Raw genomic sequence first — 56,362 nt, forward strand, 5'->3', positions numbered from 1 at the left:
GAGGCGTTCGAGTTCATGACCTGGCGCGAGGCGGAGGTCGCGGGCGTGCCGGCGAGGGTGTGCCGGATCAGCTTCTCCGGTGAGCTGGCCTACGAGATCAACGTGACCGCGTGGCACGGCATCGCCGTGTGGGAGGCGTTGATGGCGGCGGGGGAGAAGTACGGGATCACGCCGTACGGCACCGAGACCATGCACGTGCTCCGCGCCGAGAAGGGCTACCCGATCATCGGGCAGGAGACCGACGCGACGGTCACGCCGCAGGACCTCGGCATGTCGTGGGCGGTGTCGAAGAAGAAGCCCGACTTCATCGGCAAGCGCTCGTTCGCCCGCGCCGAGAACAACCGCACGGACCGCAAGCAGCTCGTGGGACTCCTGCCCGTAGATCCGGCCGTGCTGCTGCCGGAGGGGTCGCAGATCGTGGAGACCGACCGCCTGCCCGAACCGCCGGTCCGGATGCTCGGCCACGTCACGTCGAGCTATCCCAGCGCGGCCCTCGGCCGCACGTTCGCGCTGGCGCTGGTGCGCTCCGGCCACGAACGCATCGGCGAGACGCTGTACGTGCCCGTCGAGGACTCGCTCGTGCCGGTCACCGTCACCGAATCCGTGCTGTACGACAAGGAAGGAGCCCGTCGTGACGGTTAGTCCCCTCGCCGCCTGGCGCGACCGCCTGGCGGCGCTCGCCCCGGTGCTGGACGTCGCCGAGGTGCCGTTCCGCTCGCAGCTCACCGTCCGCGTGTCCGACCCGGACGCACTCGCGGCGGCGGGCTCGGCGCTCGGAGTCCCGTTCCCTTCCGCTGCTTGCACTTTCACCTCCGGCACCGGACCATTCGGGGACGCCGAGGTGCTCTGGCTCGGACCGGACGAGTTCCTCGTCACGGCCTCGCCCGGCCTGCAGGTCACGATCGAGGAGGTGTTGCGTGGCGCGCTCGGGACTGCCGGAGGGTCCGTTGTGGACACTTCGGCGCAGCGCACGACCGTGGTCCTTCAAGGGCCGCTCGTCCGGCAGGTGCTTGCTCACGGATGTTCCGTGGACCTGCACCCGTCTTCGGCTCCCGTCGGCACTTGCGTGCAGACACTCCTCGCCAGGACGGGGATCGTCCTGCAGGTGACAGGCGAGGACCGGTGCACGATCCTGGTGCGGTCGTCGTTCGCCGAGTACTTCGCGGCGTGGCTCGCCGACGCGTGCACCGAGTACCTGGCGGTGGCGTGATGGCCCAGTTCACGCTGACCCTCCACTGCCCGGAGCGAGCGGGCATCGTGCACGCCGTCACGTCGTTCCTGGTCGACCACGGCTGCGACATCGTGCAGCACCAGCAGTTCGACGACGACGTGCGCGGGAAGCTGTTCCTGCGCACCGCGTTCTCGTGCGACTCCTCGGACGCCGACGACCTCGCCACGGAGTTCGCGAAGGTCGCGAGCGAGTTCGAGATGGACTTCGACCTGTGGGACGACCGGCCGCCGCGCCTGCTCGTGATGGTGTCGAAGGCCGGGCACTGCCTGAACGACCTGCTGTTCCGCTGGCGCGCGGGCAGTCTCGGCGGGGAGATCGCCGCCGTCGTGTCCAACCACGAGGACCTGCGGCCGATGGCGGAGGCGGCGGGCCTGGACTTCGTGCACGTGCCGAACACCGCCGACACCAAGCAGGCCGCCGAACAGCGGCTGGTCGAGCTCGTCGAGGAGTACCAGGCCGACCTGGTGGTGCTGGCGCGGTACATGCAGGTGCTGTCGAACGACCTGTGCGCGAAGCTCGCGGGCCGCGTGATCAACATCCACCACTCGTTCCTGCCCGGCTTCAAGGGCGCCAAGCCCTACCGCCAGGCCTACGACCGGGGCGTGAAGTACGTGGGCGCGACGGCCCACTACGTCACCCCGGACCTCGACGAGGGCCCGATCATCGAGCAGGAGGTCCTGCGCGTCGACCACTCCTACGACCCGCGTGCGCTGACCGCGGCGGGCCGCGACGCCGAGGCGCTCGCCCTGTCGCGGGCGGTCCGCTGGCACTGCGAGCACCGCGTCCTGCTCAACGGCAACGGCACGGTGGTCTTCCGCTAGGTCGTGTCCGGAGCCGGCTTGCGCCAGCCCTCCTCCCCCCCCGCCACTCCGGGCTGCACGCGGGGCCCACGCGTGCCCTCCTACCGCACGAAAGCTCCCGCGTGCGATAACCAAACATGAAACGCGCCCACGTCAGAGAGAGTCCTGCCGCTTCGGTCAGGGCTTCTGGCAGGGTGCTCAGGCGGTGGGTTTGCGCACCAGCAGCTGGGCCTGCAGGAACCGTTCACCCTCGACCGGTTTCCGCACCAGCCGCCCGACCTCGGCGAAACCGGACTTCCCCAGCAGCTCCGCCAAGGTGGAGGGCGACCAGCGGTAGGCGAGCACCACCTTGTGGTCGAACTCCTGCGGCTCGGGATCGTCACCCGCGAAGAACCCCAGCAGCAGGTGGCCTCCCGGTGCCAGCACGCGGAAGAACTCGGCGAACACGGCCGGGATCTCGTGCGGCGGCATGTGGATGACCGAGTAGAACGCCAGGATTCCGCCGAGAACGCCGTCGTCGAGGTCCAGCGCGGCCATCGTTCCCTGCTCGAACCTCAGGTCCGGATGGGCCTCGCGGGCGAGAGAAATCATCGCGGGGGAGAGGTCGAGCCCGAAGACGTCCAGTCCGAGCGAGTGCAGGTGCGCGGTCAGGTGGCCGGGGCCGCAGCCGAGGTCCGCCACCGGCCCGTCGGCGAGTTCGGCGAACGCGGCCAGCATCGCGCGTTCGAGCGGCCTGGTGTCGAGCATGTCGCTGATGAGTTCGGCGTACAGCGGGGCGACGGCGTCGTACGGGGTGGGCACGGAGAAATCCTACATTGGATTAATGTGAATCCATTGCTGTTGCCAGTGTTCGGCTGTTGCACCGTCGACGCAAACCTGTTCTGGTGCTTATAGTTCCGCCGTGGTTTCCGTTCTGCGCGATCCCGTCTACCGGAATCTGTTCGGCGCCCAGGTCGTCGCGCTGACCGGAACGGGACTCGCGACCGTCGCGCTCGGCCTGCTGGCGTACGACCTGGCCGGGTCCGCGGCGGGCGCGGTGCTCGGCACCGCGCTGGCGATCAAGATGATCGCCTACGTCACGGTGGCGCCGATCGCCACGGCGGTGCTCGGCGCGCTGCCCCGCCGGGCGGTGCTGGTCGCGCTGGACCTCGTCCGCGTCGCGGTCGCGGCGGTGCTGCCGTGGGCCGGCGAGGTGTGGCACGTCTACGTGCTGATCTTCCTGCTGCAGGCGGGATCCGCCGCGTTCACGCCGTTGTTCCAGGCGACCTTGCCGGACGTCCTGCCCGGTGAACGGGACTACACCCGCGCGATCACGTTGTCGCGCACCGCCTACGACCTGGAGAGCCTCCTCAGTCCGGCGCTCGCCGCCGCGGCTCTGGCGCTGGTGAGCTTCCACGAGCTGTTCCTCGGCACGGCTCTCGGCTTCGCGGCGTCGGCCCTGCTCGTGCTCTCCGTCGCACTGCCGCGCCCGAAGTCGTTGCCGCGCAAGGGGGACTGGTACGACGCCACCACGCGCGGCATCCGCATCTACCTCGCCACCCCGCGGTTGCGCGGGCTTCTCGCCGTGCACCTCGCGGCGGCGGCCGCGGGCTCGATGGTGTTCGTGAACACCGTGGCCCACGTGCGGGACGGCCTCGGCCGCGACGCGTCCGACGTCGCCGTCGCACTGGCCGCGAACGGCCTGGGATCGCTCGTCGCGGCACTCACCCTGCCCGGGCTGCTCGACCGGTTCGCGGACCGCGCCGTGGTGCTGCGCGCGGCGGTCCTGCTGGTCGTCGTGCTGTGCGCGGGAACCGTGCTCGCCGGGCACTGGCAGACGTTGCTGGTGCTGTGGGCGTTGATCGGCGCCGGGTGCTCGCTCGCCCTCACGCCGGGAGCGCGTCTGCTGCGCCGCTCCGCCGATCCCGCGGACCGCCCGGCGTTGTTCGCCGCGGACTTCGCGCTGTCCCACGCCTGCTGGCTGTTCTGCTACCCGCTCGCCGGCTGGGCGGCGACGTCCGCGGGCACGGGCACGGCCTTCCTCGTTCTCGGCACGGTGACCGCCGCGGCCGCGGTCATCGCCGTGAAGTTCTGGCCCACGCACGATCCGGAAGTGGTCGAGCACGAACACCGTGACGCCGAGGGCGTTGTGTGGACGCACGCCCACGAGTTCCGCATCAACGACGAGCACGTGCGCTGGCCGCGCTGACTGAACAGTTGAACAATGCGCCTTCGAGGCAGGCCGGAATACCGTTTCCGCACCCTGCCTTTTGAAGGAGTTCCACTCATGCGAATGCGCAGCAAAATCATCGCTGCCGCGTGCGGATCGATTCTGGCGCTCAGGCAAGCTCACCGTCGCCGTTGCGGACGAGCGAGCCGCACGGCGGGCGCGGGCCGAGGGCGTCGAGGCCGTTGTCGTGCGACGCAGCGCGGCCGACCTGGAGAACCTGCTCGGTGACGTCGAGAAGCTGATCGGCGACGGCGTGCCCGGCGTGTACAGCTGGGGCGTCGACGTGCGCGACAACCGGGTCGACGTCACCGTCAACACCACGCGCAAAACCGAAGCCACCGAACGGTTCCTGGAGAAGGTGCGCGCGCTCGGCGACGGTGTCCACGTCGTGGAGACCAGGTCCCAGCAACGCCAGCAGGCCGGCACCGTGCAGGCCGGCAGCCCGTGGTGGCCGGGGTCGGAGACGTACTGCTCGGTCCGTCCCAGCGCGTGTCGACCCCGCCGACGACGTCGTCCATCACCGACGGCACCGGCCAGAACGCGCTGATCGTGCTCGTCTCACGGCGGCTTCCGCGCTGCGCGGGCCCGAGAAGCCCGGACAGCGCACCGGGTTCGAGCGCCAGCACCTCTTCGAGATGACCGGCCGCCGTGAGCGACGCCCGGCGCTCCGGCCGGCTGCGCCCCGTCTGCCAGTAGCTCAGCGTCGCGAGGCTGACCGACACCCCGCGGCGGGCGAGGTGGTCGCGGATCCGCTCCAGCGACAGGCCCCGCGCCACGACGGCCGCGCGCAGGGTGTCCGCGAAGCCGGGAGGCGTGTCTGGCGAGAGCGACATCGATGTCTCCTTCCGGCCGGTTCTCCGACGCTATCCCTCTGATGGCCCAACGGAAGCCACGACTTGAAAGTGAAAACGGACATCGGCGGAACGCCGCACGCCGATCGTGACGACAACCATCCGAACGACCGGGTGCCGGCCGCGACTTCGGCGGCTACGGTCGCGTGACCCTGCATCCCTGCGAAGGAGCCCGACTGTGCGAAGAAGAAGATCTCTGCTCGCCACAGCACTGGTGTCGATGACCGTGGCGGCGCTGGCCGTCCCCGCATCGGCCGCGCCCGCGGCACTGGCCGGGTGTTCCGGCACCAACGACGGCGACGTCGCGATCGGTGACAACACGACGGTCGAGTCGTCGATCGTCATCTCCGACTGCGCCTCGGCCCCGTCCGCGACCGCCACGGTGCCGGTGAAGATCGTCCACACCTACGTCGGCGACCTCCAGGTCAGCCTGGTCGCCCCGGACGGCTCCGCCTACGTCCTGCACAACCGCTCGGGCGGATCCGCGGACAACATCGACCAGACCTACACCGTGGACCTGTCGGGCGAGACCTCGAACGGCACCTGGAAGCTGCGGGTCAACGACAACGCGAACAACGACGTCGGCCGGATCGACGCGTGGTCGCTGAACCTCGGCGGCTCGACCCCGGCGAACGACTTCTCCGTCGCCGTCTCGCCCGCGTCCGGTTCGGTGGCGGCGGGCTCGGCGGTCTCGACGACCGTGCAGACCCAGACGACCGCGGGCCAGGCGCAGACCGTCGCGCTGACCGCGACCGGGCTGCCCTCCGGCGCCATCGCGTCGTTCAGCCCTTCGTCCGTCACGACGGGCACGAACTCCACGCTGTCGATCAGCACCGCGGCGTCGATCTCGTCGGGCACCTACCCGATCACGGTCCGGGCCGCGGGGGGCACGACCAAGACCGCGACCTACACGCTGACGGTCACCGGCGGCACCGGGCCGCAGATCCCGGACATCGACATCAACGCGGTCAAGGCGCACCTGACCGCGTTCGGCACGATCGCCTCGCAGAACGGCGGCAACCGGCGCTCGACCTCGGCCGGCTACCGCGCGTCCGTGACGTACGTGAAGGACAAGCTCACCGCGGCGGGCTTCAGCGTCACCGAGCAGCCCTGCACCTCGGGCTGCACCACCGGTGCCGGCCCGAACGTGATCGCGGAGTGGCCCGGCGGCAACGCGAACAACGTCTACATGTTCGGCGCCCACCTCGACGGCGTGTCCGCGGGAGCGGGCATCAACGACAACGCCTCGGGCTCGTCGGCGTTGCTGGAGACCGCGCTCGTGCTCGCGCGCACCAACCCCTCGATGCTGAACAAGGTCCGCTTCGGCTGGTGGACCGACGAGGAGCAGGGCCTCAACGGCTCGCGCTTCTACGTCTCGCAGCTCCCGTCCACCGAGCGCACGAAGATCAAGACCTACTTCAACTTCGACATGGTGGGCTCGACCAACGGCGGCTACTTCATCAACAACATCACCTCGGCGCAGTCCACGCACATGAAGGCGTACTGGGACTCCCTGGGCCTGCAGCCGGAGGAGAACACCGAGGGCCGCAACCGTTCCGACGACGCGTCCTTCACCAACGCGGGCATCCCCGCGTCCGGCTACGCCATGGGCGCGAGCGCCCGCAAGACCGCGGCGCAGGCGACGAAGTGGGGCGGTACCTCGGGTGCCGCGTTCGACCCCTGCTACCACGCCTCGTGCGACACCACCGCGAACATCAGCGACACGCACCTCAACCGCGCGGTCGACGGCATCGCCTACACCCTGTGGAAGTCGGCCGTCGGCACCGGCACGCCGGGCGCCGACTTCTCCGTGTCGGTGTCTCCGGCGTCCGGTTCGGTGGCGGCGGGCTCGTCGGTCTCGGCCACCGTGGGCACGGCGACGGTCAGCGGCGACCCGCAGAGCGTGCAGCTGTCGGCGTCCGGGCTCCCCTCCGGCGCGACGGCCTCGTTCAGCCCGGCGTCCGTCCAGACGGGGTCGAGCTCGACGCTCACCATCAGCACGACGGCGTCCGTCGCGGCGGGCACCTACCCGGTGACGATCACCGCGGCCGGCTCCGCCTCCCGCACGGCCACCTACTCGCTGACCGTCACGGGCGGCGGTGGCGGCAGTTGCGCCGGCACCAACCCCGCCGACGTCGCCATCCCGGACGCGGGCGCCGCGGTCGACAGCGACGTCGTGATCTCCGGGTGTTCCGCGACGCCGTCCGCCGGTTCGGTGGTGACGGTGCGGATCGTCCACCCGTACGTCGGTGACCTGACGGTGGCCCTGATCGCGCCGGACGGCACGTCGTACACGCTGCACAACCGCTCGGGCGGTTCCGCCGACAACATCGACCGCACCTTCACCGCCAACCTCGCGGGAGAGGGCGCCAACGGCACGTGGAAGCTCCGCGTCCGCGACCTCGCGGCGTCCGATGTGGGCACGATCGACACGTGGGGCATCAACCTGACCCCGTAGCTCCACGACAAGTGGCCTCTTGGTTTAACCCCTCACTGGGTATTCTGAGAGGCCACTTGTTTCGGTGAACATCAGCGGCATGACCACTCAGAACACCCTCTCGGTCGCCGAGCTGGACGGCGCGGACACCGCCCTCGCCTTCGACGCGATGCGCGAGCTCCGGCCGCACCTCACCGATGCCGGCGAGTTCGTCGAGCTCGTGCGCGCCCAGCGGCGGGAGGGCTACCGGATCGCCGCCTCGTTCGACGCGGACGGCCGGGTCGTCGCGGTGGCGGGGTTCCGGCACATGACCAACCTCTACGCCGGGTCGCACCTCTACGTCGACGACCTGAGCACGCTGCCGGCCGCCCGCGGGCAGGGCCACGCGAGCGCCCTGCTGCGGTGGGTGGACGACGAGGCCCGCCGCCTGGGCTGTGCGGGCGTGCACCTCGACTCGGGCACGCAGAGGCACGACGCGCACCGCCTCTACCTGGCGTCGGGCTACGTCATCCCCGCGTTCCACTTCGCCAAGAGCCTGTGAAGGGCGAGCCCGGCGATTCACCTCAACCGGACCGCGGCGCTGTACGTATGCCCAGACAGGAGCGGATCTCAATCCGGTAACGAGAGGGCGCCACATGGGCAAACACCACGATGACCACCGCCGGGCCAAGGTGATCGCGGGTGCCGTCGGGCTCGTCGCCGTGGCGATCACCGCCTCGACGTTCACCGCGAGCCAGGCGGCGCCGGAGCAGCGCACGGCGCCCGCGCAGGCCGTCGAGACGTTGCGGGAGAAGGCTTCCGTGACGGGCACCGCGTGGGCCGTCGACCCGGCGACGAACGAGGTCCTCGTCACCGCCGACAGCACCGTGACCGGCGCCAAGTGGGACAACCTGGTGTCCACGGTGAACGCCATGGGCGCCGGGGTGAGGCTGCGGCGCACCGAGGGCACGTTCAAGCTGTTCGCCGAGGGCGGTGACGCGATCTTCGCCGGCGGCAGCCGCTGTTCGCTCGGCTTCAACGTCGTCACCGGCGACGGCAGTCCCGGCATCCTCACCGCCGGGCACTGCACGGCCGCAGGCAGGCAGTTCTCCCTGACCCCCGGTGGCCGGGCCGCCGCGACCGTCGCGCGCTCGACCTTCCCCGGCAACGGCGACTTCGCCCTGCTCACCTACAACAACCGCAACGCCGACGCGCCCAGCGAGGTCGACACCGGCAACGGCCGCAAGGTGCGGATCCAGCGGGCCGCCGAGGCGCGGGTCGGCACGCAGGTCCAGCGGATGGGCAGCACGACGGGACTGCGCGCCGGCCGTGTCACCGGTCTCGACGCCACGGTGAACTACCCGGAGGGCCGCGTCACCGGTCTCATCCAGACCACCGTGTGCGCGGAGGGCGGCGACAGCGGCGGACCGCTCTTCACCGCCAACGGCAACGCGATCGGGCTGACCTCGGGCGGCAGTGGCGACTGCCGCAGGGGCGGCGTGACGTTCTTCCAGCCCGTCACCCGCGCGCTCGCCGCGGTGGGCGCCCGCATCCCCTGATCTTCAGGCGGCGTCCCGCCTGCTCACGGGACGCCGCCTGATCCGGCTCCACGGGCGTCACGCGGACACCGCCTGCGCGAAGGCGAAGACGTGGTCCGGGTCGTACTTGGCGGCGACCTCCTTCAGACGCGCGAGGTTGCCGCCGTAGTACGCCTGAGCCCACTGCGGCATCTGCGGGTCGATGTAGTTGACGTACCCGGCGTCGCCGACCAGCGCGCCGAGCCCGTCGCGGATCGTCGCCAGCGTGCCGCGCGCCTGGCCGGCGGCCTCGGGCGGCGTCTTGAGGTAGATCTGCACGTTCGCGAGAGCCGTGCGGTGCGGGAACGCGGTCGCGTCCGGCGCGACGTCGGCCACCGCGCCGCGGAGCCCGTCGAAGATCAGGTAGGTCTCGTCCGACTGGCCCGCCAGCAGGTCCACGGCCTTCGCGGGGTCGCTCATCGGCTCGCGCACGATGCGCGACGACGCCACGGCCGACTCACGGGCGATCGGGCCACCGGCGAAGTACCGCGTGGCCTCCGCGTAGGTCTGGGGCTGGATGAACCGCTGCGCCGGCGCGGGCAGCTCGTTCACCAGCGCGGCGAGCCCACCGACGGAGCCGATGAAGCACCCGCCGATCTTGCAGCTCGGCTGGGCGCCACCACGCACCACGACGTTCGACCACAGTTCGTTCGGCGCCCCGGCGATCCAGGTCTGCCACGCGTCCAGCGCGTCCGCCGCGGCACCGGCCGGGTACGACAGCGAGAACACGGTGACCTCGGGCGCGGGCACCGTGGCGAACACGAACTCGGTGACGATCCCGAAGTTGCCACCGCCACCGCCCCGCAACGCCCAGAACAGGTCGGGCTCCTGCTGGGCGGACGTGGTGACCAGTTTCCCGGAGGCGGTCACCACCGTCGCCGACACCAGGTGGTCGCAGGTCAGCCCGTACTTGCGGGACAGCACGCCGATACCGCCGCCGAGCGTGAGGCCGGCGACGCCGACGGTCGGGCACGTGCCGGTCGGCAGGCACCGCCCGGAGGCCGCCAGGGCCTTCGACACCTCGCCGAGAGCGGCGCCGGACCCGACGCGGACCTGATCACCCGGCAGCACCTCGACGCCGGCCAGTCCGCGCACGTCGACCTGCAGGCCACCGGACGGTGACGAGTACCCGGCGTAGCTGTGACCTCCGCTGCGGGCGGCGATGGCCACGCGTCCCCGTGCCGCCTCGACGCACGCCTGCACGTCCGCGTCGGAGACGACCTTGGCGACGGCGGCGGGCTTCTGAGCGTCCCACACGGGGTTGAAGCCCTGGTAGGCGAACCCGTCGTCGCCGGCGAGCACGAGCTGCCCGGACAGCCTGGAGCGCAACGCGGTCCAGTCCGGAGGTCCACTCGGAACGGACGAACTGGACGGTGGCGGAACCGGGGTGGGGTTGGAGGTGGGGGAGGAACAGGCGGCGAGCGCCGCGCTCGCACCGGCCAGGCCCGCGACCTTCAGAAATCCGCGTCGATCCACATGATGCATGCTGGCACGCCATGATCAGCTCCGCACTCCGTGGCGGTGCAGGAACTACATGGCCAGCACGACCCGGCCGTGAGCGGTGCGGTCCCACGCATCGGTGACATCGGCCAGCGGCACCACCTCGTGGTCGACGGCGAGCGCACCCGCCGCCGCGTGCCCGGCGATCGCGGAGATGGCCTCGGCCCGCTGCCGCGCGGTCAGCTCGTTGTTGGTGTAGCCGGACAGGCGCAACGACCGGCTGCGCAACGTGGACGACGTGATCGGGCTCGTCTCGCCCGCCGATCCGCCGAGGTTCACCCACCGGGCACCGGGACGCAACGCCCGGGCGGCCGCGGCGGCGGGCTCCCCGAACAACGGGTCGATCAGCAGGTCGGCGCCCTGGGCCGCCTCCGCCACGTCCTCCAGCGGCACCACGACGTCGGCTCCCGCCCGCACCGCGCGTGCACGGCCCTCCGCCGAACGCGCGGCGGCCGCCACCCGTCCGGCACCGGCGAGCCGGGCGAGCTGGATCGCGGCCTGACCGACGGCTCCGCAGCCGAGCACGACCACGGACTCGCCGGGCGACAGGCTGCTCAACGCCTCGTACGCGGCGACGGCGGACAGCCCGAGCGCGGCCATGACGACGGGGTCGACGTCGGGCAGGAAGACGAGGTCTTCCTCGCGCACCAACGCCTTCGCGGCCATGCTCCCGTCACCGGGAGCCATCCCGGCGCTGGTGGGGAACCACACCGTCCGCCCGCTGACGGTCCCGATCCCCTGCACGCCGGGCACGTAGGGCGTCGCGGGGACGCCGAAGTAGGACGTGCCGCTGGCGCACAGGCGGTCCAACGGGGTGATGGGCGCGGCGAGGACGTCCACGACGACCTCGCCGGAGGGCTCGTCCCGGTCAACGAGCGACGGAGGCTGACCGGGACGAACGACTACCGCGGCGCGCACGGCTGCAACACGAAGTCGAACTCGGCGAGCACCCACGGCACCGCGGACGTGCCGCCGTCCGGGGTCGGACCGGGCTCGCGCGGCTCGAACCTGACCACGAGCTCCTGCTTGGTGCCGAACACGACGTCGCTGTCGAGGTACTCGGCACCCTCCTCGAACAGGTGCGTGATCAGCGGCTCGTACCCCTCGGCGGTGAGCAGGAAGTGCACGTGCGCCGGGCGGAAGTGGCTGATCGCGGTCTGCCCGATCAACGCGCCGACCGGCCCGTCCATCGGGATCGAGTACCCCTTCGGCGTGATCGTGCGGACGCAGTAGGTGCCGTCCGCCTCGGCCCGGTACTTCGCGCGCAGTCGGGCCTCGTCGACTTCGAGCTGTGCCTCGTACGCGCCCTCGGCGTCGGCCTGCCAGACGTCCAGCACGGCTCCGGGAACCGGCGAACCGTCCAGCGAGCGCACGCTTCCGGTGAGGTAGAGCGGAGTTCCGTCCACGTCGTCGGACATGTCGCCGCCGAAGCCGAGCTCGGGGGAGCCGTCGATGTGGAACGGCCCGAGCACGGTCGCCGGTGTCGCACCCGCGTCGAACCGGTGGTTCATCTGCACGACCAGCATGCTCAGGCCGAGCACGTCCGAGGCCAGGATGAACTCCTCGCGCTTGGAGTCGCTGATCTGCCCGGTCGCGGTGAGCCACCCGATCGCGGCCATCCACTCGGCCTCGGTGAGCCGCACCTCGCGGGCGAAGTCGTGCAGGTGCCGGACGAGCGCGGTCATGAGCTGCGCGGTCCGCGGGTCCTTCGCGGTGGCCCAGCGCTGCTCGGCGAGCGCGGTGATGTTGTCCTCGGTGACGAGCTGCATTGCTCACTCCTCGACAGGCGCGACAGACCTGGTGTTCGTGTCGACGGAAAGGAAGATCTGGTTGGCCACGGGGTTGCGCAGCTCCTCGGCGAGCTGCCCGATCAGCCCGGCGGTGCGGGCCAGCAACGCGAAGCCCCGCAACAGCTCCAGCGGCAGACCGAGGTCGGCGAGCACCGCGCCGCACGTGCCGGCGCCGTTGAGCGGCAACGTCTTGCCGAGCACCTGCGGGTGTACCCGCCCGATCGCGGCGAACAGCGAGAGGTGCGGCCCGACCAGGCCTTCCTCCTCGGCGATCTCGAACAGGCGCGGGGTGCGGGGATCGCCGTTCTTGTGCACGTGGTGCCCGAGCCCGGGGATGCGCGACTTCCCCTGCGCTCGAACGGTTTCCAGCGCGAGCGCGTCCCAGTCGCCGGGTGTCCCACTGGCGCGCACGACGGAGTTGAGGAACCGTCCGGCGTCCTCGGTGACGCCGAGGAACCGCGAGCCGCCACCGAGCAGACCCGCCGCCAGCGCGCCCTGCACGGAGTCGGGGGCGGACAGGAAGGTCAGGCGGCTGACGATGGCGGTCGGCGTGAACCCGTGGTCGGCGAGGGCGGCCAGCACCGCCTCGAACAGCCGCGTCTCGCCGGGGCTCGGCCTGCGCTGGGTCGCGAGCCAGAACGCCAGCTCACCGAACCCGACGGTGCCCATCACGTCTCGCGCGAGGTCCTGTCCCAGCAACGTGATGGTGTCGGGCGTGGACGCGCCGAGCGCCGTTTCATAGACCGTCACGGTCCTCCTTCAGCCATGCGCGCAGCTCCTCGCCGTGCTCGTCGAGATCCGGTGGAGGCAGCCGGTAGACCGCCGGTGTCTCCGAGAAGCGGATCGGGTGCCGGGTCGTCGGCACGTCCCCGACCACCACGACGGGGTCGAGCCCGAACCGCTCGGCCATCGCGAACCCGCCGTCGATCGTGTTGATCGGCCCGCACGGCACCCCGGCCGCCACGAGCAGGTCGAACCACTCGACGGCGCCACGGGTCCGCAGCCGGTCCACCAGGACCGGCCGGAGCTCCTCGCGGTGCCGCGTGCGGTCGGCGTTGCGGGCGAACCGGGGGTCGTCCGGCACCTCGGGCAGCTCCAGGACCTCGCACAGCCGCCGGAACTGGCCGTCGTTGGCCGCCGCGACGATCAGGTCGTTGTCGGCGGTCGGCAACGGCTCGTACGGGAACACGCTGGGGTGCGCGTTGCCCATGCGGAACGGCACGACACCGCCCGCGGCGAACGCCGAGCTGTGGTTGACCAGACCCGTCAGCGCCGACGACAGCAGGTTCACCTCGACGAGCTGGCCCTGTCCCGTCGCGTCGCGGTGGCGCAGCGCGGCGAGGATGCCGATGACGGCGTGGTTGCCCGCCATCACGTCGAACACCGAGATGCCCGCGCGGTACGGCGGCCCGTCCGGGTCACCGGTCAGGCTCATCAACCCGGAGATCGCCTGCACCATCAGGTCGTAGCCGGGAACGTGGCTGCCCTCCCCGGAACCGAACCCCGTGATGGACGCGTAGACCACCCGCGGGTTCGCGGCGCTGACCGAGGCGTGGTCGAGCCCGTACTTGGCGAGGCCGCCCGGTTTGAAGTTCTCGATCACGATGTCCGCGCGCCGGGCGAGCTCCCGTCCCAGCGCGGCGTCGTCCTCGGAGCGCAGGTCGAGGGCGATCGACCGCTTGCCCCGGTTGACGCCCAGGTAGTAGGTCGAGACGTCGTCGCGGACCGGCGGCATCCACGTGCGGGTCTCGTCGCCGGCCGGGCCCTCGACCTTGACGACCGAGGCGCCCATGTCGGCCAGCAGCATGGTCGCGTACGGGCCCGCGAGCACGCGCGAGAAGTCGGCGACGAGCAGGCCTTCGAGAGGGCCCATCAGACCGACGTCCGGGTGTCGCCGCGGTACTCGGTGTAGGTGTAGGGGTTGTCCAGCACCTTGGACTCCGGGATGTCCGGGTTCATGCCCTTCGCCCACGCCTCCTCGCCGAGCTGCGTCCGCAGGTGCTCGACGGTGTTCGACACCCGGGCGCGGATGGCGCCGAGGTCGACCCCGACGAGCTTGTGGTCGCGCTTCACGATCCGGCCGTCGACGAGCACGGTGTCCACATCGGACCGTTGTGCCTGGAAGGCCACGTGCCCGTACGGGTTGAGGATCGGGAACATCGCGGGGGAGTCCTCGTTGCGCAGCAGCACGATGTCGGCCTTCTTTCCGACTTCGAGGCTGCCGAGGTCCGCATCGCGTCCCAACGCCCGTGCGCCGCCCGTCGTGGCCCACTGCACGACCTGCTCGGCGCGCAACGACGAGTGCGTGACGGTGTCGTTCCTGGCGTGCGCGGCCATGTGCTCGCGGGCCCTGTCGGCACCGAGCGTCGCGCGCATCGCGGAGAACAGGTCGCCGCTCCACCACACCGACGTGTCCATCGACAGCGACACCGGGATGCCGTGCTCGCGGATCGCCCAGGTGGGCGGGTACCCCTGGCCCGCGCTCTGCTCGCTCTCGGTCGACACGGAGATCGAGCCGCCGGTCGCCGCGATGCGGTGGTAGGAGTCGGCGGACAGCGTCGCCGCGTGCACGTAGATCGACTGGGGCGTCATGAAGCCGTTGTCGTACATCAGCCTGATGCCGTCGTCGTTCGTCGCGCCCCAGACACCCGCGTGCGTCGTGACGGGGACGCCGAGCTCCCGCGCGACCTCGAAGGCGGCCTTCTCGGGGAACGACGGGTCGCCCGTGACGTCGAACGCGAGCTGGAATCCCAGCATGTCGTCGCCGGTGATGCGGCGGGAGACGAAGTCCCGGAACTCGGGCGTGGCGGTCCAGGAGGCGGGGCTGTCCTGGATGTTGCCGTAGGCCAGGACGAACCGGCCCGGCACCGCCTGCAACGCGTCGACGGCGGCGTCGGCGTGGTCGGTGGTCCGCAGGCCGTGCGACCAGTCGACGGTCGTGGTGACACCGGCGTCGAGCGCCTCGGCCGCGCCCAGGAGGTTGCCGGCGTGGACGTCCTCCGGCCGGAAGACCTTGCCCCACTCCAGGTAGTACCAGACGAAGTACTGCGTGAGCGTCCAGTCGGCCCCGTAGCCGCGCATCGCCGTCTGCCACAGGTGCCGGTGCGTGTCGATCATGCCCGGCATGACGATGCCGTTTGTGGCGTCGATCTCGACGGTCCCCTCCGGCACCTCCAGCCGCGGCCCGATCGCGGCGATCCGGTCGCCGGCGACGAGGACGTCGTGATCGACGAGCGGCTGGCGGCCGTCCATGGTCAGGACAGTGCCGTTTCTCAGGACGACGGAACTCATCGGGAACTCCCTTGACCGTCTGGCGGACAGGTGTCCGTTGAATCGTCAACCTTCGACGGCCGCGGGTCAACCCCTCAGGACGCGACGACCTCGTGCGGCACCGCGCCGAGCCGGGCGAAGTCGGCGCTGATCTCGCCCGCGACCTGCAGCAGGAGGGGCAGGTGGTGCTCGACCATGTGCTCGACCGACGTCTCGGACGCGTGGCAGTTGACGTTGATCCCGGCCACGACCCTGCCGCTGCCGTCGCGCAACGGCGCCGCGACCGACCGGATGCCCAGCGCGAGCTGCTCGTCGGTCAGCGCCCAGCCGCGCGCCCGGACGTCCCGCAGCTCGGCGTCCCGCTCGGCCGCGTCCGGCTGCCAGCGCGACGTCAGTCCGGACCGGGTCGGCTGCGCGAGCACGGCCTCCAGCTCGTCCGGCGGCAGGGCGGCGAGCTGCACCTTCCCCAGCGACGTCGGCAGTGCCGGGAACCGCGTGCCGATCTGCACGGACAGCGTGACGATCTTCGGCACGGCGACCCGCGCGACGTAGACGATGTCCGGCCCGTCGAGCTGTGCGATCGACACGGACTCGTTGGTGCGGGCGCACAGCCGTTCCATGTGCGGGCGGGCGACGTCCCACAGGCCCATCGACCGCACGTACGCGACGCCGAGGTCGAGCACCCGCGGCGTGAGCGCGAAGCCGGCCTCGCTCTGCCGCACGTAGCCGAGCTCGGCGAGCGTGAGCAGGATGCGGCGCGTGGTCGGCCGTGCGAGCCCGGTGGCCGAGGCGACCTCGCTGAGCGTCATCACCGGGCGCAGCGGCCGGAACGCGCGGATCACGTCCAGGCCGCGGGCGAGCGCCTCGATGAAGTCGGGGCCGGTGTCAGGGCGAGCAGGCATGTGCCCACGATATCGGACACCTGTCCGTTCAGCGGGCGACCAGCTTCCTGCCCGTGGAACTCACGGCTGGGGGACCGCTTCCTCCTTTCGGCGGGACCGCAGGCTGGTCAGGGTGACGACGCCCAGCGTCGCGACGATGACGGCCAGCGAGACCGGGGTCGGGATCGTCGGCACGCCGGGCCACACGCCGTGCGCCCAGTGCAGCACCAGCTTCACCCCGATGAACGCCAGGATGATCGCGAGACCGTGGTTGAGGTGCACGAGCTTGGCGAGCAACGACTGCAGCACGAAGTACAGCGCCCGCAGGCCGAGCAGCGCGAACGCGTTGGTGGTGAACACGAGGTACGGGTCCTCGGTGATGCCGTACACCGCCGGCACCGAGTCGATCGCGAACACGACGTCGGTCGCGAAGACCGCCACCACCACGATCGCGAGCGGGGTGAGAGCCCTCCGGCCGTTCTCGCGGACGGTCATCCTGGTGCCGCGGTAGTCGTCGGTGACCGGCATCAGCCTGCGCAGCAACCGCACCGACAGCATCTTTGAGGTGTCCTTCGCCTCCGGCTCACCGGCGAGGGCCGAGTGCAGGATCTTCAGCGCGGAGGCGAACAGGACGAGACCGAACACCAGGAACGCCCAGGTCCCGGCCGACAGCATCGCGGCACCGGCCGCGATGAAGATGCCGCGCAGCACCAGTGCGCCGATGATGCCGTAGAGCAGCACGCGCTGCTGGATCTCCGACGGCACGCTGAACGCGGCGAGCAGCAGCATGAAGACGAAGAGGTTGTCCACCGAGAGGGACTTCTCCACCACGAACCCGGTGACGAACTCCAGCGACTGACCGCTGCCGAACTCGAACCACAGCCAGAGCCCGAACAGCAGCGGCAGCGTCAGGTAGAAGACCGACCAGCCCGCCGCTTCTTTGACCGACACCTCGTGCGGGCGGCGGGTCACCAGGAAGTCGACCACCAGCAGGGCGACCAGCACGGCGATGCTCACGAACCACAGACCGGGCGACGCCACGGAGTGCACGGGCACAAAGCCTCCTCGAACAGGATCGTTCGAGGTCTCCTTCACCCGGCGCGGGCGGTCTCCCGAGGACACCTCGGGGTGTCCGTACTGACCGGGCAGACGCTTGGGAAGTACTCCCCTCGTCGGTCAGCATAGGTAAAGAGATGGTAATGCTCAAGTAAGTCGATCGTGTGGGTTGCATCTCAAGCCGCTTGAGGTCCGATAGTGGCCTCATGAACGACACCAGGCTGTACGCGATCGGAGAGGTGGCTCGCCGCACCGGGCTGAGCGTCAGCGCCATCCGGTTCTACTCCGACGAGGGCATCGTCGCCCCCGCCGAGGTCACCGCGGCCGGGCACCGGCTCTACGACGTCCACGCGATCGCCCGGCTGGAGTTCGTCAGCACGTTGCGCGAACTGGACGCGGGGCTCGACGACATCCGGCGGCTGCTGGACGGCCGCGTGACGCTCTCCGAGCTCGCCACCGCGCACCTGTCCCGGTTGGACGACCAGGCCCGCCGCATCCGGTCGAGGCGAGCGGTGCTGCGGACGATCGCCCGGCAGCACACCGAAGCCGAGCAGGTGATCCTCATGCACAAGCTGGTGGGGATGTCCGACGAGGAGCGCGATCGGCTGTTCGACGACTTCTGGAACGAGATCAGCGAGGGCCTCGAGGTCAGCCCCGAGTTCCTCGGGCTCATGCGCAACGGCCGTCTGGTCCTGCCGGACGAGCCGGCCACCGAGCAGTTGGAGGCGTGGATCGAGCTGGCGAACCTCCTGCAGGACGCGGACTTCCGCCGTGAGGTGAAGAAGGCGTTGCGGGAGACCTTCACCGGGCCCGCCGCCGCGATGATGACGTCGGCGGAGATGGTGGGCGCGTTCGAACGGGGAGGCGCGATCTTCGTGCGGGCGCAGGAGGCGCAGCAGGCCGGTGAACCGGCGGACTCGTCGCTGGGGCGTGAGATCGCCGGTCTCTACGCGTCTTATCTGGGGGAGATCACCGAGACCCCGGACAGTCCTGAGTACCGCGAGAAGCTCGCGGCCGGCGTGCTCGACATCGAACGGCTGCACCTGGAGTCGATCGAGGAGGCCACCACGTCCACCGATCCGTACACCCGGTACCAGTCGCTGGTGGCGATCATCGACGGGACCGCGAAGGAGGCCGCCGAGTTCATGCCGTTCGCCTGGCTGTCGGCGGCACTCAAGGCCTCTGTGTCCCCCTTGGGGGCTACACGCGAATGTCCACCGCACGGTGACGTCCCAGAGGCGTGAAATCCCTAACGTTCCGGCCATGCGATTTCTGAAGCAGTTCCTCCTGGTCGCGGCCGTCTCGTTCGTGGGTGCCACCGGCGTGCAGGCGCTGGGGTGGAACGCGCCGCTCACGCTGGTCGCCGGTGTCGTCGCGGCGGCGCTGGCACTGGCCGCGTACGCCTGGGTGGTGCGCAGGACCGAACGCCGGGAGCCCACCGAGGTCTCGTTGAAGATCGCCGCGGGAGCTCTCGGTCGCGGTGTCCTCGCCGGACTCGCGATGTTCGGCGCGGTGATCCTGAACATCACCTTCCTCGGCGGGTACGAGGTGCGCGGCTGGGGCTCGGTGTCCGGCATGATCGCGATCTTCGGGTTCATGGTCGCCGTCGCGGTGACCGAGGAGCTGATGTACCGCGGCGTCGTGTTCCGCATCGTCGAGGAGCACCTCGGCACGTGGCTCTCGCTGGTCCTGAGTGGACTCGTGTTCGGCTTCGCGCACATCTTCAACCCGAACGCCACGGTGTGGAGCTCGCTCGCCATCGCGATCGAGGCAGGGCTCATGCTCGGCGCCGCGTACGTGGCCACGCGCAACCTGTGGGTGCCGATCGGGGTGCACTTCGCGTGGAACTTCGCCCAGGGTGGCATCTTCAGCACCAGCGTCTCCGGCCAGGACGCGCCGCAGGGGCTGCTGGACGGCGTCACGTCCGGTCCCGCGCTCGTCACCGGTGGGGCGTTCGGGCCGGAGGCGAGCGTGTACTCGGTGCTGGCCGGACTGGTCGTCACGGCGGCGTTCCTGTGGCTGGCGAAGCGCAGGGGCAACGTCCTGCCGCGCCGCGGTCGTGCCGCGTCGGCCGCTACTCTCGCCGCGTGATCAGCCTTCAGCGGTGGCGCGCCTGGGACGTTCGCGTCCAGGACGCGCCACTGGCGTTGTTCCTCGCGCTGGGGTCGCTGGTGCCCGCCCTGCACGACAAGGGCACCCAGCTCGGAGGACTGCCGAACCGGCCGTTCGACGCGCTGGCTCTCGCGGTGATCGCGTTCGAGTGCCTGCCGCTGGTCGTCCGCCGGAAGTGGCCGCTGGTCTGCCTCGCTGTGGTGTCGGTGGCGTTCGCCGTCGACCAGCTGCGCGGTTACCACACCGTCGCCGGCACGGCCCTGCCGATCGCGTTGATCAGCGCCGGGCTGCACCTGTCGCACCACCGGCGCGGCACCGTGATCGCGCTCTCCGCCGGATACGTGGGGTTGTCCGTCGCGCTGGACCTGAACGGCGCCACGGAAGGCGTGGCCGGGTTCGTCACGTTCTACCTGGCGGTGGCCGCCGCGTGGGGGATCGGCGCGTGGCTGCGGCTCGCGCGCAGCGCCGAGGAGGAACGCCGCCGGCACGTCGCCGCGGCGACCCGTGTCGCGGAACGGACGTTGATCGCCCGTGAGCTCCACGACGTCGTCACCCACCACGTGACGGCGATGGTGGTGCAGGCCGAGGCCGCGCGGTACCTGACCGCGGCCCCCGACCGGCTGGACCAGACGTTGCGGGCGATCACCGACACCGGCCGGCGGTCGCTGTCGGACCTGCGGCACCTGCTCGACCTGCTGAACCCCGACCACAGCACGGAGACGGTCGGGGACCTGCGCACCCTGGTCGAGCAGACCCGGCTGGCCGGGCAGCCCGTGCAGTTCGCGGAGGAGGGCGAGGCGGCGCGGGACGCGGGCAGCGCCGAGGCCGTCGCGTACCGGGTGGTGCAGGAGGCGTTGACGAACGCGTTGAAGTACGCGCACGGCAACCCGACGAACGTGCACGTGCGTTACGGGGAAAGGGAAATCACCGTGGAGGTCGGTACCGAGGGCGCGAGGTCGGCCACGGCGGTCGGAGGCAGCGGCCGCGGCCTGGCAGGGCTGCGCGAGCGCGTCGACGTGCTGGGCGGCGAGTTCTCGGCGGGACAACGCGACGGCGGCTTCGTGGTCACGGCGCGCATCCCGGCGGGGAACCCGGCGTGAGCGCACCGGTTCGCGTGCTGGTGTGCGACGACCAGGCGCTCATCCGCACAGGGTTCGCCACGATCATCGACGCCCAGCCGGACCTCGAGGTCGTGGGGGAGTGCGGGGACGGGCGCGCGGCGGTCGACCTCGCCCGCAGGCTGACCCCGGACGTCGTCGTGATGGACGTGCGGATGCCGGTGCTCGACGGCATCGGGGCGACCCGGCTGCTGGCGGGCGCCGGCGTCCCCGACCCCGTGAAGGTTCTCGTGGTCACGACGTTCAACCTCGACGAGTACGTCTACGAGGCGCTGCGGGCCGGTGCGAGCGGGTTCCTGCTCAAGGACGCGCCACCGGCCCAGCTGCTGCACGGCATCCGGACCGTGGCGAGCGGTGCCGCGCTGCTCGCGCCGGAGGTGACCCGGCAGCTCGTCGGCAGGTTCGCGGCGCGCATCCGGCCCGCCGGGGAGGTCGCGGAGACCCAGCTGGCACCGCGTGAGCTCGAAGTCCTGCGGCTGATCGCCGAGGGCCTGTCGAACAGCGAGATCGCCGCGGCCCTGGTCATCAGCCAGGAGACGGTGAAGACGTACGTGTCGCGCATCCTCACCAAGCTCGACCTGCGCGACCGGGTGCAGGCCGTCGTCTACGCCTATCGCCGCGGCCTGGTCACCTAGGCCTGGTCACCTGGGCCCGTCGGCAGGCGAGAGTGCCGTCATCACCACCGCCGAACACCTGCGACACAAGATCGAATTCTGATAGACAGCAGTGGTGGACCGACGTGAACTCAGCGCTCTCGCGCACGCAGACCATCCGATTTCGGCTCCGTTGAGCGACAGCACGGTGGAGCACCTCCTCCGCCGGGCCGTCCGCGGGCCGGACGATCATCTGCTCGATCTGGGCTGCGGCGACGGCACCTGGTTGCTACGCGCGCTGCAGGCGCACGACCGCGCAACGGCTGTCGGAGTCGACATCTCGGGTGCAGGCTTCGACCACGTCCTCGGCGAGGCCGCCCGGCTCGGTCTGGAAGAGCGGCTGGAACTGCGCCGCCAGGACGTCGCCGAGTACCGGTCGACCAGGAAAGCGGACCTGGTGCTCAGCGTGGGAGCCGCCTACGCGTTCGGCGGGCTGCTCCCCACGTTGAACGCCGCTCGAGAGCATCTCGCCGAAGACGGGATGCTCCTGCTCGGCGACTGCTTCTGGGAGCGCGAACCCGACGCCGCCGTCCGAGCGCAACAGGAGGGCGGTTCGCAGAAGTACGCGGATCTCCCGACCACCGTGGCCCAGGTCGTCGCCGACGGATGGACACCGGTCTACGGGTACATCAGCACCATCGCGGAGTGGGACGAGTACGAGTGGTGCTGGACCGGCACCCTCGCCCGGTGGGCCCTCGACAATCCCGAACACCCCGACAGCGACCTCGCTCTGCAGATGTCGGAGGCCCACCGCACCAGCTGGCTGGGCGGCTACCGCGGATTTCTCGGGTTCGTCGTCCTCTTGCTGCGGCGCACACCTCCTCCCGCGGCATCGACCGAGGTGTCCTGAGGGCCGTCTTACCAGGTGATCACAAGACGTGACCCGGTCGTCACGAAGCGATAGGAACCGGGTATGAGAACTCGGAACCTCGCGATCGCCTCGACCGTCCTCGCCGTGGCCGCGCTGCTGACCCCGGCGGCGCTGGCGGACCGTCCCGTCTGGTTCACCTCGTGGGCGCAGTCGCAGCAGAACCTCGCTCCCGTCACGCTGCACGACCAGTCGATGCGGATGATCACCCGTCTCAGCCAGGGCGGCAGCGCGGTCCGGATCCGGGTGCAGAACACGTTCGGCAGGCAGCCGTTGACGATCGACCGGACCACCGTCGCGCTGAGCGCGGGCGGCGCGGCGGTGGAGGGCACGCGCGACGTGACGTTCGGGGGCCGCCGCGCGGTGACGATCCCCGCGGGCGGCGAGATGTGGAGCGACCGCACGTCGCTGAACACCGTGCCGGACACCGATCTCGCGGTCAGCATGCACGTCGCGGGCGAGGTGGTGCCCGGCCGGCACGACGCCGCGTTCCGCGACAACTACCTGACCCCACCCGGCTCGGGCGACCACACCACCGGCCAGGGCGCCGCGTACACGCAGACGGTGCAGTCGACCTACCTGGTCAGCGCGGTCGACGTGTTCAACCCGCGGCTGAAGGGGACGGTCGTGCCGTTCGGCAGCTCGGTCGTCGACGGCGTGGGGAGCACGGACTGCGGGCCCGGCTGCACCGAGCTCGGCACGAACAAGCGCTGGACCGACGTGCTGGCCCGCCGCATCGCCGCCTCGCCCGGCCCCCAGCTCGCCGTCGCCAACGCCGGCGTCAGCGGCACCACCAGTGCCGTCTGCCCGCGCACTCCGGCGCCGTTCGTCGGCCTGGATGCCCTGTCACGGCTCGAAAGGGATGTCCTGGCCCTGCACGGCGTCAGCGATGTCATCTATTACTACGGCACGAACGACCTCGCGAACGGTTGCACCGCAGCCGACATCGTCACCAGCTACCGCGCGGTGTTCCAGCGGCTGCGCGAGGCCGGGATCGCCGTGCACGTCACGCCGATCACGCCCCGGCCCGGCTACAGCGACCAGAACAACGTGGATCGCCACGCCGTCAACGACTTCGTGAAGCGCGGTGGCGACTGCTCGGACACCTGCGCCGCGGTGCAGGACTTCGACCAGGTGCTGGAGGACCCGATCAAGCCGAACAGCATCAACGCCCAGTACGACGTCGGTGACGGCGTCCACGTGAACATCAGGGGACAGCGGGCGATCGCCGACTACATCGCGCTGGAGACCATCGCCTAGCGTCGTGCGCCGCGTGCGCTGTACGCGGCGATCCCGCCCGCGAACAGCACTCCCGCCGTCCACCGGGTCAGCGTGTCGTCCGGGGCGCCGACCGGCCACGTGACGACGCGGCCGAGCGCCGACCCGGCGGGCGGCATGATCGCCGCCACCGCCCACCACAGCACCGGCGCGGTGGCGGCGAGCCGGGCTCCGGCCACCGTCGCGGCCAGGCCTGCCAGACCGATCATGCCCGCGGTGTCGCGGACGGCGAAGGCGGCGTCGAACGGTGCGTCGCCGAGCTCCTGCACCAGCAGCACCGAGGTCGCGGCCACCGTCGCGGCGAGCAGGAGGTGCCCGAGGCGCCACCACGGCCACGGGACGGCGGTCGACCTGTCGAGCTCCGGGTCCTGGCCCGCGAGACCGGCCGTCGTCACCAGCACGGCGGCCAGCGTCGTCAGCGACGCGCTGAGCGGCGTCCACGGCGAGTGCAGCGCCGACCACGCGACCAGCACCACGACGGGCAGGACGACCAGCGCCGCCGGAACTCCACGTGACTGCGCGTACAGCGCGAGCGGCCTCATCAGCTCGCCTTCAGCACGTCGAGCACGCGTTCGGAGTCCTCGCACGCCAGCAACATCTGCCGCGCCCGCACGACCCGGTCCAGCTGCTCCCGCGCGGACTGGCCGCGGAACGTCCGCCAGGCCTCGTCGATCTCGGCCCGCAGCCGGCTGTTGCTCCACGTCAAGGAGTCGGAGGCCAGCTCGGCCAGTTCCCCGTTGAAGTAGCCGGCGGTCAGGTAGCGGACGGCGCTCCCGCTGGTGTCGAAGGTGTTCGGGGTGGCGCATCCTGCCACGCCCGCACCGGCCAGCAGTTCCAGCCGCAGCTGGTCACCGGTCATGGTCAGGTGGCTGGGAAAGCGCTGCGACTCCACGTAGACGATGCGCCGATCGCGTTGGGGCGCCGCCAGATGAGCCATCGCCGACGTGTCCTCCCTGACCTCGGAAGGCGCGTCGGGCAGCACCGAGAGCGTGGTCAGGACGTCGCGGCCGACCGCGGCGACGGTGGGGAGACTGGCGGCGTGCACCTGGCTCACGCACACGGTGCCCTCGCAGACCAGCTTTCCGGCGATTGAGTCGGTCACCAGCACGTCGGAGTACTTGACCGGCATGATCGACAGGGCGAGGACGACCGCCAGACCGGCCGGCACGAGTGCGGCCAGGCGGCCGAGGTGGGTCCGCGCGGCGAGCAGGAGGAACGCCGTCACGCCCAGGCCGGTGAACCACACCACCTGACCCAGGTCGACGGACGCCGAGGTCGTGACCAGGTCCGAGCCCGGCGGGTCGAGGACGGGCGTGAGCAGCGCCAGCCGGGAGATCTCGTCGTCGGGCGAGCCGGCTTCGAGCGCCCGCGCCGCGCTGGTCGAGACCATGAACGTGGCCACCAGCGCCACCGGCACGGTCAGCGGGTGCGGCAGGAGCCGGCCCACCGCGAGTCCGAACAGGACGCTCGACGCGAGGGCGAGCACCACGGTCACCATGAGCGGGACGAACCCGGCCGAGACGAACCCCCCGCCGAGTGCGACCTTGACGACCAGGGCCACGCACATCACCGCGCCCGCCACCGCGACGGCGCCCGCCACCGCGCAGGCCAGCGTGCCGAGCCTGACCCAGCCGGGACGGGAGGTGGAGGTGAACAGCTCGGTCACCCGTGCGCGGCTGTCCCGCATTCCCTGCAGGACGGCGAATCCGACCACGAGCGCCCACACGTAGGCCAGGGGCAGGCGGAGCTCGAGCACCGCCGACGTCGAGTTCGCCGGCCACCTCTCGCTCCCGGACGTGATCAGCAGCAGCATTCCGGTGCTGGACACCAGCACGAGCAGCCCTGCCCAGAGCGCGGTCGAGCGTCGCAGCTCGATGCGCAGCCCGGTCACCAGGCACCCCCGGCGGTCTTCGCGCTGATCAGTGCCGAGTAGCCGCGCTCGATCGGGCTGTCGCCGACGTGCGCCTCCGTGCCGGCGGTGGCGAGATCGTCCGGAGTTCCCCGGAACACCAGGGATCCCTGGTCGACGAGCACCACGTCCGTGCACGCCGCCGCGACGTCCTCGACCAGGTGGGTCGAGATCAGCACGCAGGCCTCCCTGCCGAGTTCGACGACGAGCTCGCGGAACCGCAGCCGTTGCGCGGGGTCCAGGCCGACCGTCGGTTCGTCCAGGAGCAGGAGCTCGGGTTCGTTGACGATCGCCTGCGCGATGCCGACCCTGCGGACCATGCCGCCGGACAACGACTTCATGCGGTCCTCGGCGCGGTCGGTCAGCCCGACCCGTTCGAGTGCCTCCCGCACGGCGGCAGGAATGCGTGCCGGTGGCATCTCCTTCAGCCACGCCAGGTACTCGACGAACTCGCGCACCTTGAAGCGCTTGTAGAACCCGAAGTGCTGCGGCAGGTAGCCCAGCCTGCGCCGGACGGGCCTCAGCTTGCCGTTCGCCGGTGTGCCGAGCAGTGACAACGTGCCCGAGGTGGGGGACTGCACCGTCGCCAGCGTGCGGATCAGCGTGGTCTTGCCCGCGCCGTTCGGGCCGAGCAGCCCGTGCACACCGCGGCCGAGCCCGAGGCTGAGTCCGTTCACCGCGTCGCGGCCCTTGCGCCCGCCCACGCGCACCACCAGGTTGTCGGCTTCGATCGCCTGCATCCCGTTCTCCCTCAAGTGTTCTCGCTCTTGACGGGCTAGACGGCGACGGGGCTCGCGAGGTTCTCGGAACGCTGTGACGGCGGTCACCAGCTGCCGGGCCGATCGGGGATGCCGAGCACGGCGCTGTAGCCGCGTTCGAGAGGACTGTCGCCCGCGTGCCGTTCCGTGCCGTGGGCCGCGAGCCGTTCGGTGGTGCCCTGGAAGACGAGTTTCCCCTGGGAGAGAAGCACGACGTCCGTGCAGGCGGCAGCGACGTCCTCCACCAGGTGCGTCGAGACGACCACGCACGCGTCGGTGCCGAGTTCGGTGAGCAGCTCGCGGAACCTGAGGCGCTGGGCGGGATCGAGACCGGCCGTCGGTTCGTCGAGCAGCAGGATCTCGGGGTCGTTCACGATCGCCTGCGCGATGCCGGCGCGCCGGATCATGCCGCCGGACAACGTCTTCATCCTGTCGTCGGCCCGATCGGCGAGCCCGACCCTCTCGACGGCGCGCTGCACGGCCGCCGGGATGTCCCGCATCTCCTTGAGCCACGCCACGTACGCCACGAACTCCCGCACGGTGAACCGCCGGTAGTGCCCGAACTCCTGCGGCAGGTACCCGACCCGCCGGCGCAGATGACGCAGCTCCGCGCCACCGAGCATCGAGAGCTCGCCCGAGTGCGGTTCGAGCACGGTCGCGAGCGCGCGGACGAGCGTCGTCTTGCCGGCGCCGTTGGGCCCGAGCAACCCGTGCACACCACGCCCCATGGAGAGCGTGACGCCGTCGACGGCCATCCGCCGCCCGGCCTTGACCCGCAGGTCGCGAGCCTCGATCTCCCAGGCGTAGGTGGTGGGCGCGGTCATCGGTTCCCCTCCAGACGCGTGAACGCCATCCGCCGCAAGGCGAGCACCACCAGCCCGGCCCCCAGCAACGCGACCCAGACCGGCGCGGCGGCCGCACCGAGCACGACGGACGTGCGGCTGAACGCGATGGTCGGCGCCACGATCACCAGGGCCCACGCCGCGATCAGCACGACCGCGGCCCGCGTGACCCCGACCAGCGTCCCAAGAGCAAGCGTGCCGACGGTGAACGCCAGACAGGGCAACAACCACCGCCCGAACCCGGCGCCCGTCAGCAGACTCGCCACCGCCAGCCCCGGCACCACCACGGCCAGCACCGCCGCCGTCCGCCGAAACACGAGCGGCAGCCCCGCCCGAGGCGTGGCGGCGGTCAGCTCCCAAGCCGGGTCGAGCGAACGCCCCCAGGACGCGGCGACACCGAGCACCGGCAGCACCGGCGCGACCAGCAACACCAGCGACACCCGATCACCCACCGCGAACCCGGCCCGGTCGAGCACCACCGCGGCGGCGATGACCAGCAGGATCATCGCGAGCCACGGCCCCGCCGCGGGCGAGACCCACCCGTGCACCCGCCGCCAGGCCCGCGCGCGCGGCATCTGCGGGGTGCGGTCGAGCAGCGGCGAGAGACTCGCCCAGACGGCCTCGGCGATCGGCTCGGGGGCGAGCCTCGCGCGGCACGGGGCGCAGGTTTCGAGGTGCGACTCGACGGCCCACAGTTCGTCCGCCGGGATGCCGGGGTCGCCTTGGGAGTAGCGGTGCAGGAGGTGGTCTGCGGGGTGGTCGGTGGTCATGGTCGCGCCTCCTGCGTCGCGGTGTGCGGGGGCTCGGGCGGGGTGGCGGGGGAGTGGTTGACCGCGGCGTTGGGCTGGCCGGGGACGGTGGCCGCCGTGCTGTCGGGTGGACCAGGCTGGAGAGTGGTGGCGCCGGGCCGGGGCGCCGCGGTGGTGCCATCGAGCGGGTTGAGCTCGTGAGAGAAGGCGGTGTTGTCGTGCGGGCCGCACCGCTGGTCGGTGGGCACGGGCCGGTAGCTGGTGGGGTCTGGTCGGCGGACCGCTGTGGCGGGGCCAGGTCGGACCGCGGCTGTGGCGCCGCGGGGTTGGCCGGGCGGCCGGATGGCGGTGCAGGCGGAATGCTTGGTCTGGTGGGCAGCGCGGATGCTGTCGGGCAGGCTCTCCCGGCGAGTGGCTGTGGCCGTGTGACCGGGCCGGTCAGCCTGGTGGGTGGTCGTGTGGCCGGGCAGGCTGACTTGGCAGGTGGCTGTGGCCACGCCGCCGAGCAGGTCGGCCTGGTGGATGACCGCAGTCGTGCGACAGAACTGGCTGACTCGGCGGGCGGCCATGTCGGTGCGACCAGGCAGGCCGACCCGGCGCCCACGCGGAACCCATCGGCCGCCGGTGCCGCCAACGGCCGACGCGTCTCCGAGAGCGGTCATGCCAGGGCCTCCCTCATCGCGATCCGAGCCCGCCGGGCACGGGTCTTGACGGTGCCCTCCGGCACCCCGAGCAGCACCGACGTCTCCCGCACCGTCAGTCCGTCGAGCACCATCGCCTGCAGCACCTGCCGCAGTTCCGGCGCCAGGCGGCGCAGCGCGTCGCCCACCTCGTCCCCGACCACTCCGTCGAGCACCTCCTCGTCGGCCGCGGCGGCGGGGGAGGGCGCGGCCGCGGCGGGCGGTGTGGCGTGGTGTGCGCGGCGGCGGAACGCGTCTATCAGCCTTCGTGCGGCGATGGTCCACAGCCAGCCGACGGCGGTGCCGCCCGCCGCCGCGCCGGCGAACGCGTCCGCTGCCCGCCACACGGCCAGGTAGGTCTCCTGCAGCACCTCGGCGACGATCTGCTCGTCCGAGCAACGTCTGCGCAGCCGCACGGTCAGCCACGGCGAGGTGCGGCGGTACAGCTCTTCGAACGCGCGGCGGTCGCCTCGTGCGACCCGGCGCACGAGCTGTTCCTCGTCGAGGCCCGCCTCACCCCGGATGGCTCTCACACTCCGCTAGACGTCGAGATCGAAGCTCAGGTTCTCACCGCGACGTGACACGAGCCACAACAATTCACTCGATAACTTCAGTGTTGACCAAAACTCAGGCCCACGGCCAGCGTCAGCTCCAAAACCCGCTGCGGAGACCCGAGGTCAGGGAAGAGGTCCCGGAGCTGGCCCATCCGGTACCGGACGGTCTGCGGGTGCACGAACAGGGCAGCGGCCACCTCCTCGCGCCGGCCGTGGTGCAGCAGCCAGGCGCGCAACGTCTCCTCCAGCCGCCGGGCCGTGGTGGCCGGGAGTGCCAGCAGCGGGGCCAGGGCGCGGGCGCGCAGGTCGGCGTACGCGTCGGGATCGGCGCTCAGCACGAGAGAGGCGAGGTGCTCCTCGGTGTCACGGATGTCGGAGGAGAGGGAGCGTGCGCGTACGGTCCGTTCGTACGAGGCGGAGGCACGCATCCATGGACGTGCTGGCCCGACGACGGCATTGCGGTGGTTGAGCTGTCGTAGCAGGTGGGAGCGGTCGGCGTCGGGTACGAACAAGACGCCGGTCGAGTCCGGCAGGTCGTCGAGGACGAGGGTGCCGGGGTCGAGCGAGCGGTAGGCGGGGCGGGCCTGGAACGCGGGGAGCAGGACCACGGTCAGCGTGGACGGCGGCTGCCAGCCGGCGCGTCCGGCGGAGGCCAGCAGGACCTCGGCGCTCGCGCCGGCGAGCAGGTCGCGGGCGAGTTGTTCGAGGTGGCGCTCGTGGGCCAGGCCTCGTGCGGCCAGTTCGTCGGCGTGGCCCGCGGCGCTGGCGGCGGACAGCTCGTCGATGTAGGCGAAGGTCAGTTCGGCGAACTTCGCCACCTCCGCGGCCGGCAGACCCGCTGGTACGGCGCCTGCGGCCAGGCCTCGCCAGGCCACGCGGGCGCCGACGCGGTATGCGCTGAGCAGCGCGTCCATCGAACGGCCGTCGCGCACCTCGCCGCGGCCCAGTTCGTAGGCCGCGTCGCTCGCATCGCCGCCCCCGCCGGTGCCGCTCGCGAGGTCCAAGTAGTGTCCTAGCGCCGTGCGAACGGCACGGCGGATGGTGCCACCCATGCGTCCGGAAAGTGCATTGGCATAGCTCGGCACCTCGGTGATGATGGCGCGGACCACTTCGTCGGCGGTCGGCCTCAGGACCTCCCGCAACGCGGTCACGGTCTTCTCATCCAGGGCCAGTTCGGTGGCCCTCCTCATTGCGTGAGTCACGATTTGTTCCCTGCGAACAATCCAGCCGGGGATATTCACGTCCTGCGGACAGGACTTTACGCCCTAGGGCGCATCAAGCTGGAGTCATGACGAGTGCCGCCCTACGCAGCAGGGCGTGGAAACTGCTTGAGCTGGTCACGACGCCGCTGCTGCCGTCCGACTACCTCGACCTGGTGAGTCCCCTCCGCTCAGGTGCTGACCTGCGCGGCCGCATCGAGGCCGTGCACCGCGAGACAGACGATGCCGCGACGATCGTGATCAAGCCCGGCAAGGGCTGGCGCGGTCACGTCGCCGGTCAGTACGTCCGGGTCGGCATCGACGTCGACGGCGTGCGCCTCTGGCGCGCGTACTCGGTCACGTCGCCGACGAACCGCGCGGACGGCCGCATCACGATCACCGTGAAGGCCATCCCCGACGGCAAGGTCAGCAACCACCTGGTCCGCAAGGCGAAGCCCGGCACGGTGATCCAGCTCGACCAGGCCACCGGCGAGTTCGTCCTGCCCGCCGCCAAGCCCGCCAAGGTGCTCTACCTGACGGCCGGCAGCGGCATCACGCCCGCGATGGGCATGCTGCGCGACTCGCGGCTCGCCGACGTCGTGATGGTGCACTCCGCGCCGCGCAAGGAAGACGTGATCTTCCGCAACGACCTGCACGACCTGGTCGCGGACGAGGCGCTGAAGCTGGTCGAGCTGCACACCGACACCGACGGCATGCTCGACGTCGCCGAGCTGGAGAAGCTCGTGCCCGACTGGGCCGAGCGCGAGACCTGGGCCTGCGGGCCGGCGGGCCTGCTCGACGCCGCCGAGGCGCACTGGGCGGAGCACGGCATCGCTGAGCGCCTGCACACCGAGCGGTTCCGGCCGACCGTGGTCGTGGCCGGCGAGGGTGGCGAGGTCACGTTCGGCAAGACCGGCAAGACCGTCGAGGCCGACGGTGCCACGCCGCTGCTGAACGTCGGCGAGGAGGCGGGCGTGCTGATGCCGTCCGGCTGCCGCATGGGCATCTGCTTCGGCTGCGTCACGCCGCTGAAGTCCGGCGCGGTGCGGGACCTGCGCACCGGCGAGATCACCCAGGCCGAGGACAGCCCCACCGCGCACGTGCTCGTCCAGACCTGCGTGTCCGCCGCGGCGGGCCCCTGCGAACTCGAACGCTAGCCAGCGCGCCCACCACTGACATTCCCTTCCCCCCGCGAAGTGGCCCTCCCCCAGCCACTGCTTCCCGGAAAGCGAGATTCATGACCGCCATCGATCCCACCGCCCACCTGACCGACGAGCAGATCGAGGAGCTCGGCCGCGAGCTCGACGCGATTCGCGACGAGGTGATCGCCAGTCGTGGTGAGAAGGACGCGGCCTACATCCGCAAGGTCATCTCGGTGCAGCGCAAGCTGGAGCTGACCAGCCGCGGCATCCTGCTGTTCTCGCTCTTCCCGCCGGCCTGGATCATCGGCACCGCCGGTCTGTCGGTCGCGAAGATCATGGACAACATGGAGATCGGGCACAACATCCTGCACGGCCAGTGGGACTGGATGCGCGACCCGAAGATCCACTCCACGACCTGGGAGTGGGACCACGTCTCGCCGGCCGAGCAGTGGAAGCACTCGCACAACGAGCTGCACCACACGTACACCAACGTGATCGGCAAGGACAACGACCTCGGCTACGGCATCATGCGCGTGGACGAGGACCAGAAGTGGCACCCGATGCACCTGGGTCAGCCGCTGTGGAACTTCATCAACGCCTGCTTCTTCGAGTACGGCATCGCCGCGTACGACCTGGAGCTCGGCAAGAACCTGCACAAGCGCCGCCGCAACAACCCGGAGTTCCGGGCGCGCGCCAGGGCCGTGGGCCGCAAGATCCGCAAGCAGGTGCTCAAGGACTACGTGATCCACCCGCTGCTGTCGGGCCCGTCGTTCCTGACCACGCTCGCGGCGACGTTCACCGCGAACCTGGTCCGCAACCTCTGGTCGCACTCGGTGATCATGTGTGGTCACTTCCCCGAGGGCGTGCAGACCTTCGAGCGCCGGTCGATCAAGGGCGAGACGCGCGGCCAGTGGTACCTGCGCCAGATGATGGGTTCGGCGAACATCAGCGGCAGCAAGGCCATGCACTTCATGACCGGCAACCTGTCGCACCAGATCGAGCACCACCTGTTCCCGGACCTGCCGAGCAACCGGTACGCCGAGGTCGCGGTCAAGGTGAAGGCGCTGTTCGAGAAGTACGAACTGGACTACGTGACCGGCCCGCTGCCCAAGCAGGTCTTCTCCGCGTGGCACAAGGTCTTCCGCCTGTCGCTGCCGAACCGCAAGCCCAAGGTCAAGGCGCCGGCCAAGGACAAGGAACTGGTCGCCGCCTGAGACGGGCAATGGTTCAGATCTTTCGGCCGTACCGGCGACACCGCCGGATCCGGTGAGATTCCTTCGTAGGGCCCGAGTTCCACCCCTGCTGCTTCATCGGGCCCTCCGACGGAGGAACTCATGCGAAGGGTCTACCTCGTCGCGGCCACCCTGCTCATGGCCGCGACGATCTACACGCCTGCCTCGAACGCGGCTCCTGCCGCCGCGGCGATCACCGAGACCGTCTACGTCGAGTCCACGATCGACAGTGACGCGGACGGCAAGCTCGACCGGATCGCCGCCGACGTCATGCGGCCCGACACGGCCGGCCGAGTGCCGATCGTGATGGAGGCCAGCCCCTACTACGGGCTGGGCGCGACGGCCGCGTCGGCGACGAACGTGCCGCGCGGCTTCGGCCGCTGGTACGACGAGTACTTCGTGCCGCGCGGGTACGCCGTCGTCGAGATGGAGATGCAAGGCACCTCCCGCTCGACCGGCTGCCCGACCACGGGTGGTCCCGAGGACACCGCGAGCGTCCGCGCGGTCGTGGACTGGCTCAACGGCCGCGCCAAGGCGTTCTACGCGGACGGCCGGGCGGCGGTGGCGAGCTGGAGCACCGGCAACGTCGGCATGCTCGGCGTCTCCTACAACGGCACGCTGCCCAACGCGGCCGCCGCGGCGAACATCCCCGGCGTGAAGACGATCGTGCCGATCGCCGCGATCTCCAGCTGGTACGAGTACGCCCGTGACCAGGGCATCGGGTACAAGGGCTGGGAGTCCAACTACCCGACCTTCCTCGCCAACTACGTCGTGAGCGCGGCGCAGAAGGCGAAGTGCAAGCCGGTGTTCGACCAGCTGTCCCGCGAGGACGGCGACGAGTCCTTCGACTACACGTCGTTCTGGAAGGCCCGCGACTACCGGGTGGGCGCGCAGAACGTGTCCGCGTCGGTGTTCGCCGTGCACGGCCAGGCGGACTGGAACGTCAAGCCGTCCCAGTTCGGCCGCTGGTGGAAGGAACTGGCGGACCGCGGCGTGCCGCGCAAGATCTGGCTGCACCGGGGCGGGCACCTCGACCCGATCTCGTTCCGCCAGGCCGAGTGGCAGCGCGTCATGGGGCTGTGGATGGACCACTGGCTCAAGGGCGCGGACAACGGGATCATGAACGAGCCCATGGCCGACGTGCAGAAGCCGGACGGCAGCTGGGAACAGGCCGCCACGTGGCCGCGGCCGGACACCAAGGACACCACGCTGTACTTCGGTCCGGCGGCCGGTGGCATGTCCGGTTCGCTGACCACCACACCGGTGGCCGGTGGCACGCAGAGCCTGCGCGCGAACGCGAACATCAGCGAGGCGGCCATGATGGCCAACCCGGAGACCGCGAACACCAGCCGGCTGGCCTACCTGACGGCACCGCTGACGAAGGACGCGCGGTTGTCCGGTGAGGTCAGCCTGACCGTCCGCGTCGGGTCGAACCGGGCGTCGACGCCGCTCACCGCGTTGCTGGTGGACTACGGCCCGAGCACGCAGGCGGTGCTGTCCGAACGCAGCCCGCTGCAGCTGTCCACGGAGGTGTGCGGCAGGAACGACCTGCGGGACAAGACCGGCTGCGCGCGTCCGCCGGACGTGTCGATCCAGGCGGTGTCGGCGACGATGCTGACCAAGGGTGCCGTCGACGCCAAGAACCGCCTGTCGCTCGAGACCGCGACCCCGTTGCCCACCAACGGGTCCACCGCGGACGTGACCTGGAAGCTGCACGCCAGGGACGCGTTGGTCCCGGCAGGGCACCGGATCGGGATCGTGCTCGTCACGAACCACAACGCCTACATCGCCGCGGACGCGGCGGCGAGCGGTGTCTCGCTGTCCGTGTCGCTCGGCGTCAGCAAGGTGGTGCTGCCGATCGTCGGTGGCGCGCTGAACAGGTGATGACGAGCCGGGGCCCGCGGACTTCACAGTGCGCAGGCCCCGGCCTCGCTAGCCTGGCGCGATGCTCCTGGCAGCCATACCGAGTCCCACCCAGGGCGTGTGGCACCTCGGCCCGGTGCCGATCCGCGCCTACGCGTTCTGCATCATCGCCGGCGTCCTCGTCGCCGCCTGGCTGACCGAACGCCGGTACGTCGAGCGCGGCGGCAGGCCCGGTGTCATCAACCAGATCGCCACGTGGGGCGTTCCGTTCGGCGTCGTCGGTGCCCGGCTCTACCACGTGGCCACGTCCTGGCAGCCGTACTTCGGCCCGGACGGCGATCCCGTGCGCGCCCTCTACATCTGGGAAGGCGGGATGGGCGTCTGGGGCGCGATCGCGTTCGGCGCGCTCGGAGCCTGGATCGGTGCCAGGCGCGCCGGCGTCGCGCTGCCTCCGCTGGCCGACGCGGCGGCCCCCGGAATCCTCCTGGCACAGGGGATCGGCCGTCTCGGCAACTGGTTCAACAACGAGGTGTACGGCGGCCCGACCGACCTGCCCTGGGGGCTCACGATCCACGAGTGGGACCAGGACGCGGGCCGTGCGGTGATCGGTCCGGACGGAGCGCCCGTGGTGCTGGGGACGTTCCACCCGGCGTTCCTGTACGAACTGCTGTGGACTTTCGCCGCGGCGGCCGTGGTGATCTGGGCGGACCGCCGGTTCCGGCTGGGGCACGGCCGCGCGTTCGGCCTGTACGTGGTGCTCTACACGCTGGGCAGGCTGTGGATCGAGGCGCTGCGCATCGACCAGGCGAACACGGTCCTGGGCCTGCGCCTGAACATCTGGACCTCGCTGGTCCTGGGTGTCGGTGCCGCCGCGCTGACGCTGTGGTCGGCACGGCGGCACCCCGGCAGGGAGGACCTCGGGCCGGCTTCGGCGCCGAGTCGTACGCCTCCGCCAGCGGACGCGGTGTCCGGACGGACCGCCGAGGGCTGATCGCGACCGTCCGGACCTGTCAGGCGGACTGGGAGATCACCGCGGTGACGGTGACGTCGACGTACCGGCCGATCATGAAACCCGGCGCGCGGATGCCGAGCGCCCTGCGGTCCAGCCGCGCCGTCGCGGTCAGCACCGCCTCGCGTCCGTCCAGTGAGGACACCTCGACCGTCCCGCCGAGCTCGGCCTCCCTGCCCCGCGCGGCCAGCGTGCCGGTGACGTGCCAGCCGGTGCCCGCGGCCCGCGCGGACGTCGCGGTGAACGTCATCACGGGGTGCCGGTCGAGGTCGAGCAGGCCGGGTTTGCGCAGGTGCTGGTCGCGCTTGGCGATCCCGGTGTCGATGGCGCCGAGGTCCAGGGTGCCGTGCACGGCCAGCAACGCGCCGACCGGTCCGATCTCGACGGTGCCCGCGGTGACGGGCACCGTGCCGTTCGCCTTGCGGCCGAGGTTGCCGACCTGGAACGACGCGCTGCTGCGGCTCAGGTCCGCCCGCCACACACCGGCGGCGAGTGCTCGCGTGGTGGTCATGACCGGGCTCCGTCGTGCTCGAAGACCTCGAGGACCGGGTAGATCTCGACGCGGTCCGCGCCCGGCAGCAGCGCCGGGTCCTCGCCGGGCAGCAGCTGCGTGCTCATGATCGCCTTCTGGGTGTCGATCAGCGCCTGCTCGGACTCGGCGATCGACAGCACGACCTCCGACCCGTCCGCGCGGCGGAGCACGTAGGTCCTGATGTTGCCCGGCACCGCCATGGCCGCCGGTGCGATCCGCTGCTTCGCCGCGAAGTCGGCCGCGGCCAGCTGTTCGGGGCCGCGGGGTCCGTCGAAGTAGGTGAGCTGCGCGTACATGGTCGCCTCCTTGGGTGGTGCACCGAGTCTCGGCCCGTCCGCGGCGACACGGATCCGTGCCAGTACGGAGACCGGTACCGAACCGCCACCGGTCGGCGATACTCCCGGCGTGGAGGAAGCCCCGATCTTCGGCCGCGACCGCGAGCTCGCCTCGCTGCGGGCGGGCCTCGTCGCCGCGGCGGGCGGCGCGGGCCGTCTCGTGCTCGTCGTCGGTGAGGCGGGCATCGGCAAGACCAGGCTGGCCACGGCGGTGTCCGCGATGGCCGGTTCGTACGGCGTCCCGGTCGCACGGGGCCACGCCGTCGACGATCCCGGCATGCCTCCGTTGTGGCCGTGGCGCCGCCTCGCCCGCTCCGTGCCCGCGCTGCACCGCGTGCTCTCCGAAGGACACTCCGGCCAGGACGACTCGGCCCGCTTCGCCCTGCTCGCCGACGCGGCGGACGCCCTGGTGGCGGAGGCCGCGCCCGGCGGGCTGCTGCTCGTGCTGGAGGACCTGCACTGGGCCGACCGCACGTCGTTGCGCCTGCTGGCCCACCTCGCCACCGAACTGCCCGCCTCCCGGATCCTCGTCGTCGCGACCTGTCGCGAGGCCGGCGGGGACCTGTCCGGCGTGATGCGCGCTCCCGCCGCCCGCACCCTGCACCTGGGCGGGCTGACGCGCGGCGACGTGGCCGGATGGGTGCGCTCCGCCACGGCCGTGCCGGACCCGGAGTCGCTGGCGGCACGGCTGGTGGACGGCACCGGCGGCAACCCGCTGTACGTGCGCATGCTGATCGACAGCGGGGAGGCCGCGGGGCACCGGGAACTGCACCGGATGGTGTTGTCCACACTGGACCGGCTGAGCCCGCACGCCCGCGACGTGCTCGGCGTGGCCAGCGTCCTGGGGGAGCGGATCGACCCCGCGCTGCTCGCGGCCGTCACCGGCGAGGACCCCGCCACGCCGCTCGACGACGCCGTCGCCGCCAGGGTCCTGCAGGCCGACGACGGGTCGCTGGCGTTCACACACGCGCTCGTGCGGGACGCCGTGTACGAGAGCTTGGCGCCGTCCGTGCGCGCGGAACTGCATCGGCGTTGCGCGCTGGCCCTTGCCGCCGCTGGTGGCGCGCCGGGACGCATCGCGACGCAGTGGCACCGGGCGAGCGGGGCGGACGCCGCCGCGGAGTGCTCGCGGTGGGCGGCGGAGGCGGCGCGAGCGGCCACCGCGGAACTCGCCTACGACGAGGCGGCCGGGTTCGCGGCGCTCGCCCTGGCAACGGCCGAGGAGAAGACGGCGGAGCTCACCCTCGGCCTCGCCCGCGCCGAGTTCCTCGCGGGAGAGACCCAGGCCAGCCTCGGCCACTGCCGCACCGCCGCCCGCCTGGCGCAGCAGGCCGGCGCTCCCGACCTGATGGCGGAGGCCGCCCTCGTCATCACCGGGCTGGGCGACCGCTCGCTGCTGGCCGCCGTCGACCAGCTCTGCACGGCCGCGCTGCGGCACCTCCCGGAGGAGGCCACCGCGACCAGGGCCCGGCTGCTGGCGCGCCGGGCGATGGCGGCCACCACGACCGGTGCGGCGGAACGGGCGCGGGAGCTGTCCGCCGCGGCACTGGAGCTCGCCGTGCGCAGCGGTGATCCGGACGCGGAGCTGGACGGCATCCACGCGCGGCACCTCACCCTGTGCGCGCCGCAGTTCAGGGACGAGCGGGTCGAGCTCGCGAACCGGGCCGTCGTGCTGGCCGAGACCGCACGGCAGCCGCACGCCGAGCTGTGGGGTCACGTCTGGCTGGTCGACGCGGCGCTCCAGGTGGGGGACCTGGTCGAGGTGGACCGGCAGCTGGACCTGATCGAGCAGTTCGCGGCGACGCGGCAGCACGGGGTCGCGTGGTGGCACCTGCACCGGCTGAGGGCCACGCGGGCGGCGCTGGTCGGGCAGTTGCAGAAGGCCGAGGAGTGCAACGAGACGGCTCGCGCCATCGCCGAGCGGATGGGGGTCGCGGCGGCCAAGGGCATGTACTACGCGTTCCGCAACGAGATGGCGCAGCTGGTCGGCGGCATCGACGAGGCGGCGGCGCGGGAGGTGTTCGAGGTGATCGAGCTGGTCGGAGACATCCCGCTGGCCCGCGTCTACGTGCCGTTCCTGCACGCGATGCTCGGGCAGACCGCCCAGGCCGCAGCGACGTTCGAGGAGTTCCGGGCCATGCCGGCGGTGCTCGAGGCCGGGCCGACGTGGGCTCCGCTGGTCGCGCAGATCGGGGTGGTCGCCTGCATGCTCGGCGACACCGAGGCGGCCGAGGGCGTCTACGCCGTGCTGTCCACATTGGACCCGTTCTTCGCCGCGGACGGGTCCGGCGCGGTGTTCTCCACCGCCGCGGTGCCGCGGTTGCTCGGCGACCTCGCGATGACCTGCGGACGGACGGAGGCCGCCGCCGGCCACTACCGGCTGGCCCTGGAGATGAACGCCCGCATCGGCGCCCGGCCGTTCGCCGCGCTGAGCCGGCTCGGACTCGCCCGCGCCCTCGTCGAACAGGGCGACCTGTCCCAGGCCCGCACGCTCGCGGCCGAGGCGGCGGCCGAGTTCCGCGCGCTGGACATGCCGGTCCGGCTGGCCGAGGCCGACCGGGAGCTGAAGCGGATCGGCGCGGTGGAACAGGCGCAGGACCCGTTGTCACCGCGCGAGTCCGAGGTCGTGGACCTGGTGGCGCAGGCCCTGACCAACCGCCAGATCGCGACCCGCCTGCACCTGAGCGAACGCACCGTCGAGACCCACGTGCGCAGCGTCCTGGCCAAGCTGGGGCTGCGCACCAGGACCGAGATCACCGCGTGGGAGCTCACCCGGCGGGCCTGACCAGGCCCGCCGCCCCGGGATGAGATCCGGTCTCAGCGTTCGCCGTCTCCGCTGAACCGCCCGTGCCTCCCCGCGCCGCCCGCGAACCGGGCGGCTCCGGCCACCCCTTCCCGGGCCACGATCGGCACCCCCGCCGCCCCTTCCGCCCGCAGCGCCTCCGCCAACGGCAGGTCCAGCCCGCCGTAGACCGACGCCCGGTCGGCCAGCACGCACTCGAACGGGAACCCGGCGATCTGCCCGGCCAGCTCCAGCGCCGCCGCCACCGCCTGCCCCGGCTCGACCACCCGGTTCGCCAGGCCGATCGCCAGCGCCTCCTCGGCGTGCACCGGACGTCCGGTCAGGATCAGGTCCAACGCGCGCCCCAGCCCGACGACCCGGGGCAGCCGCACGGTGCCGCCGTCGATCAACGGCACGCCCCACCTCCGGCAGAACACCCCGAACACCGCGTCGCTCTCGACGACCCGCAGGTCCGCCAGCAGCGCCAGCTCCAGCCCGCCTGCCACCGCGTAGCCGCTGACGGCCGCGATCAGCGGCTTGCTCAGCCGCAACCGCGTCGGTCCCATCGGCCCGGCACCGCCGCCGGAGGGATCGAGCTCGTTGCGCCGCGCCGGGTCGCCGACGGAGGTCAGGTCCGCCCCGGCGCAGAACGTCCCGCCCTCACCGGCGAGCACCGCCACTCGTTGCGACGGGTCCGCCTCGAACGCCAGGAAGGCCTCCCGCAGCTCGGCGGCCATCGGCCCGTCGACCGCATTGCGCCGGTCCGGGCGATTCATCCTGATCAACGTCGTCGTTCCGGTGATCTCCACCATGACGTCCATGTGACCTCCGTGATCAGCAGTGGCGTTCGGCCCGCCGCTGGCGTCTACTGACACGATGCCAATCGTCTCTCCCGGTTTCACCGGGCGACGCCAGTCACCGGACGTGCAGCTGCCGCCCGGTCAGTACCTGGCGGAGGACTTCCCCGTCCTCACGGCGGGACCGACGCCGCGCGTGCCGACCGACCGGTGGCAGTTCACGATCAACACCGAGGCCGGTCAGCGGTACGACTGGTCGTGGCAGCAGCTGGTGGAGCTGCCCGCGGAGAAGATCACGACGGACATCCACTGCGTCACCAAGTGGTCCAAGCTGGGCACCCGCTGGAAGGGCGTCTCGCTGGACGTGCTGCTGGAGGACGTCGAGACGGCCGCCGACTTCGCGCTCGTCCAGTCCTACGGCGGCTACACCACGAACCTGCCGCTGGAGGACCTGGTCGACGGCCAGGCGTGGATCGCGTACCGGTACGACGGCGACGAGCTCACGCCCGAACACGGCGGGCCGGCGCGGTTGCTGGTGCCGCACCTGTACTTCTGGAAGTCGGCGAAGTGGGTCCGCGGGATCCAGCTGCTGCTCGAGGACGAACCCGGCTTCTGGGAAAGCGCGGGCTACCACGACTACGGAGACCCATGGCGCGAGCAGCGGTATCAGGGCGACTGACCTGGCGGGTGGCCGAACTGGCCGAGGCCACCGACATCACGAAGAGCGCGCGCAGCCTGGTGTTCGACGTGCCCGGCTGGCCGGGACACCTGCCGGGCCAGCACGTCGACGTGCGCCTGACCGCCGAGGACGGCTACTCGGTGCAGCGCAGCTACTCGATCTCCTCCGCACCGGACGGGGAGCGGTTCGAGCTGAGCGTGCAGCGAGTTGAGGACGGCGAGGTGTCGCCGTACCTGTGCGACGCGCTCTCACCCGGCGACCGGATCGAGCTGCGCGGCCCGGTCGGCGGCTGGTTCGTCTGGCGTGCGACCGACCAGGCGCCGGTCACGCTCGTGGCGGGCGGATCGGGCATCGCACCGCTGATGGCGATGATCCGCACGCGGGCCGCGGAGGGCAGCAGGGTGCCGTTCCGGCTGATCTACTCGGTGCGCACGCCCGAGGACGTCTACTACGCCGACGAGCTGCGCCGGCGTGCGCGCGAGGACGGCGGCCTCGACGTCCACCTCGTGCACACCCGCCAGGCCCCGGAAGGCTCGCCGCACCCACCCGGGCGCCTCGGCCTGGCCACGCTCAACACCCACGCCTGGCCCGCCGACTTCAGCCCGAACGTCTTCGTGTGCGGGCCGACCGGGTTCGTCGAGACGGTGTCCGACATCTTCGTGGCGCTGGGCCACGACCCCCGCCGCGTCCGCACCGAACGCTTCGGCTGACAGGAGAGCACCGATGAGCCACGTGGACGGGAACGCGCTGGCGGGAGACCTCCGCGAGATCTTCGCGGTGGACCTGACCGCCGCGACCGGGCAGTGCTCGGGCTGCGGGTACAAGGGCCCGGTGGCGAGCCTGCGCGTCTACCAGAGCGCTCCGGGCACCGTCGCGCGCTGCCCGCACTGCGAGGAGGTCGTGCTGCGGCTGGTGCGCGGACGCGACCGCGCGTGGCTGGACCTGCGCGGCACGGTGAGCCTGGAGATCCCGCTGCCGTGAGGGGAACGACGAACCTGGCCTGCCGGGCGGTGCTGTTCGACATGGACGGTGTGCTGACCGACTCGACGGTCGCCGCCGAACGCGCGTGGACGCAGTGGGCGCACGAGTTCGGTGTGGACCCGGACGAGGTGCTGCGCGGCCTGCACGGCCGTCGTGCGGCGGACACCGTCCGCATGCACGTACCCGCCTCCGAGCAGGCCGGCGCGTTGCGGCGGATCAACGAGATCGAGGTCGCCGACGCCGGCTCGACCGCCCCGATCCCCGGAGCCCGCGAACTGGTGGACTCCCTGCCGGGGAACTGGGCCCTGGTCACGTCCGCTCCGCCCGAGCTGCTCGCGGTCCGGCTGGCCGCGGTGGGGATCCCGTTGCCTCCGGTGGTCATCAACGGCGACGACGTCACGCACGGCAAGCCCGACCCCGAGGGCTACCTGAAGGCCGCGGGCAAGCTCGGGCTGCCGATCGGGGAGTGCCTCGTCTTCGAGGACAGCGGCAACGGGGTCGCCGCGGGTCTCGCCGCCGAGGCCGCCACCGTGGTCGGCGTCGGCACCGGCGCCCTGCACACGCCCGCGCCCGTCGTCGTGCCTGACCTGCGGGCCGTCCGGTGGACCGGGCACGGCATCGAGGTGACCGAGGACCTTCGCGCCTCTTGACGTCCCGGAAACTTGTCCGGTTTGACATGCCCGATACCTCCGTTCGGCCGTAGCCCGGCTTCCGAGCCGTGTGCGTGGATGTATGGGAGCGCTCTTACAACGTTGTAAAAACGAAGGGGATCTTCGCTGATGAAGAAAGCCGCCCCCGTACTCGTCGCTCTGCTGCTGGCGCTGGGGATAGCGCCCGGACTGCCGTCCGCGAGTGCCGCCGAGCCGGTGCACGGCCTGAAGGGCGAGTACTTCAGCATGTCGGCACCGGGCGCGCGGGACTTCGCGACCCTGGGTGGCACCGTGCTGGACGCCGACATCAACCAGGGTGACCTGACCGGCGTCTTCGGGTTCCTCAACGGTCGCACCGAACACACGACGGCGCGCTGGACCGGGCAGATCGCGGTGCCGCAGACCGGCGACTACACCTTCCACGCCGTCGGGGACAACGGGTTCCGGCTGCTGATCGACGACAAACCCGTGATCGACCACTGGGTCGGCGACTGGGACCGCGAGCAGACCAGCGCGCCGGTGACGCTCACCGCCGGGCGCCAGTACGCCTTCAAGCTGGAGATGTTCCAGGACGTCGGCGGCGCCAACATGTTCCTGCGCTGGTCGAGCGCGACCACGCCCAAGCAGATCGTGCCGGAGTCCGCGTTCACGCCGCCCGCCGACTTCCAGGTCGTGCCGCGCACGGCCGGCGTCTCGAAGGACGGTCGCACCCTCACCGCGGACTTCGGTGGCCGCGTCACAGGGGCGAACGACCTCAAGGACCACCTGCGGGTGGACGTCGACGCCACCCCGATGCCGATCTCGGTGATCACCACCAGCCGCGACCGCGTCACCATCAGGCTGGCCGAGCGGGTGCTGAAGGGCCAAAGGGTCCGGATCTACTACGACGGCGCCGGCGCCCTCGCGGTCGACGGCAAGAAGGTCGAGAAGACCGCGCGCACGGTCGGCAACGTCTCCACGGAACGGCTCAGGACGCCGTGGGGCGAGAAGGTCGACACCCGCAACCCGTTGCCGGAGTACCCGAGGCCGCAGCTGGAACGCGACAAGTGGCTCAACCTCAACGGCCCGTGGGAGTTCGCGGCCGCCAAGGCGGGTGAGCAGCCGGTGTTCGGCAAGAAGCTGCGCGAGAAGGTCGTCGTGCCCTACCCGATCGAGTCGCAGCTCTCCGGGCTCGAACGGCACGAGGACCACATGTTCTACCGCCGCACGGTCAGCGTGCCGCACGACTGGCGGATCGGGTCCGGGCAACGGCTGAAGCTCAACTTCGGCGCGGTCGACTACCACGCGAAGGTCTGGGTGAACGGCAAGCTGGTCGCCGAGCACACCGGCGGCTACACGGCGTTCAGCGCGGACATCACCGACGTGCTCAAGCGCGGTGAGCAGGAGATCGTCGTCGCGGTCACCGACACCACCGGCCCGCACCAGCCCAAGGGCAAGCAGTCGCCCAACCCCAGCGGCATCTTCTACACGCCGTCGTCGGGCATCTGGCAGACCGTGTGGATGGAACCGGTGGCCGACAAGGGGATCGACGAGATCAGGACGACCCCGGACCTCGCCACCAGCTCGCTGGCCGTCGAGGTCAAGTCCGCCGGCAACGCCACCGTCACCGCGGTCGCGAAGGATGCCAAGGGCAAGCAGGTCGGCACCGTCACCGGACCGGCCAACACCAAGCTGACGCTGCCGGTGCCCGACCCGCACCTGTGGACTCCGGACGACCCGTACCTGTACAAGCTCGACGTCACGCTCGGCAGGGACAAGGTCAAGAGCTACTTCGGCATGCGGTCCACCGGGATCGCGAACGTCGGCGGCACGCCGAAGCTGACGCTCAACGGCCAGCCGATCTTCTCGCTGATGCAGCTCGACCAGGGCTTCTACCCGGACGGCCTGAACACCGCGCCGAGCGACGAGGCCCTCGTGTTCGACCTCAAGGCGCAGAAGGACCTCGGCTTCAACTCCGTCCGCAAGCACATCAAGGCCGAACCCGCCCGCTGGTACTACCACGCGGACCGGCTCGGACTGCTGGTGTGGCAGGACTTCGTGTCCGTCGAGGACGGCAGCAACCCCGTGGCGCAGCAGGCTTTCCTCAAGGAGAGCCGCGAGCTGATGCAGCAGATGCACAACCACCCGTCGATCTACGCGTGGATCGTGTTCAACGAGGGCTGGGGCGAGTGGGACCGCACCGTCACCGGCCAGATCACCGACGACGTCAAGGCGGCCGACCCGAGCCGGGTCGTCAGCGCGCACAGCGGCGTGAACTGCTGCGCCTCCAAGGGCGACAGCGGCAAGGGCGACGTCATCGACCACCACGACTACAACAACACCGACCCGGCCCGCCCGGACGGCAAGCGCGTCGTGATGGACGGCGAGCACGGCGGCTTCACGCTGCGCACGCCCGGACACCAGTGGCCCGGTGCGCCGATCGCCATCTACAGCGGCGTGCCGGACAAGGCGGCGCTGACGGCGAAGTACGTCGACAACACCCGCACGTTCTACCTGGGGCAGGCGCGCCAGGAGATGTCCGCGTCGGTCTACACGCAGGTCACCGACCTGGAGGGCGAGCTCAACGGCCTCTGGACCTACGACCGCAAGCGCATCAAGGTCGACCCCGGTCCCGTCCGGGAGATCAACCGGCGGGTGATCGAGGCCGGGGCCAACGCCGGCAAGCCGTACCCGTACGCGGGCAGCGGTGAGTGGAAGCTGAACGAGACCGGCGGAACGACGGCGAAGGACTCCAAGGGCGCCAACCCGCTCACGCTCAGCCCGACCGGCGCCACCTGGAAGGACGGCGCGCTGGAGCTGCGCAACGGCTCGGCGGAGACCTACGGCCCGGTCGTCGACACGACCAAGGACTACACGGTGTCCGCGAAGGTGCGCCTGGACGAGCTGCCCGGCAACTACGCCTCCGCGGTGAGCCAGGACGGCCGTCAGTCGGAGAACCCCTTCTACCTGCAGTACGGCCAGGGCGCGTTCGCCTTCAGCACGCCCGGTGGCAACCGGGCGCGCTACGAGATCACGCCGGAGATCGGCCGCTGGTACGAGCTGAAGGGCGAGCGGAAGGGCGGCGAGATCCGGCTCTACCTCGACGGTGCGCTGGTCGCCACGGCGGCGGCGGGACCCGCCATCGAGAGCACCGGCGCGTTCGCGGTGGGACGAGCCAAGTACAACGGCCAGAACGTGGACTTCTGGCGAGGCGCGATCAAGGACGTGGTCGTCACCTCTTGATGTTGGGAGAACGCTCTCCTCACGTGGTACAACCGGTGCATGAGCAGGGTCGCACCCACGTTGGAGGACGTCGCCCGAGTCGCGGGCGTGTCCCGCGCGACGGTGTCCCGGGTCGTCAACGGGACGCGCAACGTCGATCCTGAGCTCCAGGAGACGGTGCGCAACGCGATCGAGCAGACCGGGTACACGCCCAACCGCGTGGCCCGGTCTCTCGTCACGCGCCGCACCGGCACGGTCGCGCTGGTGATCTCCGGCGCGGGCGGGGGATCGGACGTGTTCACCGACCCGTTCTTCGGCCGGGTGACGGCGGGCGTGGTCGACTTCCTGCGCGGCCACAGCGTGCACCCGGTGCTCATGCTCGCCGACTCCGACCACGCGCGGACCGAGGTCGTCGAGTTCCTCAGACAGGGCAGCGCCGACGGCGCGCTGCTGGTGTCCACCCACCCGGCCGACCCGCTGCCCGCGCGGTTGCTGGAGGCCGGCGTCCCCTCCGTGCTCTACGCGCGGCCCGGCAGGCCGATGCCGATCGGCTACGTCGACATGGACCACCGCGCGGGCGGGCGGCTCGCCGCCGACCACCTGGTCGCGGCGGGGCGGTACAACATCGCCACCATCTCCGGCCCGATGGACGTGCTGGCGAGCCAGGACCGGCACGCCGGCTTCCGCGACGCCATGGCCCGCCACGGCTTCCCGTACGTCCCGACCGCCGAGGGCGGCTTCACCGCCGAGAGCGGCGCGGCCGCGATGCACCGGCTGCTCACCGAGTGCCCCGACCTCGACGCCGTGTTCGCCGCGAACGACCTGATGGCGCAGGCGGCAGTGGACGTGCTGCTGGAGCACGGCCTGCGCGTGCCGGAGGACGTCGCCGTGGTCGGGTTCGACGACAGCGCGCCGGCGCTGGCCTGCCGCCCGCAGCTCACCACGATCCGGCAGCCGGTGGAGCGCATGGCCGCTCAGATGGCCGACCTGTTGCTCGCGGAGCTGGAAAAACCGGGACAACGGCCGAGATCCGTCATCTTCGAACCGGAACTCGTCGTACGGGCCTCTGCCTGATTGACCTGTTCGACACCCGGCGTTAACGTCCCTTGGGAGAGCGCTCTCACGCCCCTGTCCAAGGCTTTCAGCCCTTCCCCCCGTCAGGCAGGACCATGGGCTCAACCCTGTCCAGGGCCGCCGCGTTCGCCGCTGCCGCTCTGTGTCTCGTGACCACGATCAGCGCCACCTCGCAAGCGGGAGCCGCCGCGTGCGGCACCTCCAACGCCGCCCTCAACCGCCCCGCCACCGCGTCCTCGACGGAGAACGGCGGCACGCCCGCGTCGGCGGCCGTCGACGGCAACGCGGGCACGCGCTGGTCGTCGCAGTTCTCCGACCCGCAGTGGCTGCAGGTCGACCTCGGCTCCACGCAGGAGGTCTGCCGCGTCTCCCTGAGCTGGGAAGGCGCGTACGGCAAGGCCTTCCAGGTCCAGGTGACCGACAACGCCGCCGACTCCGCGTCGTGGCGCAACGTCTACTCGACCACGACCGGCACCGGCGGCACGCAGTCCGTCGACGTCACCGGGTCCGGCCGCTACCTGCGCGTCCTCGGCACGCAGCGCGGTACCGGCTACGGCTATTCCCTGTGGGAGCTCGGAGTCTTCACCACCACGCCCGACACCCCCGGCGTCACGCCGACGGACCCGCGCAACCCGGACTTCGGCCCGAACGTGCACGTCTACGGTCCGGGCTCCTCGCAGTCGGAGATGCAGTCGCGACTCGACTCCATCGCGACGCAGATGAGGACCAACCAGTTCGGTCCGCAGCGGCACGCCGTGCTGTTCAAGCCGGGCAGCTACAACGCTGATGTGAACCTCCGGTTCTACACGCAGATCGTCGGTCTCGGCCTGATGCCGGACGACGTGAACATCAACGGGCACATCCGCGTCGAGGCCGACTGGCTGCAGCAGGGCAACGACCCGAACAACCTCGGCAACGCGACGCAGAACTTCTGGCGCGGCACCGAGAACCTCTCGGTCACGCTGCCTCCGAACCAGATCGAGCGCTGGGCCGTCTCGCAGGCCACCGCGTACCGGCGGATGCACCTGCGCGGCCAGGCGCACCTGTGGAACGGCTACGACGGCTGGGCCAGCGGCGGTCTGATCGTGGACAGCAAGATCGACGGCGTGACCGTCTCCGGTTCGCAGCAGCAGTTCCTGACCCGCAACAGCAACCTCGCCGGCGGCTGGTCGGGGTCGGTGTGGAACATGGTGTTCGCCGGCACGCAGGGCGCCCCGCCCAACCACTTCCCGAACCCGTCGCACACGACCGTCGACACCTCGCCGGTGACGCGGGAGAAGCCGTACCTGTACTTCGACAACTCCGGTGAGTACCGGGTCTTCCTGCCCGCGTTGCGCCAGAACTCGCGCGGCACGAGCTGGGAGAACGGCAACCCCGGCACGTCGGTGTCGCTCGCGGACTTCTTCGTCGTCAAGCCCGGCACCCCCGCCGCGACGATCAACGCCGCGCTGGCGCAGGGCAAGCACCTGCTGCTCACGCCGGGCATCCACCAGCTCGACGACACGATCCGGGTCACCCGCCCGAACACCGTCGTGCTGGGCCTCGGCCTCGCGACGCTGACGCCGACCACCGGCAGGGCCGCGCTGACGACGTCCGATGTGGACGGTGTCAGGCTGGCCGGGTTCCTGGTCGACGCAGGCGTGCAGAACTCGCCGGTGCTGCTGGAGGTCGGCGACTCCAGCGCGAACTCGCACGCTGCCAACCCGACCTCGCTGCACGACGTGTACCTGCGCGTCGGCGGGTCGCAGGCCGGCAAGGCGACGGTCAGCATGCGCGTCAACAGCCGCAACACGATCATCGACCACACCTGGGTGTGGCGTGCCGACCACGGCGCGGGCGTCAGCTGGACCGCGAACCCCGGCCAGAACGGCGTGGTCGTCAACGGCGACAACGTGATCGCGTACGGGTTGTTCGTGGAGCACTACCAGCAGCACAACCTGGTCTGGAACGGCAACGGCGGCCGCGTCTACCTGTACCAGAACGAGCTGCCGTACGACCCGCCCAACCAGGCCGCGTGGATGAACGGGTCCAAGCGGGGCTGGGCCGGCTACAAGGTCGCCGACTCGGTGACCACGCACGAGGCGTTCGGTGTCGGCGTGTACGCCTTCAACCAGGCCGATCCGAGCATCGTGACGGACAACGGCTTCGAGGCGCCGAACCGGCCGGGAGTCCGGTTCACGCACCTCGTGACGGTGTCGCTGGGCGGCGTGGGCACGATCGCCAACGTCATCAACGGCACGGGCGGTCAGGCGGACCTGGCGAACCAGGTCCGGTACGTCGTGAACTACCCCTGACCGGGCCAGGTGAGCTGATCCCTGCGAGATGACTCGACGGACGCCGCGATCTCCTCGGTCGCGGCGTCCGTTCCGTTTCGCTGTTCACCGCGAGCGAGCTCGGTGGCCTGGTCCCGGTGCTGGTGGCCGGCGTGCACGCCGGTGGTCGGCAGCCCGGCCCGCTCGCGCGACTGCCGCAGGTGCACCGGCTCGGCCGAGTTCGAGGTCCTGAGCGCTGCTGCGAGCCCGGCGAGCGCGGGTGGCGCGCCGTCGAGTGCGGGCAGAACCGCTTGTTCGCCGGGATCATCCGCTGGACCCGTGCCGTGTCCGCGGCGTTGAACGCGGGAGAGCGGGCGTGGTGCACCCCCGGCCAACAGCGGCAACGCGGAAACACCCCAGGGCACGCGCCGCCCCGGGGTGCATGAGGCGAGGAACCTCACCGCGGCAACCGGTAGTCCGGTCCCAGTGCGGCGCCCCGGTTCGGCTTGTACAGGTCGAACCCGCGCGGATCGCACTGCAGCCCGCCGTTGATGCAGTGGCGGACCAGCGCGGCCTGCGTGGGCGCGTCCCAGGCGTTCATGAAGTCGTAGTGCCAGCTGTACCCGCGACCGCTGGAGAGCCGCACGCGGGACATGTCACCGGACACCGGGAACGCCATCTTGAACTCGATCATCGGCACCGCGACCGGGTGGCTCGGCGGGCAGACCAGCGTCGCGCGGTCCGGGTAGGCCATGTGCGACCTGTGGTCCGCCGAGTCGAGGTCGCGGCCGTTCCAGCAACTCGGTGCCTGGTAACGGATGTTGAGCTGCGTGCCGGGCGGGCAGTACGCCGGGATGTCCCAGTTGTGGAAGCTGTCGCCGCACTCCCAGCCCTCGACCGCGCCCGGCGCGGTGCGGAACTGCTCCTGCGTCGTCGCGGGGCTGCCGACCACGAACCGGATGCCCGGCGGGAACGGCACGACGTCCTGGTACCGCAGGATGCCGGACTTGTAGTAGATGACCTGGGGGAAGTCCGGCGGGACGATCTGGTCGCCGTTGATGACCGACGGGAACCAGTACGCGGACTTGTCGTCGGGCGTCCTGCAGTTGGTCTGACCTGCCTTGAGCGAGTCGTTGGTGCTGCTGGCTTTCGTGGACTGGTTGCCGAGGAACGTGTGCATGTGCGACGCGCCCGGAAGCCCCGGGAAGACGATCGGGTCGTCCGGGAGGTGGGTCGTGACCGAGCAGTTGGCCTGGAACTCGTGGTGCGTGACCAGGTCGTCGGCCCGGGCCGACTGGGTCACGACCACGACCACGGCCGCCACCAGGGCGGCCGTCATCGACAACGCGCTGATTTTTCGGGACACCTGTGTCCTCCTGCCGAGTGGGGAACCGGCTGGGAGAGCGCTCTCCCAAACAGGTTCCCGCCCTGCCGTGCGAGGTGTCAAGACCGGTTCTTTTGACACCGCCGACGTCTGGTCGTAACGTTCGGCGGCAGGGTTGTGAGAGCGCTCTCCTCATGCATCCCTACTTCGTGGCAGGAGGCGCGATGGCTCGCGTCCGCTCCATCTGCACGGTGGTCGCCGTGCTCCTCGGCATCGCGGTGGTCCCGGCACAGGCCGCGCCGGCCCTGCTCTCCCAGGGCAGACCCGCTCTCGCCTCGTCGACCGAGAACGCCGGCACCCCCGCGTCGGCCGCGGTCGACGGCAACGGTGACACCCGCTGGTCCAGCGAGTGGAGCGCCCCGCAGTGGTTGCGCGTCGACCTCGGTGCCTCCTCGACGCTCAGCAGGGTCGAGCTCGACTGGGAGGGTGCCTACGCGACGGCGTTCGAGATCCAGGTCTCGGCTGACGGCGTCGCCTGGCAGCCGGTCCGGTCGGTGACCGGGTCCACCGGCGGCAGGCAGGGCTACGACGTCACCGGCACCGGCCGGTACGTCCGGGTGAACGCCACCCAGCGCGCCAACGGGTACGGCGTCTCGCTGTGGGAGTTCCGGGTCTACGGCACGCAGGGCGGCGTCGTACCGGGAAGTGGTGTGCACGTCACCGGGTCGCAGGGCAACTGGCAGCTCACGGTCGACGGCCGGCCATGGGTCGTGAAAGGCCTCACCTGGGGTCCGCCCGCCGCGGACGCCGCGCGGTACATGCCCGAGCTGAAGTCCATGGGCGTCAACACCTTGCGCACGTGGGGCACGGACGCCTCGACCCGCCCGCTGCTCGACGCGGCCGCGTCCCACGGACTGCGCGTGATCAACGGCTTCTGGTTGCAGCCCGGTGGCGGTCCCGGTTCCGGCGGCTGCGTGAACTACGTGACGGACGCCCAGTACAAGGCGGACGTGCTCGGTCAGATCCGCCAGTGGGTCACCACCTACAAGGACCACCCCGGCGTCCTGATGTGGAACGTCGGCAACGAGTCCATCCTCGGGCTGCAGAACTGCTACTCCGGCGCCGAACTCGAGAACCAGCGCGTCGCGTACGCCCGCTACCTGAACGAGGCGGCGCGGGCGATCCACGCCATCGACACCGGCCACCCGGTGACGAACACCGACGCGTGGACCGGTGCGTGGGTGTACCTCAAGGCGCACACGCCCGACCTCGACCTGTACTCCGTCAACTCCTACGGCAACGTCTGCCAGGTGCGGCAGGACTGGATCTCCGGTGGCCACACCAAGCCGTACATCCTCACCGAGGCCGGTCCGGCGGGGGAGTGGGAGGTGCCGAACGACGCCAACGGCGTGCCGGCCGAGCCGACCGACGTGCAGAAGCGCGACGGCTACATCCAGGCCTGGAACTGCATCACCGGCCACACCGGGGTGTCCTTCGGCGGCACGCTCTTCCACTACGGCACGGAGTACGACTTCGGCGCGGTCTGGTTCAACCTCACGCCCGCGGGCAAGAAGCGGCTCTCGTTCTACGCGGTCCAGCGCGCGTTCGGCGGCGCCACCCCCGCCAACACGCCGCCGGTGATCTCCGCGATGACCGTGCCGCAGACCGTGGCGGCGGGTGCGCCGCTGACCATCGACGTCGCCGCGGCCGATCCGGACGGTGACGCCGTCGCTTGGTCGACGGCGTTCAACAGCAAGTACATCGACAACAGCGGTGGTCTGGCCGCGACACCCGTCCAGGTCGCCGGAAACCGCCTCACCGTCACCGCCCCGGACCGCCTCGGCGTGTGGAAGGTCTACGTCATGGCCGAGGACGGGCGCGGCAACATCGGCATCGAGACCCGCTCCGTGCGCGTCGTGGCGCCGCAGCCGTCCGGCGTGAACGTGGCCCAGGGCAAGGCGGTCACCGCCTCGTCGTACCAGCAGGTCGGTGACGGCGCGCCGTTCCCGCCGTCGAACGCGGTGGACGGCGACGGAACCTCGCGCTGGGCCACCGACTGGGCCGATCCCCAGTGGATCCGGGTCGACCTCGGCGCGGTGACGACGTTCCAGCACGTGCAACTGGTGTGGGAGGGCGCTTTCGGGCGTGCGTACGAGATCCAGGTGTCCGACGACGGCAACGCCTGGCGCTCCGTGTACGGCACGACGGCCGGAGACGGCGGCGTGGACGCGATCGACGTGACGGCGACCGGCCGGTACGTCCGTCTGCACGCCACGCAACGGGGAACCGGCTGGGGCTACTCGCTCTACGAGTTCGGCGTCTACCGGCGTTGAGCTACACCGGTTCCACGAGCACGACCACGCCGTCCGACGGCGCGACGGCTCTGGTGCTGACCAGGTCGCCGTGACGAACCCGCCCGTCGCCGCTCACGTCCACGTGAGCGGCGACGGTCAGCACCGGCCCATCAGCCAGGCCGAGGTCGAACGGCAGGCGCTGCTCGGCGGTGTCGTCACGGCGGAACTCGCTGACGTGCTCGGCCTTCGTGACGGCGGGTGCGTCTGCGAGGGAGACGTCGAGCAGCCGCACCCGCAGCACCGCCCGGCCGAACGCGGGCGTGCCCGCCGGTACCACCACGGTGCCGTTCACCGGATCAGTTCAGCACGGCGAAGCGGGCCTCGATGTCGACGGGGCCGCCGGTGAGGTTGCGGATCTCGATGAAGTACTTGATCAGCCCGGCGGCCTGCCGGTCGACCTGCACCTTCCACTCGATCTGCGCGCCACCGTCGACCATCGGCCACGTCGGCACCACCATCCACACGACCCGCCAGCCCTCGGGCCAGCTGTGGGTGAACCAGCGCCGCGACGACCCGCCGGGCACCTGTCCCCGGAACTGCACACCAAGTCGCATCGGGACTCTCCCTTCACTCTTCCGGTTCGGGCGCGGGACCGGCGTCCTCGGCCGCGTGCGAGGCCTCTTCGGCCACGGCGTCCCCGGTGTCCTGCACGGCATCCGGTGCCGCACCGCCGTCGCCCGCGAGGTCGAGCGGCTCGGCGAGGACCAGGTCGTCGAGCGACGCGGGGGCGGCCCCGCCGTCGAGATCGGCGCTCATGGCGGCTCCTCTCACAGTGCGCCCGGCGACCAGCCGAGCACGTCGTAACGGGCCTCGACGTCGACCTGGCCGCCGGTCAGGTTCGTGATGGCGAGGAAGTACTTGAGCAGCCCACCGGACTGCCGGGTGACCTGGGTGGTCCACTCGACCTGCGCCGCACCGTCGACAGCGGGCGCCGTCGGCACGACCGTCCACAGGACGTACCAGTGGGCGGGCCAGCTGTGGGTGAACCACCGCTTGGTCGTGCCGGCCGGGACGGACCCGGTGAACTGCACGCCGCGGAACACCGCCGCCGGTTCGAGGCCGCTGTACATCGACCGCACCGCCGCGCAGTCGCCGGGACTGAGCCCGTCGCGCTGGCCGATCTCGACGTTCTGGATCGGCGTCATCGTGTCGCAGCCGGTGTCGATCGCGAACGCCCGCCGCGGGTAGTGCATGATCGAGTGGTAGTCGTACGGGCCGACGTCGTCGCCGTCGGTGATGTGCTGGTTGAAGTTGTGGGCGCTCTGCTGCTGGATGTTCGTGAAATCGATCGTCACGAAGTTGTTGCGGTCCTCGCGGCTCTGTTCGTGCCACAGACCTACGCTGTGCCCGATTTCGTGAATGGTCGCGCCCGTTCCGCAGCCGGGTGCGAGCGTGATGTTCTGCTGGTTTCCGCGCATGCCCACGGGAGAACTGCAGCCACCGCCGGGCTGGAAACGAATGAAATTCGTGTCCGTCGCGTTCCTCGGCACCAGGCGAATGCGGGTGTTGCGTTCCCAGTGCGCGATCGCGTTGTGCACGCGGGCCTGGTCCGGCAGGTTCGGGTCGATCTCGAACGGCACCCGGCCACCGGGCCAGCGGAACTGCTGACCTGGGATGACGACGCCCCTCTCGTGGAGCTCGCCCTCCCGCACGAGGGTGAGCACGATGTCGCCCTCGACCATCGGCTCGCCGTCGACCTCGGTGTACAGAACCGCTTTCACGCCCTGGCTCCGGGTCTCGATCACACCGGTTCTGAGTTCGGGTCCGACGCGGAACTGGCCGCTGCCGGTCACCGTGCCACTCGGCTTGGTCATCGTGCCCTCCCGTCATGGCAGAAGACGAACAAGCGTGATCCTCGAACTGCCACAACGCCTAGGGTCGAAGGCCTCCCTCGCATTCGAGGAATTGATGGAGAGTCCAAAGTGGTGGTGTAACGCAAAAGCGCCGGAAGGCGAATTCCTGGATCAGACTAGGGTCGGGGACATGCCTTCCGCTGTCATCGTCGAGTACGACTCCGCCTGGCCTGATCGCGCACGGCACCTCCTCGGCGGGGTGCGGTCGGCGTTCGCGGCGCTGCCCGGCGCGGACGGGTTCGACTACGAGCACATCGGGTCGACCGCGGTGCCCGGACTCGGTGCGAAGCCGATCGTGGACCTGCAGGTGCGCATGCCCGGCCTGCCGCCACTGGCCCGGCTGACCGAGGTCCTGGCGGCGACGCCGTTCGTACCGGCGCACGGGGCCAGGCCGGACTCACCCGGTGTGCGCAGGGACGCCAGGAGGCCGGGGGACCGGGCCGACGACGCGGCGTACGAGAAGCGCCTGTTCCACTCCCCGGCCGAGGCCGCGATCCTGCACGTCCGCCGCGCGGACTCGCCGTTCGCGCGGTGGGTCGTCGACCTCCGCGACTGGCTGCGGTGCCACCCCGCGCAGGCCCGGCGCTACGAGCAGATCAAGCGCGCGCTCGCCGAGCAGCACGCGGGCGAGCCGGACTACGACGACTACACCCGCGCCAAGACCGCGTTCTTCGACGAGATCCAGCCACAGGTCAGGGACTGGGCAGCCGGATCGTGACGCGCAGGCCGCCTTCCGGGCGCGGGGCGATGTCGAGGGCGCCGTCGTGCGCGCGCACGACGCTGTGCACGATGGCGAGTCCCAGGCCGACACCCGCGTGGTCGTCGTCGCGGACGCGCTCGCCGCCGCGCTGGAACGGCTCGGTGAGCGTCGGCACCAGGTCCGCTGTGAGCAGGCGGCCCGTGTTCTCGATCTGGACCACGCACGCCTGGTGCTGCGGTTCGGTGTGGACGGTGACCGTGCCACCGGCCGGGAGGTTGTGCACGACGGCGTTCTGGACGAGGTTCGTCACCATCCGCAGGAGCAGCTCCGCGGAACCGGTGGTGGTCGCGGCCTCCCCGGTGACCACGAGCTCGACCCGGCGTCGTTCCGCCAGGGGCAGAAGGGTTTCCGCGGCTTCCTCGGCGACCAGGGAGAGGTCGACGCGCTCCCGGGTGAACACCCCTCGCTCGCCGCGGCTGAGCAGCAGCAGGGCCTCGGTGAGGTCGATCGCGCGGCGGCTCGCGGTGTGCAGTCGGTCGAGGAGTTCGGCGTCGACCTGGGACGGGTCCTGGCGCGCCGCGTCGAGCAGCGACTGCGAGATCGCCAGCGGGGTGCGCAGCTCGTGGGAGGCGTTGGCGGCGAACCTGCGCTGCTCGCCCACGTGCGACTCGAGTTTCTCGAGCATGGTGTCGAAGACGTCGGAGAGCTCGCGGAACTCGTCCGCCCTGCCGGGAAGCCGGATCCGGTGCGACAACGACCCCTTCGCGGCCAGCCGGGCGGCGTCCGCGATCTTGTCGAGGGGCGAGAGCATGCGGCCGGCCAGCAGCCATCCGCCGAGGAGGCCGAACGCCACCAGGAACAGCATGGCGACGGCGGCGGCGCGGCCGAAGATGCGGGAGAGCAGGTAGCGGTTGGGGCTGGTGAAGAGCAGGCCCTGGTCGTTGTCGGGGACGAAGCGCAGCAGGTACCACCAGGCCACCGCGATCAGGACGGCACCGGCCACGACGACGATGCCCGCGTAGCTCAGGGTGAACTTCAGGCGGGCGCTGAGACCCGGCGGCCTAGCCATCCGCGTCGATGCGGTAGCCGACGCCCGGCACGGTCGCGATGAGCCACGGTTCGCCGAGTCGCTTGCGCAGCGCCGAGACCGTGATGCGGACGGCGTTCGTGAACGGGTCGGCGTTCTCGTCCCAGGCCCGCTCCAGCAGCTCCTCGGCGCTGACGACCCCGCCCTGGGCACCGACCAGCACCTCGAGCACCGCGAACTGCTTGCGGGTCAGCGCGACGTACTGCCCGTCGCG

The 56,362-nt window shown here is 71.0% G+C and carries 56 protein-coding genes (2 of these 56 cut by a window edge); 28 read left to right on the plus strand and 28 right to left on the minus strand.

The window, feature by feature from the left end:
* The 3 genes in view from ORI60_RS23205 to purU are tightly spaced (each overlapping or abutting the next) and all read left to right on the plus strand, a layout consistent with a single transcriptional unit that may run on beyond the window.
* Positions 1–642 carry the final stretch of a 2Fe-2S iron-sulfur cluster-binding protein gene (locus ORI60_RS23205; protein WP_266036646.1) on the plus strand. It extends 2,196 nt beyond the left edge of the window, so only the last 642 of its 2,838 coding nucleotides appear in the window; the start codon falls outside the window, past its left edge; it ends in the stop codon at positions 640–642.
* Positions 632–1,210: a sarcosine oxidase subunit gamma gene (locus ORI60_RS23210; protein WP_266036647.1), complete on the plus strand. Its 579-nt coding sequence runs from the start codon at positions 632–634 to the stop codon at positions 1,208–1,210. Before ORI60_RS23205 ends, ORI60_RS23210 begins: the two co-directional genes overlap by 11 nt.
* Positions 1,210–2,052, plus strand: coding sequence for a formyltetrahydrofolate deformylase (gene purU / locus ORI60_RS23215; RefSeq protein ID WP_266036648.1), 843 nt, complete (start codon positions 1,210–1,212; stop codon positions 2,050–2,052). The genes ORI60_RS23210 and purU overlap by 1 nt, the downstream gene beginning before the upstream one ends.
* A 177-nt stretch (positions 2,053–2,229) precedes the next feature.
* Here the strand turns inward: purU and ORI60_RS23220 are convergent, their stop codons facing one another.
* Positions 2,230–2,778, minus strand: a complete 549-nt coding sequence (locus ORI60_RS23220) for a class I SAM-dependent methyltransferase (protein ID WP_266037280.1) — start codon at positions 2,776–2,778, stop codon at positions 2,230–2,232.
* Positions 2,779–2,932: 154 nt separating this feature from the next.
* Here ORI60_RS23220 and ORI60_RS23225 point away from each other — a divergent pair, with 154 nt between their 5' ends.
* From ORI60_RS23225 to ORI60_RS23245, 5 genes are all read left to right on the plus strand, one after another.
* Positions 2,933–4,219 (plus strand): MFS transporter, encoded by a 1,287-nt coding sequence (locus ORI60_RS23225; RefSeq protein WP_266036649.1) that lies wholly within the window; start codon positions 2,933–2,935, stop codon positions 4,217–4,219.
* A gap of 208 nt (positions 4,220–4,427) precedes the next feature.
* Complete coding sequence (locus tag ORI60_RS23230; protein WP_266036650.1) at positions 4,428–4,787, plus strand: S1 family peptidase; 360 nt, start codon at positions 4,428–4,430, stop codon at positions 4,785–4,787.
* Between the two features lie 482 nt (positions 4,788–5,269).
* Positions 5,270–7,549, plus strand: coding sequence for a proprotein convertase P-domain-containing protein (locus ORI60_RS23235; protein ID WP_266036651.1), 2,280 nt, complete (start codon positions 5,270–5,272; stop codon positions 7,547–7,549).
* Between the two features lie 79 nt (positions 7,550–7,628).
* A complete protein-coding gene (locus ORI60_RS23240) occupies positions 7,629–8,069 on the plus strand; it encodes a GNAT family N-acetyltransferase (protein ID WP_266036652.1) in 441 nt (146 codons plus the stop codon).
* A 94-nt stretch (positions 8,070–8,163) separates the two neighbouring features.
* On the plus strand, positions 8,164–9,066 hold the full coding sequence (locus tag ORI60_RS23245; protein ID WP_266036653.1) for a S1 family peptidase: 903 nt from the start codon (positions 8,164–8,166) through the stop codon (positions 9,064–9,066).
* A 57-nt stretch (positions 9,067–9,123) separates the two neighbouring features.
* Here the strand turns inward: ORI60_RS23245 and ORI60_RS23250 are convergent, their stop codons facing one another.
* From ORI60_RS23250 to ORI60_RS23285, 8 genes are all read right to left on the minus strand, one after another.
* Positions 9,124–10,569 carry an FAD-binding oxidoreductase gene (locus ORI60_RS23250; RefSeq protein WP_266036654.1) on the minus strand — a complete coding sequence of 482 codons (1,446 nt, stop codon included), beginning with the start codon at positions 10,567–10,569 and terminating at the stop codon, positions 9,124–9,126.
* 45 nt (positions 10,570–10,614) lie between these two features.
* The gene (locus ORI60_RS23255; RefSeq protein ID WP_266036655.1) at positions 10,615–11,502 is read right to left on the minus strand and encodes a quinone oxidoreductase family protein; all 888 of its coding nucleotides are present in this window, start codon (positions 11,500–11,502) and stop codon (positions 10,615–10,617) included.
* Positions 11,487–12,353, minus strand: coding sequence for a dioxygenase (locus ORI60_RS23260; protein WP_266036656.1), 867 nt, complete (start codon positions 12,351–12,353; stop codon positions 11,487–11,489). The genes ORI60_RS23255 and ORI60_RS23260 overlap by 16 nt, the downstream gene beginning before the upstream one ends.
* 3 nt (positions 12,354–12,356) lie before the next feature.
* A complete protein-coding gene (locus tag ORI60_RS23265) occupies positions 12,357–13,124 on the minus strand; it encodes a citryl-CoA lyase (protein WP_266036657.1) in 768 nt (255 codons plus the stop codon).
* A complete protein-coding gene (locus ORI60_RS23270; protein WP_266036658.1) occupies positions 13,111–14,247 on the minus strand; it encodes a CaiB/BaiF CoA transferase family protein in 1,137 nt (378 codons plus the stop codon). Before ORI60_RS23270 ends, ORI60_RS23265 begins: the two co-directional genes overlap by 14 nt.
* Positions 14,247–15,665 (minus strand): amidohydrolase family protein, encoded by a 1,419-nt coding sequence (locus ORI60_RS23275; protein ID WP_266036659.1) that lies wholly within the window; start codon positions 15,663–15,665, stop codon positions 14,247–14,249. The genes ORI60_RS23270 and ORI60_RS23275 overlap by 1 nt, the downstream gene beginning before the upstream one ends.
* Positions 15,666–15,739: 74 nt before the next feature.
* A complete protein-coding gene (locus tag ORI60_RS23280) occupies positions 15,740–16,546 on the minus strand; it encodes an IclR family transcriptional regulator domain-containing protein (protein ID WP_266036660.1) in 807 nt (268 codons plus the stop codon).
* A gap of 60 nt (positions 16,547–16,606) precedes the next feature.
* A complete protein-coding gene (locus ORI60_RS23285) occupies positions 16,607–17,581 on the minus strand; it encodes a TerC/Alx family metal homeostasis membrane protein (RefSeq protein ID WP_266036661.1) in 975 nt (324 codons plus the stop codon).
* Positions 17,582–17,787: 206 nt separating this feature from the next.
* On the opposite strand from ORI60_RS23285, the gene ORI60_RS23290 reads away from it, so the two are divergent.
* From ORI60_RS23290 to ORI60_RS23315, 6 genes are all read left to right on the plus strand, one after another.
* Positions 17,788–18,825 carry a MerR family transcriptional regulator gene (locus ORI60_RS23290; RefSeq protein WP_266036662.1) on the plus strand — a complete coding sequence of 346 codons (1,038 nt, stop codon included), beginning with the start codon at positions 17,788–17,790 and terminating at the stop codon, positions 18,823–18,825.
* Positions 18,826–18,844: 19 nt separating this feature from the next.
* Positions 18,845–19,672, plus strand: a complete 828-nt coding sequence (locus ORI60_RS23295) for a CPBP family intramembrane glutamic endopeptidase (RefSeq protein WP_266036663.1) — start codon at positions 18,845–18,847, stop codon at positions 19,670–19,672.
* Complete coding sequence (locus ORI60_RS23300) at positions 19,669–20,793, plus strand: sensor histidine kinase (protein WP_266036664.1); 1,125 nt, start codon at positions 19,669–19,671, stop codon at positions 20,791–20,793. Before ORI60_RS23295 ends, ORI60_RS23300 begins: the two co-directional genes overlap by 4 nt.
* Positions 20,790–21,446, plus strand: coding sequence for a response regulator (locus ORI60_RS23305; protein ID WP_266036665.1), 657 nt, complete (start codon positions 20,790–20,792; stop codon positions 21,444–21,446). Before ORI60_RS23300 ends, ORI60_RS23305 begins: the two co-directional genes overlap by 4 nt.
* Positions 21,447–21,612: 166 nt before the next feature.
* A complete protein-coding gene (locus ORI60_RS23310; protein ID WP_266036666.1) occupies positions 21,613–22,314 on the plus strand; it encodes an SAM-dependent methyltransferase in 702 nt (233 codons plus the stop codon).
* 63 nt (positions 22,315–22,377) lie between these two features.
* Entirely contained in the window at positions 22,378–23,592 is a 1,215-nt protein-coding gene (locus tag ORI60_RS23315; protein ID WP_266036667.1) for a GDSL-type esterase/lipase family protein, read from the plus strand.
* Here the strand turns inward: ORI60_RS23315 and ORI60_RS23320 are convergent.
* The 8 genes from ORI60_RS23320 to ORI60_RS23355 all read right to left on the minus strand — a co-directional run bounded on the left by ORI60_RS23320 (position 23,589) and on the right by ORI60_RS23355 (position 30,304).
* Positions 23,589–24,152: a hypothetical protein gene (locus ORI60_RS23320; protein WP_266036668.1), complete on the minus strand. Its 564-nt coding sequence runs from the start codon at positions 24,150–24,152 to the stop codon at positions 23,589–23,591. The two genes, ORI60_RS23315 and ORI60_RS23320, sit on opposite strands and share 4 nt — an antisense overlap.
* Positions 24,152–25,501: a hypothetical protein gene (locus ORI60_RS23325; protein WP_266036669.1), complete on the minus strand. Its 1,350-nt coding sequence runs from the start codon at positions 25,499–25,501 to the stop codon at positions 24,152–24,154. The genes ORI60_RS23320 and ORI60_RS23325 overlap by 1 nt, the downstream gene beginning before the upstream one ends.
* Positions 25,498–26,259, minus strand: a complete 762-nt coding sequence (locus ORI60_RS23330; RefSeq protein ID WP_266036670.1) for an ABC transporter ATP-binding protein — start codon at positions 26,257–26,259, stop codon at positions 25,498–25,500. Before ORI60_RS23330 ends, ORI60_RS23325 begins: the two co-directional genes overlap by 4 nt.
* 83 nt (positions 26,260–26,342) lie before the next feature.
* Complete coding sequence (locus ORI60_RS23335; RefSeq protein WP_266036671.1) at positions 26,343–27,101, minus strand: ABC transporter ATP-binding protein; 759 nt, start codon at positions 27,099–27,101, stop codon at positions 26,343–26,345.
* Entirely contained in the window at positions 27,098–27,889 is a 792-nt protein-coding gene (locus tag ORI60_RS23340; protein ID WP_266036672.1) for an anti-sigma factor family protein, read from the minus strand. The genes ORI60_RS23335 and ORI60_RS23340 overlap by 4 nt, the downstream gene beginning before the upstream one ends.
* The gene (locus ORI60_RS23345; RefSeq protein WP_266036673.1) at positions 27,886–28,530 is read right to left on the minus strand and encodes a hypothetical protein; all 645 of its coding nucleotides are present in this window, start codon (positions 28,528–28,530) and stop codon (positions 27,886–27,888) included. Before ORI60_RS23345 ends, ORI60_RS23340 begins: the two co-directional genes overlap by 4 nt.
* Positions 28,527–29,072, minus strand: coding sequence for an RNA polymerase sigma factor (locus tag ORI60_RS23350; protein ID WP_416234394.1), 546 nt, complete (start codon positions 29,070–29,072; stop codon positions 28,527–28,529). Before ORI60_RS23350 ends, ORI60_RS23345 begins: the two co-directional genes overlap by 4 nt.
* Before the next feature lie 86 nt (positions 29,073–29,158).
* Complete coding sequence (locus ORI60_RS23355; protein ID WP_266036675.1) at positions 29,159–30,304, minus strand: helix-turn-helix domain-containing protein; 1,146 nt, start codon at positions 30,302–30,304, stop codon at positions 29,159–29,161.
* Positions 30,305–30,390: 86 nt separating this feature from the next.
* Here ORI60_RS23355 and ORI60_RS23360 point away from each other — a divergent pair, with 86 nt between their 5' ends.
* From ORI60_RS23360 to lgt, 4 genes are all read left to right on the plus strand, one after another.
* On the plus strand, positions 30,391–31,458 hold the full coding sequence (locus ORI60_RS23360; protein ID WP_266036676.1) for a ferredoxin reductase: 1,068 nt from the start codon (positions 30,391–30,393) through the stop codon (positions 31,456–31,458).
* A gap of 80 nt (positions 31,459–31,538) precedes the next feature.
* A complete protein-coding gene (locus tag ORI60_RS23365; RefSeq protein WP_266036677.1) occupies positions 31,539–32,657 on the plus strand; it encodes a fatty acid desaturase family protein in 1,119 nt (372 codons plus the stop codon).
* A gap of 120 nt (positions 32,658–32,777) precedes the next feature.
* Positions 32,778–34,559 (plus strand): CocE/NonD family hydrolase, encoded by a 1,782-nt coding sequence (locus tag ORI60_RS23370; protein ID WP_266036678.1) that lies wholly within the window; start codon positions 32,778–32,780, stop codon positions 34,557–34,559.
* A gap of 61 nt (positions 34,560–34,620) precedes the next feature.
* On the plus strand, positions 34,621–35,529 hold the full coding sequence (gene lgt / locus ORI60_RS23375; protein ID WP_266036679.1) for a prolipoprotein diacylglyceryl transferase: 909 nt from the start codon (positions 34,621–34,623) through the stop codon (positions 35,527–35,529).
* Between the two features lie 19 nt (positions 35,530–35,548).
* On the opposite strand, the gene ORI60_RS23380 is transcribed toward lgt, so the two are convergent.
* Positions 35,549–36,058, minus strand: a complete 510-nt coding sequence (locus ORI60_RS23380) for a YceI family protein (RefSeq protein WP_266036680.1) — start codon at positions 36,056–36,058, stop codon at positions 35,549–35,551.
* Positions 36,055–36,375: a hypothetical protein gene (locus ORI60_RS23385; RefSeq protein ID WP_266036681.1), complete on the minus strand. Its 321-nt coding sequence runs from the start codon at positions 36,373–36,375 to the stop codon at positions 36,055–36,057. Before ORI60_RS23385 ends, ORI60_RS23380 begins: the two co-directional genes overlap by 4 nt.
* Before the next feature lie 109 nt (positions 36,376–36,484).
* On the opposite strand from ORI60_RS23385, the gene ORI60_RS23390 reads away from it, so the two are divergent.
* Complete coding sequence (locus ORI60_RS23390) at positions 36,485–39,199, plus strand: ATP-binding protein (protein WP_266036682.1); 2,715 nt, start codon at positions 36,485–36,487, stop codon at positions 39,197–39,199.
* Positions 39,200–39,231: 32 nt separating this feature from the next.
* On the opposite strand, the gene ORI60_RS23395 is transcribed toward ORI60_RS23390, so the two are convergent.
* A complete protein-coding gene (locus ORI60_RS23395) occupies positions 39,232–40,017 on the minus strand; it encodes a crotonase/enoyl-CoA hydratase family protein (protein WP_266036683.1) in 786 nt (261 codons plus the stop codon).
* A gap of 55 nt (positions 40,018–40,072) precedes the next feature.
* Here ORI60_RS23395 and ORI60_RS23400 point away from each other — a divergent pair, with 55 nt between their 5' ends.
* From ORI60_RS23400 to ORI60_RS23430, 7 genes are all read left to right on the plus strand, one after another.
* The gene (locus ORI60_RS23400) at positions 40,073–40,672 is read left to right on the plus strand and encodes a sulfite oxidase-like oxidoreductase (RefSeq protein WP_266036684.1); all 600 of its coding nucleotides are present in this window, start codon (positions 40,073–40,075) and stop codon (positions 40,670–40,672) included.
* A complete protein-coding gene (locus ORI60_RS23405) occupies positions 40,642–41,382 on the plus strand; it encodes a ferredoxin reductase (protein WP_266036685.1) in 741 nt (246 codons plus the stop codon). The genes ORI60_RS23400 and ORI60_RS23405 overlap by 31 nt, the downstream gene beginning before the upstream one ends.
* 13 nt (positions 41,383–41,395) lie before the next feature.
* Entirely contained in the window at positions 41,396–41,653 is a 258-nt protein-coding gene (locus tag ORI60_RS23410; RefSeq protein ID WP_266036686.1) for a DUF6510 family protein, read from the plus strand.
* A complete protein-coding gene (locus ORI60_RS23415; protein WP_266036687.1) occupies positions 41,650–42,303 on the plus strand; it encodes an HAD-IA family hydrolase in 654 nt (217 codons plus the stop codon). Before ORI60_RS23410 ends, ORI60_RS23415 begins: the two co-directional genes overlap by 4 nt.
* Positions 42,304–42,432: 129 nt before the next feature.
* Positions 42,433–45,525 (plus strand): PA14 domain-containing protein, encoded by a 3,093-nt coding sequence (locus tag ORI60_RS23420; protein WP_266036688.1) that lies wholly within the window; start codon positions 42,433–42,435, stop codon positions 45,523–45,525.
* A 39-nt stretch (positions 45,526–45,564) separates the two neighbouring features.
* The gene (locus ORI60_RS23425) at positions 45,565–46,578 is read left to right on the plus strand and encodes a LacI family DNA-binding transcriptional regulator (RefSeq protein ID WP_266036689.1); all 1,014 of its coding nucleotides are present in this window, start codon (positions 45,565–45,567) and stop codon (positions 46,576–46,578) included.
* A gap of 95 nt (positions 46,579–46,673) precedes the next feature.
* Positions 46,674–48,872 carry a discoidin domain-containing protein gene (locus tag ORI60_RS23430; RefSeq protein WP_266036690.1) on the plus strand — a complete coding sequence of 733 codons (2,199 nt, stop codon included), beginning with the start codon at positions 46,674–46,676 and terminating at the stop codon, positions 48,870–48,872.
* Here ORI60_RS23430 and ORI60_RS23435 read toward each other — a convergent pair.
* Positions 48,863–49,234 carry a hypothetical protein gene (locus ORI60_RS23435; RefSeq protein ID WP_266036691.1) on the minus strand — a complete coding sequence of 124 codons (372 nt, stop codon included), beginning with the start codon at positions 49,232–49,234 and terminating at the stop codon, positions 48,863–48,865. The genes ORI60_RS23430 and ORI60_RS23435 overlap by 10 nt on opposite strands.
* Before the next feature lie 53 nt (positions 49,235–49,287).
* Positions 49,288–50,196: a DUF1996 domain-containing protein gene (locus ORI60_RS23440; RefSeq protein ID WP_266036692.1), complete on the minus strand. Its 909-nt coding sequence runs from the start codon at positions 50,194–50,196 to the stop codon at positions 49,288–49,290.
* A 182-nt stretch (positions 50,197–50,378) separates the two neighbouring features.
* Here ORI60_RS23440 and ORI60_RS23445 point away from each other — a divergent pair, with 182 nt between their 5' ends.
* Positions 50,379–52,487, plus strand: coding sequence for a discoidin domain-containing protein (locus tag ORI60_RS23445; protein ID WP_266036693.1), 2,109 nt, complete (start codon positions 50,379–50,381; stop codon positions 52,485–52,487).
* Between the two features lies 1 nt (position 52,488).
* Here the strand turns inward: ORI60_RS23445 and ORI60_RS23450 are convergent, their stop codons facing one another.
* The 4 genes from ORI60_RS23450 to ORI60_RS23465 are packed head-to-tail and all read right to left on the minus strand — an operon-like array spanning position 52,489 to position 54,322.
* Complete coding sequence (locus ORI60_RS23450) at positions 52,489–52,800, minus strand: hypothetical protein (RefSeq protein WP_266036694.1); 312 nt, start codon at positions 52,798–52,800, stop codon at positions 52,489–52,491.
* Positions 52,801–52,804: 4 nt separating this feature from the next.
* The gene (locus tag ORI60_RS23455) at positions 52,805–53,062 is read right to left on the minus strand and encodes a hypothetical protein (RefSeq protein ID WP_266036695.1); all 258 of its coding nucleotides are present in this window, start codon (positions 53,060–53,062) and stop codon (positions 52,805–52,807) included.
* A 13-nt stretch (positions 53,063–53,075) separates the two neighbouring features.
* The gene (locus tag ORI60_RS23460; RefSeq protein ID WP_266036696.1) at positions 53,076–53,264 is read right to left on the minus strand and encodes a hypothetical protein; all 189 of its coding nucleotides are present in this window, start codon (positions 53,262–53,264) and stop codon (positions 53,076–53,078) included.
* Between the two features lie 11 nt (positions 53,265–53,275).
* Positions 53,276–54,322, minus strand: coding sequence for a M12 family metallopeptidase (locus ORI60_RS23465; protein WP_266036697.1), 1,047 nt, complete (start codon positions 54,320–54,322; stop codon positions 53,276–53,278).
* Positions 54,323–54,491: 169 nt separating this feature from the next.
* Here ORI60_RS23465 and ORI60_RS23470 point away from each other — a divergent pair, with 169 nt between their 5' ends.
* Positions 54,492–55,079, plus strand: a complete 588-nt coding sequence (locus ORI60_RS23470) for a GrpB family protein (RefSeq protein WP_266036698.1) — start codon at positions 54,492–54,494, stop codon at positions 55,077–55,079.
* On the opposite strand, the gene ORI60_RS23475 is transcribed toward ORI60_RS23470, so the two are convergent.
* Complete coding sequence (locus ORI60_RS23475; RefSeq protein WP_266036699.1) at positions 55,054–56,130, minus strand: sensor histidine kinase; 1,077 nt, start codon at positions 56,128–56,130, stop codon at positions 55,054–55,056. The two genes, ORI60_RS23470 and ORI60_RS23475, sit on opposite strands and share 26 nt — an antisense overlap.
* On the minus strand, positions 56,123–56,362 hold the 3' portion of the coding sequence (locus tag ORI60_RS23480; protein ID WP_266036700.1) for a response regulator transcription factor. 426 nt of this gene lie beyond the right edge of the window; 240 of the gene's 666 nt are visible here — the last part of the coding sequence; the start codon falls outside the window, past its right edge; it ends in the stop codon at positions 56,123–56,125. Before ORI60_RS23480 ends, ORI60_RS23475 begins: the two co-directional genes overlap by 8 nt.

Source organism: Lentzea sp. NEAU-D7, from assembly GCF_026242055.1.
GTDB lineage: Bacteria > Actinomycetota > Actinomycetes > Mycobacteriales > Pseudonocardiaceae > Lentzea.

What these genes read in the sequence shown, in the direction of transcription:
- ORI60_RS23465 (WP_266036697.1), bottom strand. Translation starts at nt 54,322, where the DNA reads ATGACCAAGCCGAGTGGCACGGTGACCGGCAGCGGCCAGTTCCGCGTC.
- ORI60_RS23395 (WP_266036683.1), bottom strand. Translation starts at nt 40,017, where the DNA reads ATGGACGTCATGGTGGAGATCACCGGAACGACGACGTTGATCAGGATG.
- ORI60_RS23400 (WP_266036684.1), top strand. Translation starts at nt 40,073, where the DNA reads ATGCCAATCGTCTCTCCCGGTTTCACCGGGCGACGCCAGTCACCGGAC.
- ORI60_RS23245 (WP_266036653.1), top strand. Translation starts at nt 8,164, where the DNA reads ATGGGCAAACACCACGATGACCACCGCCGGGCCAAGGTGATCGCGGGT.
- ORI60_RS23370 (WP_266036678.1), top strand. Translation starts at nt 32,778, where the DNA reads ATGCGAAGGGTCTACCTCGTCGCGGCCACCCTGCTCATGGCCGCGACG.
- ORI60_RS23410 (WP_266036686.1), top strand. Translation starts at nt 41,396, where the DNA reads ATGAGCCACGTGGACGGGAACGCGCTGGCGGGAGACCTCCGCGAGATC.
- purU (WP_266036648.1), top strand. Translation starts at nt 1,210, where the DNA reads ATGGCCCAGTTCACGCTGACCCTCCACTGCCCGGAGCGAGCGGGCATC.
- lgt (WP_266036679.1), top strand. Translation starts at nt 34,621, where the DNA reads ATGCTCCTGGCAGCCATACCGAGTCCCACCCAGGGCGTGTGGCACCTC.
- ORI60_RS23420 (WP_266036688.1), top strand. Translation starts at nt 42,433, where the DNA reads ATGAAGAAAGCCGCCCCCGTACTCGTCGCTCTGCTGCTGGCGCTGGGG.
- ORI60_RS23295 (WP_266036663.1), top strand. Translation starts at nt 18,845, where the DNA reads ATGCGATTTCTGAAGCAGTTCCTCCTGGTCGCGGCCGTCTCGTTCGTG.
- ORI60_RS23460 (WP_266036696.1), bottom strand. Translation starts at nt 53,264, where the DNA reads ATGAGCGCCGATCTCGACGGCGGGGCCGCCCCCGCGTCGCTCGACGAC.
- ORI60_RS23280 (WP_266036660.1), bottom strand. Translation starts at nt 16,546, where the DNA reads ATGCCTGCTCGCCCTGACACCGGCCCCGACTTCATCGAGGCGCTCGCC.
- ORI60_RS23425 (WP_266036689.1), top strand. Translation starts at nt 45,565, where the DNA reads ATGAGCAGGGTCGCACCCACGTTGGAGGACGTCGCCCGAGTCGCGGGC.
- ORI60_RS23250 (WP_266036654.1), bottom strand. Translation starts at nt 10,569, where the DNA reads ATGCATCATGTGGATCGACGCGGATTTCTGAAGGTCGCGGGCCTGGCC.
- ORI60_RS23260 (WP_266036656.1), bottom strand. Translation starts at nt 12,353, where the DNA reads ATGCAGCTCGTCACCGAGGACAACATCACCGCGCTCGCCGAGCAGCGC.
- ORI60_RS23335 (WP_266036671.1), bottom strand. Translation starts at nt 27,101, where the DNA reads ATGACCGCGCCCACCACCTACGCCTGGGAGATCGAGGCTCGCGACCTG.
- ORI60_RS23315 (WP_266036667.1), top strand. Translation starts at nt 22,378, where the DNA reads ATGAGAACTCGGAACCTCGCGATCGCCTCGACCGTCCTCGCCGTGGCC.
- ORI60_RS23470 (WP_266036698.1), top strand. Translation starts at nt 54,492, where the DNA reads ATGCCTTCCGCTGTCATCGTCGAGTACGACTCCGCCTGGCCTGATCGC.
- ORI60_RS23365 (WP_266036677.1), top strand. Translation starts at nt 31,539, where the DNA reads ATGACCGCCATCGATCCCACCGCCCACCTGACCGACGAGCAGATCGAG.
- ORI60_RS23320 (WP_266036668.1), bottom strand. Translation starts at nt 24,152, where the DNA reads ATGAGGCCGCTCGCGCTGTACGCGCAGTCACGTGGAGTTCCGGCGGCG.
- ORI60_RS23275 (WP_266036659.1), bottom strand. Translation starts at nt 15,665, where the DNA reads ATGAGTTCCGTCGTCCTGAGAAACGGCACTGTCCTGACCATGGACGGC.
- ORI60_RS23445 (WP_266036693.1), top strand. Translation starts at nt 50,379, where the DNA reads ATGGCTCGCGTCCGCTCCATCTGCACGGTGGTCGCCGTGCTCCTCGGC.
- ORI60_RS23385 (WP_266036681.1), bottom strand. Translation starts at nt 36,375, where the DNA reads ATGTACGCGCAGCTCACCTACTTCGACGGACCCCGCGGCCCCGAACAG.
- ORI60_RS23475 (WP_266036699.1), bottom strand. Translation starts at nt 56,130, where the DNA reads ATGGCTAGGCCGCCGGGTCTCAGCGCCCGCCTGAAGTTCACCCTGAGC.
- ORI60_RS23430 (WP_266036690.1), top strand. Translation starts at nt 46,674, where the DNA reads ATGGGCTCAACCCTGTCCAGGGCCGCCGCGTTCGCCGCTGCCGCTCTG.
- ORI60_RS23220 (WP_266037280.1), bottom strand. Translation starts at nt 2,778, where the DNA reads ATGCTCGACACCAGGCCGCTCGAACGCGCGATGCTGGCCGCGTTCGCC.
- ORI60_RS23405 (WP_266036685.1), top strand. Translation starts at nt 40,642, where the DNA reads ATGGCGCGAGCAGCGGTATCAGGGCGACTGACCTGGCGGGTGGCCGAA.
- ORI60_RS23340 (WP_266036672.1), bottom strand. Translation starts at nt 27,889, where the DNA reads ATGACCACCGACCACCCCGCAGACCACCTCCTGCACCGCTACTCCCAA.
- ORI60_RS23380 (WP_266036680.1), bottom strand. Translation starts at nt 36,058, where the DNA reads ATGACCACCACGCGAGCACTCGCCGCCGGTGTGTGGCGGGCGGACCTG.
- ORI60_RS23360 (WP_266036676.1), top strand. Translation starts at nt 30,391, where the DNA reads ATGACGAGTGCCGCCCTACGCAGCAGGGCGTGGAAACTGCTTGAGCTG.
- ORI60_RS23330 (WP_266036670.1), bottom strand. Translation starts at nt 26,259, where the DNA reads ATGCAGGCGATCGAAGCCGACAACCTGGTGGTGCGCGTGGGCGGGCGC.
- ORI60_RS23345 (WP_266036673.1), bottom strand. Translation starts at nt 28,530, where the DNA reads ATGACCGCTCTCGGAGACGCGTCGGCCGTTGGCGGCACCGGCGGCCGA.
- ORI60_RS23270 (WP_266036658.1), bottom strand. Translation starts at nt 14,247, where the DNA reads ATGGGCCCTCTCGAAGGCCTGCTCGTCGCCGACTTCTCGCGCGTGCTC.
- ORI60_RS23240 (WP_266036652.1), top strand. Translation starts at nt 7,629, where the DNA reads ATGACCACTCAGAACACCCTCTCGGTCGCCGAGCTGGACGGCGCGGAC.
- ORI60_RS23455 (WP_266036695.1), bottom strand. Translation starts at nt 53,062, where the DNA reads ATGCGACTTGGTGTGCAGTTCCGGGGACAGGTGCCCGGCGGGTCGTCG.
- ORI60_RS23290 (WP_266036662.1), top strand. Translation starts at nt 17,788, where the DNA reads ATGAACGACACCAGGCTGTACGCGATCGGAGAGGTGGCTCGCCGCACC.